The organism is Enterovibrio norvegicus, from assembly GCF_002876705.1.
In the GTDB taxonomy this organism is placed as follows: domain Bacteria; phylum Pseudomonadota; class Gammaproteobacteria; order Enterobacterales; family Vibrionaceae; genus Enterovibrio; species Enterovibrio norvegicus_B.
Genome location: NZ_MDAG01000022.1, coordinates 57,672 through 115,342 on the forward strand (window position 1 = coordinate 57,672; position 57,671 = coordinate 115,342).

Here is a 57,671-nt window from a genome sequence, read left to right on the forward strand (position 1 = left end):
AACAAGTCGCAACTGCCGTAAGACAGCGCAATACTTCGGGCATCGTAACCGGGGTGCGCATTGTCTGGAATGGCAGCTTCTACCACCGCCACGGACAAACCAGCTTGCGTGTGGTGTTCAATGGCAAGTGCAAGTGTTGCCCCTGCCATTGCGCCACCCACAATCACAACATCATACGTCGATGCTTTACTGGATGTATCTTTTGACGCAGATGTTGACGGCGTACTGGCATCCATTCCTAGGTGTTCTCCATCCTAAATAACATGAAATCAATGAAGTGTTGGTTTGCTGTCTTCGTCGTTACTTGGCTTAAGACCCAATTCTGCATGTAACGTCATGGCACATACGCGAACGTGTTCGATCACTTGTTCGAACAGCAGCGCTTGCTCTTCCATGTCACCGTCCTCATCGATGCCGAGTTGGGCGATTTCTGCTAAATCTGCCAGCACTTCTTTGCCATCTTCAGACAAAGCGCCAGATGTTACGCCAACCACACCGATACCTGCGATAAACGCACTGACCCATTCCGTTAGGGCGTCACCGCGGTCAAGCAAGTTTTGGCTGTCCGCAGGAAGCAACAATTCAAAATCCAAGTCTTCGCCGGTCAATTGCTCAGACGCTTGTTGCACACAAGTTGCCGCCAAGCCTTTTGATTGAATTGGCCAACCTTGACCGTCATTGGTGTAGTCGTACAGCATGGGTGCCCAATTACCGAGCGCAGGATCTAAGCCACCACACAGCATGCCGGATAGAAGGCCATGCATTTCTGCGGGGGTTACCGCTAAGCTGTCTGATGACAGCGTTGCTGTGATAGTGCTGTATTCGGGTAAAGTTACTTGGGTCACGTTGGGTCACCTTGAATGCCATTAATTCTCTGTTGTATGCTACCACTTCCCCGAATGTCGAAGAACATCTCGTAATAAAAAGTCGCTCACATGCTGAGTTATTTATAATACAGGGGTTGGAATTGCTCTGATTTTCATCACATTGATGACTTTTCGACTGTTCAGTGCGTCGAGTGGCAATCAACAATAGGATAGACTTGAAGTTTAACCTGCCATTTCCTATAGTTTGTGCCCGTTACGTCAGGGTGCGACATCGCGCTTTGAAGGGAGCTCAAAAAAGATTATGACTACGCAGGCTGTTGAAATTCAAATTCTTGGAAAAACCACGCGGGTGAATTGCCCAGCAGGTCAGGAGCAGTCTCTTACTGAGGCGGCAAATGACTTTGATCAGCGGTTGCATGAATTGTCTGAGCGCACTAAAGTAACGAATACAGAGCAACTGCTCACCATCGCTGCTTTGAACCTTTGCTATGAACTTCGTGAAGAACGAAAGCAAAGCGTTAGCGATACTAGCGAAATGGAACAGCGCATCATGCTGTTACAACAAACGATTGAAGAGGCGTTGTTAAAACACAGCGCGTCGAAAGCCTAAGGGCTGCACCCGTTTGACCCTGGAGTGTACGTCAGTGGATCTATGTCCCTGAGCCGATAAGCAAATTTAAGGATGTGTCGTTATTGGGCTATTGAGCAAGCTCGGCTCGTACCGAGAAGCCTACGGTCTGTTCTTCATATCCGCCTTGAACCGCAGGGTTCAAGGGCTGACGATCCCCAACGGCACTCCGGGGCCATCCCTTTCTACATCATCTCGCTTTACGGCAAGGACAGCCGATGCAAGAGACATCCCCCTCGATGATTCAACGCGCCGCGTTGAGAAAATCTACCCGCGCTAAGCGACAAGCATTATCGCAAGACCAACAACACCAGGCTGCTGCCGATCTTCTCGCGCACTTCCAATCTGTCGATGAAGTCCAGCGCGCGCGCAAGATTTCGCTCTATTTGTCTGTTGATGGTGAATTGGATACGACGCCACTGATCGAACATTGCTGGTCTTTGAACAAAGACGTGTATTTGCCTGTGATTCACCCGTTCAGCAAAGGCAACCTCCTGTTTCTTCATTACCACCCTAAGACAGAGCTTGTGCCTAATCGCTTTGGTATTTTAGAACCTAAGTTAGACGTGCGAGATGTGCTGCCTGCGCATCGGCTTGATGTGATTTGCACTCCGCTCGTGGCGTTCGATAGAACGGGGCAGCGCTTGGGCATGGGGGGCGGTTACTATGACAGAACATTAGCACCTTGGTTTAATGCACAGCAGGGCGCTAAACCCATTGGCCTCGCTCATGATTGCCAGCAAGTTGACGCCTTACCCGTTGAAGCATGGGATGTCCCGCTACCGAAAATAATGACGCCATCTCGCGTGTGGGAGTGGTAGTTTTTTCGCGCCTTTTTCTTCGCCTAAAACCCTGTCAGAAAGTGATCTTCGTCTTGAAAAAGCTGCGCGTGGCGCGTGGCTATCTGTATAATCACGAGCATATTTCCCCTACGAATCCAAATTAGCAGGAGACTCTCATGACTCAGGATGAAATGAAAAAAGCGGCTGGCTGGGCTGCATTAGAATATGTTGAGAAAGACAGCATTGTGGGTGTCGGTACTGGCTCAACAGTGAATCATTTCATTGATGCTCTAGAGACAATGAAAGATCAAATCAAAGGCGCGGTATCTAGTTCTGTCGCTTCTACTGAGCGTCTTGAGAAGATTGGTATCCCTGTGTTTGATGCGAACGAAGTCGCGTACTTGGATATTTATGTTGATGGTGCGGATGAGATCAATCCAACCAACGATATGATCAAAGGCGGCGGTGCAGCACTGACGCGTGAAAAGATTGTCGCGGCCATTTCTAAGAAATTTATTTGCATCATTGATGACACCAAGAAAGTGGATGTCATGGGAAGTTTCCCGCTTCCTGTTGAAGTGATCCCGATGGCCCGTTCATATGTGGGTCGTGAGCTTGTTAAATTGGGTGGTGATCCTTGCTACCGCGAAGGTTGCATCACAGATAACGGCAATGTCATCCTTGATGTACACAATCTTGAAATCACGGATGCCAAGGCGCTAGAAGACAAGATCAATGCTATTGCAGGTGTTGTTACTGTGGGTCTTTTTGCAAACCGTGGTGCAGATGTTGTTCTCGAAGGCACGCCAAACGGTGTTGTAAAAAGCTAAAAAATCTTTAGCTTGCAAGCCTTTAGCTTTCCACTTTTTTTGATGGTCTAGCCAAACGTTTGCGTCTAAGTAACTCAATAAGTTAGCGGTGCTATTTTGGCACCGTTTTTTTTCGCCTATATGACGTAATATTCTTACCCTTTCTGAACACTTTTTGTTACCTTAGTCACTAATTGATGCCATCTGGATGGCGAAAACCGATTTTCTAGTTCTGGTTTTGTTTTTAAGGATGAGATTTCCCATGGCTAAAGTGTCACTTGAAAAAGACAAAATAAAAATCCTTCTTCTTGAAGGTGTTCACCCATCTGCTCTAGAAGTGCTTCAAAGCGCTGGTTACAGCAACATTGAATATCACAAAGGTTCATTAGCGGGCGAAGAGCTCGAGAAAGCCATTGAAGATGCTCATTTTGTTGGTATTCGCTCCCGTACTCAGCTCACTGAAGACGTTTTCCAAAAAGCGAAGAAGCTTATTGCTGTTGGTTGCTTCTGTATTGGTACCAACCAAGTTGATCTTACTGCTGCAGCGAAGCGTGGTATTCCTGTTTTTAACGCCCCATTCTCCAATACACGTAGCGTTGCTGAATTAGTATTGGGTGAAATTCTTTTGCTGCTTCGTGGCATTCCTGCCAAAAACGCAGCAGCACACCGCGGCGACTGGATCAAATCAGCAGACCGTTCATTCGAAGCGCGTGGTAAAAACCTTGGTATCATCGGTTACGGTCACATTGGTACGCAATTGGGTATCTTGGCTGAAAACCTTGGTATGCGCGTTTACTTTTATGACATTGAAAACAAGCTGTCTTTGGGTAACGCAACCCAGGTGGCGTCGATGTCAGAACTGCTGAACAAGAGTGATGTGATCACTTTGCACGTGCCTGAAACGGATTCAACGCAAGACATGATGGGCAGCGAAGAGTTTGCTCGCATGAAACCTGGCGCGATTTTCATTAACGCAGCGCGTGGCACTGTGGTTGATATCGATGCACTGTGTGGTGCGCTTGAAAGCGGTCACATTGGTGGTGCGGCAGTGGATGTATTCCCAACCGAACCAAAAACCAACAGCGACCCTTTTGAATCTCCGCTACAAGCGTATGACAACGTGATCCTTACGCCACACATCGGTGGTTCTACGCATGAAGCGCAGGAAAACATCGGTATTGAAGTGATCGGCAAGATGGTGAAGTACTCAGACAATGGTTCAACCCTGTCTTCTGTTAACTTCCCTGAAGTGTCACTCCCAGAGCATTCTGGTACATCGCGTTTGCTTCATATTCACGAAAACAGACCTGGCATCCTGACAAAGATCAACACCATCTTTGCCGAGGAAGGTATCAACATCGCAGGTCAGTACCTGCAAACCAATGCTGAATACGGTTATGTTGTGATTGACGTCGAAACTGAGCATTCAGAGAAGGCGCTTAAGAAGCTAAAAGCGATCGAAGGGACACTTCGTTCACGTATTCTTCACTGATTCACTTGTTTGTTCCCCCAACAAACAGCCCAAAGGCCGCGAAAGCGGCCTTTTTATGCGTTGAGTTTTTTACTGCCCGTTGAACGCGTTACTTACCGAGAGCAAACACCACTTCAACGCGATCACGAACAGTGATTTCTGCATCCATGTACGACGCATTGTCGTTTTTTGCTTGTGCCATGCGCATGGCGACAGGACGAGTCGGGCTCTGATCCATGTAACGTATCTCCCAAACACCGTTTAGGGTTTCGCCGAAACCTGATGCGAGTGATTCAGCCTTGGCTTTCGCATCCTGAATGGCTGCCATGCGGGCTTTTTCTTTCAGTTCTGCTTCTTTACTTGATGAGAACGAAATGCCATTCACACGGTTAACACCGTCGCTCAGTGCGCCATCAAGAATACTGTTCAACGTCGTCAGCTCTGAAATCGTGATTGACACGTTGCGGCTTGCACGGTAGCCCGTTAGCTTCGGTTCAGCATTTTTTGGGTAGCTGTATTGAGGCTGCAAAGACAAGTTAGCGCTTTCAACATCTTTCTTATCGACCCCCATTTTGTCGAGGCGGTTGAGCAATGCAGTGATGGCATCGTCAGAGGCTTTCTTCGCCGCTTTTGCAGACGTGCGCGTGAGCGTAACAGCAACCTGAATGTTTGCAGTATCTGGTGTTACGACAACTTCGCCAATCCCGACTGTTTCTAAATGCGGAAACTCAGGTGATGCTGCAGAAGCGACAGGAGAAGAAAGCGCGACAGTCGCGCCAATCAGTGTAGCAATCAGATGCTTTTTCATTGAAATGCTTCCATTAAGTGATGAGTCAGCGGTATGACCACGTTTCTCGGTAAAATATCCCGATGATGATAAAAGATGTTGGCGGTTGCACATTATGCCAACACGTTGCGCGCATACCGTAGGCATGCTTCCGTCATGTCTGCCAGCACGCCACCTTCGGTACTAAAGTGATGCCAATAGAGTTGGCGAGTGACGCCATCTCCCGGACACAGATCGACAAGTTCCCCCGTGCTTAACTCTTGCTCAATTTGAAGGCGTGGAATCAAGCAGTAGGCGACGCCCAATTTCGCCATTTTCACAAACGCTTCAGATGAGCGAACCATATGACTACGCCAGCCTACGGTAGGAAGATTGAAACGCTCAGAAACGAACAGAGTGTGCATATCATCTAGGCGATCGAATACCACTGCTGGGGCTTTGCTCACGGTTTCTGCATTCATGCCATTTGGGAAAAAGCGCGCTTTGAACTCTGGTGTAGATACACACAAGTATTCCATTTTCCCGAGGTACTGCGCTGAACATCCATGCAGAGGGTTAGGTTCGGTGCTGATGGCAACGACCGCTTCCCCTGACCGGATCCGATTCAGGCTTCGCACCTCATCACCCACAATCAAGCTAAGTTCCAGCGCTTGTGCTTTCATGAGCGGCGTTAATGCAGGTAAAAGCCACGTGGCGAGGCTGTCGGCATTCGTTGAAATGGGCACGGTAACAGCACTGGATTGGCCTTCAGGCATTAATTCTGGGATCAACTCTTGCTCTAAAAGCTGAACGCGTTGGTGAAGACCAAGTAACTTTCTTCCAATGGCGGTAGGTTGTGGCGGGTTTTCTCTGATCAAAACCGGCTGTGCAACCAGCTTTTCAAGTTGTTTGATGCGCTGAGACACCGCCGACTGGGTGATAAAAAGTGTATCTGCAGCTTTTTCAAAACTGCCATTGGCGATAACTGCATCCAGCGCGGCAACCCAGCGGTAATCGAGTCCTTTCATTTTAGCGTCCTTGGAATATGTCAGCCATGCGGGTTAGCGATCTTATAGAAGCATGGCGGTATGTTTATCTTTATTAGCCACTCTAATGTAGCATTAAATTTATTAGTTTTACTTACATCAGCATCACTCTTATCGTGTGGCTTCAGTCAATGCCGAAGTCAGAAGGATGACGATTCATGAGCAGTACAATTATTCTCCAAGGGTTCGGCTTAGGGCTGAGTATGATCATTCCGATTGGTGCACAAAATGCCTATGTGCTTAACCAAGGAATACGTCGGCATCACCATGTCGTGACGGCGACGATTTGTTTTCTTTGCGATGCCATTTTGATTTCGTTAGGGATCTTTGGTGGCGGTGCCATGCTGGCAAGCAACGAGTTGCTGCTGAATGTTGTCACAATTGGCGGGGTGGCTTTTCTCGTGACGTACGCTCTACAATCACTGTATCGCGCTTGGAAAGGTGAGAAAGACGATATGCCAGAAGGAGATCATGTTAGTCGAAGAAGTATGATCGCTGTTGTGCTCGGTGCACTTGCAGTTACTGTTCTCAATCCTCATGTGTATCTTGATACCGTGGTGGTTTTAGGGTCGATTGGCGGTCAGTTTGAGCCTTCTCAGCGTATCGCGTTTGCAATAGGCACGGTGCTCGCGTCTTTTGTGTGGTTTTATGGTATTTCTTTAGGCGCGGCGAAAATGTCGCCTGTACTGTCACGCCCACGTGTTCGTCAAGCGATTGATATGTTGGTGGCAGCGATGATGCTCTACGTCGCGTTCTTATTGATGCAAAAATGGTTAGCGGGGTGACAAGGAATGAACCAAGAAACGCTCAAGGACATTTTCCAGCGTAACGTATCGCTCATGAAAGCGTGTGGCGTAACGTACGAGCAGTGGCAGCATGAGCCTATCTTAGATTTTGACACTGATCTAAGGGTCGGGGAGCGTTTAGGCTGGACGGCAATGCCCACCAAGAGTTTGTTTCTTCGTTTTAAGTCCGGCGATTTTGCACTGCTTCTTACGCACAAAAACGCACGTTTAGACGCTAAACGTGTGAAGGCACTGATGGGGCAACGTCCTTCCATTGCGTCTGATGATGAAATGATGGCGGCCATTGGTTGTGTGCCGGGGGCTGTGTGTCCGTTTGGCTTGCCAGAAAGTATCCATGTTATTTTGGATGAAAGTCTGCTGACCTTTGAGTCACTGATGTACACACCGGGATTGCCTGAGTTCACTTTTGCGTTTCCTGCCGCCAATTTAATGGCTTTACTCGATGCACTCCCTAACCGTATTTTGCGTTTACCTGTAGTGGAAAGTCACTAACCCTCAATGGGTTATGCTTTCGTCACGATAGGAGCCTCTAATAACGTATGCATTACACGCGACACGGCTATCGATTTCTTCCTCTCCTCCTTTATCCCGCAAAGAATGCCTGACCTCAGCGTGAGCCAGAGTGTCCAATTTGTTGATATCTGCATGATTGTCTTTGCCATTGCTGGTGTGAAAGAGGCGAATGTGGGATTATTACTGACTACTATTGAAGAATATTTCTGTATTAGCGCATCATTCGATAAACCATGTGCAGGTGACGTAGGGAGGTCAATCCAGTGCGAATGTTAACACTCAGCTTATTCGTGTTATTTGGTTGGCTTCAGTATCACTTGTGGTGGGGCAAGAACGGCATGACGGATTACCTCGAAGTGAGCGCTGTGTCTGAATTGGCCATTCAAGCGAATGACAAACTCCACCAACGCAATCAACAGATGTATGCAGAAATCGCCGATCTCAAACGCGGGCAAGAAGCGATTGAAGAGCGAGCTCGCAATGAGCTGGGAATGATCAAACCGGGAGAAACCTTCTTCCGTATCGTCAACGATTAACCCTCGCCCGCCTTTACACAAAAACGAAGAGAATCATGAATACCCCGGCCAGTGATGAAAAAGCGCGTGCGTCACACACTCCCGTATCTGACGTGGTAGCGATTGTGCCTGCCGCAGGGGTAGGAAAGCGCATGCGTGCCGCTTGCCCGAAACAATACCTCACTATCAATGACAAAACCCTGCTTGAGCATACGGTGCACTATTTGTTGGCGCACCCATCTATCTCTCAAGTGGTTGTTGCTATTGGTGCGGAAGACGAATATTTCCAAGACACGTCATTAGTGAATGATGAACGTGTGATTGTGACAACGGGCGGTAGAGAACGCGCGGATTCTGTACTTGCAGGCCTGAAAGTGACGAATGCAACATGGGTGATGGTGCATGATGCAGCCAGGCCTTGTGTTCGTCACGAGGATATTGATGCGCTCATCTTGGCAGCAACAGAACATGAAGACGGCGCGCTATTAGCCAGTCCGGTGCGTGACACTATGAAACGTGGTAATCGCGAAAACGGTGTTGATAGCACTGTGTGCCGTGAACAACTTTGGCATGCCTTGACGCCGCAGATGTTTAAGCGTGAGTCCCTGTTTACAGCGTTGGAATCTGCGCTTGCACGTTCTCTCGCGGTAACCGATGAAGCGTCCGCCATTGAGTTTGCGGGTGGCTCACCGAAATTAGTGGTGGGGCATGCAGATAACATTAAAGTCACTCAACCTGAAGATTTGGCATTAGCCGCGTTTTTCCTAACACAACGTGCTGCACAGGGTTGAGATAGAGAGGACAAATTATGATGCGTATTGGACACGGTTTTGACGTTCACAAGTTTGGTGGTGAAGGCCCGGTCATTATTGGCGGTGTCGCAGTGCCTTATGAGCAAGGTTTGATTGCGCATTCTGACGGTGATGTTGCACTACACGCAGTGTGTGATGCATTGCTAGGTGCCATTGCTGCAGGCGATATAGGTCGCCATTTCCCTGATACAGACGCGGAGTGGAAAGGGGCCGATAGCCGTTTTCTACTTCGTGACGTTTACGCAAAAGTGAAAGCGAAAGGATACATTCTCGGTAACCTTGACGTGACCATCATGGCGCAAGCGCCAAAAATGGCACCGCACATTGATGCAATGTGTGCGGCTATCGCGCAAGACCTCGAAACGGACATCAGCAATATTAATGTGAAAGCGACTACCACGGAGCGCCTTGGCTTTACTGGCCGAAAAGAGGGCATTGCTTGTGAAGCGGTAGTCATTATCCGCAAGGAATCCTATGACTGATGTAATGCACTCGCTGGCTTACCAACATGGTAAACCCACAGCGACAGGTCGTTTAAAAGCCCAACCTGAACACTTTTTTGTCAGTGAAACTCTTGATTTTACCCCTGCCGGTCACGGTGAGCATTTTCTTGTTCGCATTCGTAAAATTGGTGAAAACACCAAGTACGTTGCCAATGAACTGGCAAAAGCGTGTGGGGTGAAATCTCGTGATGTGAGCTGGGCGGGTCTCAAAGATCGCCACGCTGTTACCGAACAATGGTTTAGCGTTCACTTACCAGGGCAAGACGATCCAGATCTAACGGAATTTGTTGATACCCATGAAGGTGTCGATGCGATTTTAGAAACGACGCGTCACGACAAAAAATTGCGCCCTGGTGATTTGATCGGTAACCGCTTCTCGTTAGTGATCACAGATTTTACTGGCGATGCAACGATAGACGCGCGTCTAAGCAACATTCGCGACAAAGGTGTACCAAACTATTTTGGCAGCCAGCGATTTGGCCGCAATGGTAACAACGTCGTTTCTGCCCGCGAATGGGGACAAGATAAATTCCGTGTCCGTGACAAAAGCAAGCGCAGCTTCTATTTGTCTGCTGCACGCTCATATATGTTCAACCAAGTGTTGTCAGCTCGTATTGAGCAAGGCATGACGCACACGCCGATGCGTGGCGATATGCTGATTGATGATACTGAACACCTTAAGTTGGTGTTAGACACTGACAAAGCGACCGAGCTGCTTGAGAAAGGCCATTGGCTAATTTCAGGCCCAATGACCGGTGACAACGCGTTACCGACAGAAGCCGATGCGCGAAAATTTGAGCAAAACATCATTGATCAGGAACCTGATTTGCTGGCGGTTATTCGCAGCAACCGCATGCGCCACGACCGCCGTGCACTGATGTTGTTTCCGCAAGAAATGGAATGGATGTGTGAAAAAGACACGTTAACAGTCTCATTCTCATTGCCTGCAGGTAGCTTTGCGACAGCAGTCATGCGAGAAGTGATTGAGGAATCAATGGATGAAGAATTCGATGCACATTCTGATCAGTAATGATGATGGCGTGTTTGCCGAAGGGATTAATGTTCTGGCAGATGCTCTGTCAGAGATCGCAATGGTGACAGTGGTTGCGCCAGATCGTAACCGTTCGGGTGCGTCCAACTCATTAACGCTTGAATACCCGCTTCGCATGCGCCAGGTGGGAGAGCGTCGCTACGCTGTGCAAGGCACGCCGACAGACAGCGTGCACATTGCGCTTAACGAGTTGGTTAAAGAAGACGTCGACTTCGTGATTGCGGGCATTAACCATGGCGCGAACCTCGGTGATGACGTGCTCTATTCAGGCACTGTAGCCGCGGCGACAGAAGGCTTCTTTCTTGGCGCACCCGCGATTGCTGTTTCACTGTGTGGGTCTACACACTTTGCGACGGCGGCTGAAGTGGTTAAGAAAGTGGTGCTAGGTGATAAAACGCAGCCCTTGCCACGTAACCGAATTTTGAACATTAACGTGCCTGACTGCACGTGGGATGAACTTCAAGGCTGGCAAGTGACTCGTCTGGGTGCTAGGCACCGTGCTGAAGGTATGATCCGAGAGAAAGACCCTAGAGGTCAGGATATCTTATGGATTGGCCCACCAGGTGCAACGCAAGATGCAGGCCCCGGCACTGATTTCTATGCCATTGAAAATAAATGTGTCTCTTTAACACCCCTACAAGTCGATTTAACAGCGCATGATACCTTGGATGCGTTGTCGCAATGGGTTAGCGTTACGACGAATAACTAAGGATATTATTAGTGAATTATTCGCATTCACTTATTCAACTATTGCAACAACAAGGGATCACTGACGCAAACGTGCTCGATGCTATCAGCCGTCTACCTCGTCATGTGTTTGTCTCTGAAGCGATGGCGCATCAAGCCTACGACAACAATGCCTTACCCATTGGTTTTGGACAGACTATCTCTCAGCCCTACATTGTGGCAAAGATGACAGAGTTGTTAAATCTGACACATAGCAGTCGTGTACTCGAAGTAGGAACAGGATCGGGCTTTCAGACATGTGTGCTAGCGCAACTGGTTGAGCATGTTTATTCTGTGGAGCGAATTAAGCAGCTACAAATGGTTGCTAAGCGCCGTTTTAAACAATTTGAGCTTTACAATATTTCTACCAAGCACGGTGATGGCTGGCAGGGATGGGCAAGCAAAGGTCCTTTTGATGCAATCATTGTGACAGCGGCTGCAGCAAGCATGCCTAAAGCGCTGTGTGAGCAACTCGCCGACGGTGGGACATTGATCGTACCTGTTGGTGAAACAGAACAAGTTTTGTACAAAGTAATGCGTAATGGCGATGAGTTTGAAACAACAGCAATTGAAGCTGTGCGTTTCGTCCCACTTGTCGCTGGTGATTTGGCTTAGGTATCGTCAAGTGGTTGGGGTTTCAATTCAGTTGAAAGTTCTAGTTTTTCTTTCATTGTTAGCATTTCTCACCGCTTGTACAGTTTCAAGTCCGGCACCTGTTTCGAGTGTCGGACCTGACTATGGTGAAATTGAACGCGGAAGCTTTAGAGGCAGCTATTATGAGGTCCAGAAAGGCGACACCCTGTACTATATTGCATACGTCACGGCCAGAGATGTAAAAGAAATTATTAGTGCAAACAACCTCAAACAACCGTACACCATCTTCCCCGGCCAAAAGCTAAACTTATGGAAGCAAAAGTACGTCCCGCCTACGTATGGCAAGAAGTCTCAGGTACCCGTAGTACCCATTGTACCGGCTGCACCGCCACCAATACCCGTAACAGCATCATCGTCTAAGTCAGCAGAAAAGAATCAAAAAAACGCTCCGCAAATTAAGTCTGGAACCAGTTCTCAGAACAAGAAATCGGTTGAACAGCAAAAAGCGAAGGAGTACAGTCAACCTGTAACAAAAAATAAACCATCTGTTGAAAAAGCTGCTAACAAGCCTGAAACGCAACAAGCGATTTCTTGGCAATGGCCTGCTCGCGGACGCGTCATCTCTGGTTTCTCTAGTTCTGAATTAGGGAATAAAGGTATCGATATCGCCGGCAAGCGAGGACAAAGCATCCATGCATCAGGTGGTGGAAAGGTTGTTTATGCGGGCAACGCGTTACGTGGATATGGCAATTTAATTATCATTAAACATAACGATGATTATCTAAGCGCCTATGCACACAACGACCGCATTTTTGTTTCGGAACGACAGAGCGTCAAGAAGGGGCAAAAAATAGCTTCGATGGGTAGCTCTGGTACGAACAGTGTCCGGTTGCACTTTGAGATACGTTATAAGGGAAAATCGGTTAATCCGTTGAGGTACTTGCCCAAACGGTAAACCGTGACAGTTTTGCTGTACTGTCTTGCTTGCTACGCCAAATTGGGAGGCGCTATGAGTCAGAATAATACTGCAAAGAAAGTCGAGGACTTGGTAGTCGACGAAGCTGAAATGGAACAAATTGAAACTGACGCTGAGGTTGAAACAACCGAAGAAGCTGAAGAATCCGTATCCTTCGCGGCATCATCCAAAGCTTTGGATGCAACGCAACTCTACCTTAGCGAAATTGGTTATTCTCCTCTGCTTACGGCGGAAGAAGAAGTCCTATATGCACGACGCGCATTGCGTGGTGATGAAGCTGCTCGCAAACGCATGATCGAAAGTAACTTGCGTTTAGTGGTTAAGATCTCTCGCCGTTATTCAAACCGTGGTCTCGCTCTGCTTGATCTGGTTGAAGAAGGTAATCTTGGTCTTATCCGCGCAGTTGAAAAGTTTGACCCAGAACGTGGGTTCCGTTTTTCAACGTATGCGACATGGTGGATCCGCCAGACAATCGAACGTGCAATCATGAATCAGACGCGTACCATTCGTCTGCCTATTCATGTTGTGAAAGAGCTGAATGTTTACCTGCGTACTGCACGTGAACTTGCACAGAAGCTCGATCACGAACCAACTGCAGAAGACATCGCATTTCAACTGGATAAGCCAGTCGAAGATGTGAACCGTATGCTTCGTCTTAACGAACGTATTAGTTCGGTCGATAACCCTATCGGCGGTGACTCTGAAAAAGCACTTCTTGATATCATCCCTGATGAGAAAGAAGGTGGCCCAGAGAGCACAACACAAGACGATGACATGAAGAAGTCTATCGTGCATTGGTTACAAGAACTAAACCCGAAACAACGTGAAGTACTAGCGCGTCGCTTTGGCCTATTGGGCCATGAAGCGTCAACGTTAGAAGACGTAGGTCGTGAGATTGGTTTGACACGTGAACGCGTTCGTCAAATTCAGGTTGAGGGTCTCAGGCGTCTTCGTGACATGCTTACGCACCAAGGTTTGAACATCGAATCGTTGTTCAATACTGAGCACTAAGCAGTCCGAACTTTATGTTAGAGAGGTTGCGAACACTGCGCCAAAACATTGTTTAAGCACATTTATGTGTTCGCAAAAAAGCCCCTTTATTTGGGGCTTTTTTTTGCCTGCGATTTGGTGTCTTTATCCGCTAATGGCTTTTAGCATGTAAAGCGCATCGAGTGCCTGACGAGGTGTTAGGTTGTCTGGGTCAATGTCAGCAAACGCTTTTTCCATCTCGCTCAATTCTGGCAGCAATGAAAGTTGCGTTGCAGGTACATGGCTTTGCTCACCGGTTACGACTTCATGCCCGCTTGCTTCAAGCTGACGAAGTTTGTTCTTCGCACGCTGAATGACGGTTTTCGGTACACCGGCTAAACTTGCCACTGCAAGACCATATGATTTGCTTGCTGCACCTTCTTGAACGGCATGCATGAAAGCAATCTCATCGCCGTGCTCAACGGCATCTAAGTGGACGTTGACTAGGCCATCAACCTGACCCGATAACTCTGTGAGTTCAAAGTAGTGAGTGGCGAATAACGTCATGGCTTTGAGTCTTTCAGCCAACCATTCTGCACTTGCCCATGCTAACGAAAGACCATCATAAGTACTGGTACCCCGACCAATTTCATCCATCAATACCAAACTGTTTTCTGTGGCGTTGTGAAGGATGCTTGCTGTCTCGGTCATTTCAACCATAAAGGTCGAGCGACCAGAAGCGAGATCGTCTGATGCGCCAATACGTGTGAAGATGCGATCAACGGGCCCCATGGTGACGGATTCCGCTGGTACATAAGAACCAATATGCGCCAATAGGGTAATCAGCGCCGTTTGACGCATATATGTCGATTTACCCCCCATGTTAGGGCCTGTAATGATCAACATACGGCGACGTGGATGCAGCACCGTTGGGTTGGCAATGAAAGGTGCATCGAGCACTTGTTCAACAACAGGGTGACGACCGCCAGCAATGTCGATTCCACGCGTGTCTGTCAGTGTTGGACGGCAGTAGTTCAACGTCTCAGCACGTTCAGCAAGGTTAGCAAGCACATCCATTGACGAAAGAGCATCAGCAGCACGTTGCAACGTTTCTAAATGCGGAAGTAATTGGTCGAACAGCTCTTCCCACAGCTTTTTCTCGAGTGCGAGGGCTTTTGACTTGGAATTGAGGACTTTGTCTTCATGCTCTTTCAATTCAGGGATGATGTAGCGTTCCGCATTTTTCAGTGTCTGACGACGAACATAATATGGCGGTACAAGGTGACTTTGTCCGCGACTGACTTGAATAAAGAAGCCATGAACCTGATTGAAGCCGACCTTTAAGGTGTCGATGTCATGACGCTCTCGCTCACGCTTTTCAAGCTCATCAAGGTAACGGGTTGCACCATCCGCAAGTTCACGCCATTCATCCAGCTCTGCGTTATACCCTGGGGCGATAACGCCTCCGTCTCTGATTACAACGGGTGGTGCTTCAACCACGGCACGCTCAAGCAACGCCGTCAGTTCTGGCATGGGCGTGGCGGCTTGTTTTAGCGGGATGATCGCATTATCTGTCAGTTCATCGAGCAGTGTTTCTATGTCTGGCAACTGTTGCAAGGCACCACGTAATCTTGCCATGTCGCGAGGGCGTGCAGAGCGAAGCGCCAAACGCGCCAAAATACGCTCCATGTCACCCACTGGGCGAAGAGTGGCGGCAAGTTCAACATAGAGGCCCGAATCTTTCAGCGCTGTAATCGCATCGAGTCGGTCATTCACCATCTCGATGTTTCTGATGGGTTGATGCAACCAGCGTTTAAGCAGGCGGCTGCCCATGGCGGTGGTGGTTTTATCGAGGACGGATGCCAAGGTGTTCTCTAAACCGCCAGAAAGGTTTTGAGTCAGTTCGAGGTTGCGTCGCGTCGCGGCATCTAAGATCACCGATTGATCTTTGTTTTCTTTTACCAAAGAACGAATGTGTGGCAGGGCAGTGCGCTGGGTGTCTTTGATGTATTGCATCAAGCAACCCGCAGCAGCTAAACCTAAACTACAATCTTCAACACCAAAACCCACTAAGTCTCGCGTGCCAAACTGTTGATTAAGTTGCTGCTTTGCGGTGTCGAGGTCGAATTCCCAAATGGGACGACGACGACTCCCTTTGCTCATCTCTGTCAGTGTATGGTGCGTGAAATCTTCTGGATAAAGTAACTCGGCAGGGCGAGTACGTTGCAGTTCCGCGGCCATTTCTTCTTCGGTTGAAGGTTCACTCAATAGAAAACGACCAGAGGTGATATCTAGCGTGGCGTAACCAAAACGATCACCGCGAGAGAAAACTGCAGCCAGCAAGTTATCGACGCGTTCATTCAATAACGCTTCATCAGAGACCGTGCCCGGCGTGATAATACGGACAACCTGACGCTCAACTGGGCCTTTGCTGGTGGCAGGATCGCCAATTTGTTCACAAATCGCGGCGGATTCTCCAAGCTGAACCAGACGTGCGAGGTACCCTTCGACAGAATGGTAGGGTACGCCAGCCATCGGAATAGGCTCACCTGCAGACGCGCCGCGTTTCGTGAGTGAGATATCGAGTAATTGCGATGCGCGTTTTGCGTCGTCATAGAAAAGCTCGTAGAAATCACCCATCCGATAGAAGAGAAGCTCTTCTGGATGTTGCGCTTTTAGTTTGTGATATTGCTGCATCATCGGAGTGTGATTTGCTGTTGCTTGTTCTGTCACGGTTTGGCCTGCAAAATTACAAAGGATAGAGATTAGGTAATAAGGATACGTGAATCGCTGCGAAGCGGTAAAGTATACTTATTGCGATGGCGAGCAAATGAGGCCAATAGAGGGAACGATGGAGCAATTAATTAAACTGGCGACGCAGGTTGGTGAGCGACTGAAAGCTTCCGGCGAGACGGTGACCACGGCGGAATCTTGCACGGGTGGCGGTATCTCATATTTTTTGACAGAAGTGGCGGGAAGCTCCGCATGGTTCGAGCGCGCATTTGTTACCTACAGCAATGATGCCAAACATGAACTGGTCGGCGTAAAGCAAGAAACGTTAGCGGCACACGGTGCGGTGAGTGAAGAGGTTGTCGCTGAAATGGCGGCAGGTGCATTGAAAGCGGCAAACGCAGATTATGCCTTGGCCGTGAGTGGTATTGCTGGCCCTACCGGTGGAAGTGACGATAAGCCCGTTGGCTTAGTCTGCTTTGGTTGGGCGACAAAATTAGGGGTTGTGACTGAAACCTGTTTGTTTGACGGAGACAGGCATGTCATTCGTTTCAATACTATCGCCCATAGCTTATGTCGTTTGCAGTCTTATTTAGAAAGCCAAAAATAAGAGCGGTGACACGAAAGGAAAGAAAAAGTTTGCACAGGGCTAGACACTGTATAAATGGACAGTATACTTAGCAGCAATTGATGAACAGTTATCTGAACGAATATTGCTTCCGTTGGAGAATCAAATGGACGACAACAAACAGAAGGCGCTTGCCGCGGCCCTAGGCCAAATTGAAAAACAATTCGGTAAAGGATCGATCATGCGTCTAGGCGATGATCGCACCATGGACATTGAAACAGTATCAACTGGCTCTTTGTCACTGGATATCGCGTTGGGAGCGGGTGGCTTGCCATTCGGTCGTATTGTTGAAATCTATGGCCCTGAGTCTTCAGGTAAAACAACCCTGACACTTCAAGTGGTCGCGGAAGCACAAAAAGCAGGTAAAACCTGTGCGTTTATCGATGCGGAGCACGCACTAGACCCTGTTTATGCGCGTAAGCTAGGCGTTGATATCGATAACCTTCTTGTTTCTCAGCCTGACACCGGTGAGCAAGCGCTTGAAATCGCAGATGCACTGACACGTTCAGGTGCAGTTGACGTTATCATCATTGACTCCGTCGCGGCTTTGACGCCAAAAGCGGAAATCGAAGGTGAGATGGGCGACTCTCACATGGGTCTGCAAGCACGTATGCTTTCTCAAGCAATGCGTAAGCTGACTGCGAATATCAAAAACAGCAACACACTAATGATCTTCATTAACCAAATCCGTATGAAGATTGGTGTGATGTTCGGTAACCCTGAAACCACCACAGGTGGTAACGCGCTGAAATTCTACGCGTCAGTTCGTCTTGATATTCGCCGTATCGGTTCTATCAAAGAAGGCGACGAGATAGTAGGTAACGACACGCGTGTTAAAGTGGTGAAGAACAAGATTGCTGCACCGTTTAAACAAGCAGAATTCCAAATCATGTACGGTGAAGGTATCAACCTTTATGGTGAACTGATTGACTTGGGCGTTAAGCACAAGTTAGTTGAGAAAGCCGGTGCATGGTATAGCTACAACGGCGACAAGATTGGCCAAGGTAAAGCGAACTCTTGTAAGTTCCTGAAAGAAAACCAGCACCTAGCCAAAGAGCTTGATAAGACACTGCGCGACATGTTGCTACAAAGCGCAACGTTGAGCGAAGAAGACGCGAAAAATAAAGAAGAGCAGCCAGAAGGCGAAGCGTTCTGAGTTTAACTGCACGAGAAAAAGCGGTGGGCCTGTTGGCCCGCCGTGACCATTCAGAACTGGAGCTACGTCAGAAATTGGCGCAGAAACAGTACCCGCCTGAAGACATTGATACCGCCATAGAGCACTGCTTTTATCATGGTTGGATCGATGACAAACGTTTCGCAGAGAGTATGCTTCGGCAAGGTGTTCTAAAAGGACATGGCTGGCAGCGCATTTGCTTTGATGCAAAACGAAAAGGCATTTCAACGCCGCTATTAGAAACCGCACAAGAAAATCAACAACACGATTGGTACGCGCTTGCGAAAGAGTTGGCGGTGCGTCGGTTTGGTGATTATGACGGTGTCTTACCGGAAGCAGACTTCAAACAACGTTCAAAGTGGATGCGTTACTTACAAAGTCGCGGATTTAACTTCGACCAAATTAACTACGCGTTATCCTCTTCTGACTGACTTCTCTATCAATAAACGCAAAAAACTACCCTGACAGCGCCTTACACGACGCGCAAACTTCTCTCCGCCTCTTTTCGCAACTGGTCAGGTTGTTTACAATGGCTCTCAACTGACTCTAGTCAATCGCACCGAAAGCGATTTAGTTGCTACTACAACCCCAATTTCAGGATTAGCCAATGTACATGAGCACCGACGAGATCCGCACAGCGTATCTTGAATTCTTTGAAAGCAAAGGGCACCAGATCGTGCCTAGCTCATCGCTTGTACCTGCAAACGACCCGACGCTGTTGTTTACAAACGCAGGTATGAACCAGTTTAAAGATTGCTTCCTTGGTGCTGAAAAACGCGCCTATACGCGTGCAACTTCAGCACAACGCTGTGTACGTGCCGGTGGTAAGCATAACGACCTGGAAAACGTGGGCTTCACTGCCCGTCACCACACTTTCTTTGAAATGCTGGGTAACTTCAGCTTCGGTGACTACTTCAAAGAAGATGCTATCAACTACGCTTGGGAATTTCTGACTGACGTTTTGAAACTACCAAAAGAAAAACTGATGGTAACGGTTTACGAAACGGATGATGAAGCCTTCGCGCTTTGGAATGAAAAAATTGGCATTCCAGCAGACCGTATTGTGCGCATTGGCGATAAAGAAGGTGGTAAACCTTTTGAGTCAGATAACTTCTGGCAAATGGGTGACACGGGTCCATGTGGTCCATGTACTGAAATCTTCTATGATCACGGCGATCACATCTGGGGTGGTCCTCCAGGCTCACCAGAAGAAGATGGCGATCGTTACATCGAGATCTGGAACAACGTATTCATGCAGTTCAACCGTCAAGCCGATGGCACGATGGAACCACTGCCAAAGCCGTCCGTTGATACCGGTATGGGTATTGAACGTATTGCTGCAATCATGCAGGGCGTTCACTCAAACTACGAAATCGACATCTTCCAAACGTTGATTAAATCAGCGGCGGACGTGATTGGCTATGATGATTTGTCTAACCAATCCCTGCGCGTTGTTGCTGACCACATTCGCTCTTGTGCGTTCTTAATTGTTGATGGTGTGATGCCGTCAAATGAAGGCCGTGGCTATGTACTGCGTCGTATCATTCGTCGTGCAGTTCGTCACGGAAACAAGCTTGGCGCGAAAGGTTCTTACTTCTACAAGCTTGTTGGTCCATTGGCAGAGATCATGGGTACCGCTGGCGAAGAGTTGAAGAAACAGCAAGCATTGGTTGAGAAAGTGATAAAGATTGAAGAAGAGAACTTCGGTCGTACACTTGAGCGCGGCATGGCCATGCTTAATGAAGCACTTGAAAACTTGGAAGGCGATGTGCTTGATGGCGAAACCGTCTTTAAGCTTTACGATACATACGGCTTCCCAGCGGATCTGACCAACGACGTTGCTCGTGAGCGCAATTTGTCGATTGATGAAGAAGGCTTTGAAGTTGCGATGGAAGCACAGCGTCAGCGTGCGCGCGAAGCTGGCCAATTTGGTACTGACTACAACGCGGTTATCAAAGTAGACAACAGTTCTGCGTTTACCGGTTACGGCGAAACGCAAGGTAACGGCCTTATTACCGATATCTTTGTTGACGGCATGTCGACCGAAGCGCTTGCGACGTCTGACGAAGCGGTCATCATTCTTGACCAAACACCATTCTATGCAGAATCAGGTGGTCAGTGTGGTGATGCCGGTTTCCTAATGACGGAAGCGGGTAAGTTCGAGGTTGTCGACACGCAAAAGTACGGATCAGCGATCGGCCACCGCGGTAAGTTGGTAGACGGTACCTTGTCTGTTGGCGATAACGTTGACGCGAAAGTGAATGCTGAGCGTCGCCAAGCGATTGCGCTGAACCACTCAGCAACGCACTTGTTGCATGAAGCACTGCGCATTATTCTCGGTGACCACGTTCAACAGAAAGGATCTTTGGTGCGTGCTGAAGGTCTACGCTTTGACTTCTCTCACCTTGAAGCAGTGAAAGCTGAAGAGCTACGTGCCGTTGAGAAAATGGTGAACGAGCAAATTCGTCTTAACCATGATGTGTCGACTGAGCTGATGGGCATTGACGCTGCGAAAGCAAAAGGCGCAATGGCACTGTTTGGTGAGAAATATGACGATGAAGTTCGCGTATTGACCATGGGCGATTTCTCTATTGAACTTTGTGGTGGTACTCACGCAAACCGCACTGGCGATATTGGTATGTTGAAACTGACGTCTGAAGGCGGTATCGCAGCGGGTGTACGTCGTATCGAAGCGGTTACTGGCCAAGGCGCAGAAGAAGCGTTCTACCGTCAGCAGCGAGAGTTCTCACAAAAGGTAAGCGAATCTCAAACCCGTGCGAAAGCACTGGAGAAAGAAATTCAGCAGCTGAAAGAGAAACTCGCAGCACAAGAGAGCGCAAGCCTCATCAATAACGTGACTGAAATCAATGGCGTTAAAGTGCTTATCAGCAAGCTTGATGGCGCTGATAGCAAAGCACTTCGCACCATGGTTGATGACCTGAAAAACCAAATGGGTAGCGGTGTTGTTTTCCTTGGTAACGTTGCAGATGACAAAGTGGCGTTAATTGCGGGTGTGACTAAAGACCTGATTGGCAAGGTGAAAGCCGGCGAATTGGTGAACATGGTTGCTCAGCAAGTGGGTGGTAAGGGCGGTGGTCGTCCTGATATGGCACAAGCAGGCGGCAGTGATGCAGCGGCATTGCCAAACGCACTTGAATCTGTGACGCCTTGGCTGGCGGAGCGCTTGTAAGCGCAAACGACTGCCTAAGGCAGCTGTAAACGATGTCATTAAGGGCCTCCATTGGAGGCCCTTTTTTGTGATGCGTTTATTATTTGCACTTTGTTTCATTATCTGTATAGTGCATCGCCTTGACGTTTATAAGGTTTTAATTGAAACCTTATTCACCCGTTTTTAGCTCTATTGGATAACATTTCCTTACCATTTGATGTGTGACACCGTGATCTTCTGGGCACAAGGGTCACATTGTCTGGATTGATTGTGCGAATTCTCATTGGCAAACTGGAGTTGGCCAAAGAAATAAGCCATATTGAGAATCCAGACAGGCGTTGATTGTATTGGCGTAGCGCCTGTTAAAGGATGCTCGCAAGGAAGGAAAGTAGTTGTTAGTCCATCTCGGAGCTTGAGCTGCCGTATGAGTTTACTTCGTGCAGTAAGAAGACCAAACAGACTCAACTAGAAGAAAGTTGTAATTACTCAAGGAGTAGAAGAATGCTGATTTTGACTCGTCGCGTAGGTGAAACGCTGATGATTGGTGATGAAGTCACCGTGACTGTACTGGGCGTGAAGGGCAACCAAGTTCGCATCGGTGTAAACGCGCCGAAAGAGGTGTCTGTGCACCGTGAAGAGATCTACATGCGTATCCAAGCTGAAAAAGGTAACCCTGCACCAACAACAGGTAACTTTTAAGCGACACGCAAATGAAATTCCCTGAAGGCCGATCATTTTAATCGGCCTTTTTGTTATCTTTAGATTGTTCATTTAAAAAGCAATTGAGGGAATTTCTAACCGATATCACTCAAGGTCGGTTGAGAAGTGTGCAAACACATCGTGAGTGCAGGTTTTTATAGATAAAGTGTTTGACATATTTCTGGCTCAAAGTAATATGTGCCTCCGCAAGACGGTGAGGTGGCCGAGAGGCTGAAGGCGCTCCCCTGCTAAGGGAGTATACGGTTTATCCCGTATCGAGGGTTCGAATCCCTCCTTCACCGCCATTATTTTGTTGGTGGTTAGTGATAACAATCAACACGTTTTCTCTAGTAAAGAAAACACTGCGCGTGTAGCTCAGCTGGATAGAGTACCTGGCTACGAACCAGGCGGTCGGAGGTTCGAATCCTCCCACGCGCACCATTTTAAAAAGTAATGAGTTGTTTGACTTATTATTGCACCAGATTTGTGCGGTGAGGTGGCCGAGAGGCTGAAGGCGCTCCCCTGCTAAGGGAGTATACGGTTTATCCCGTATCGAGGGTTCGAATCCCTCCTTCACCGCCATTCATTGCCACCACTGAATTTACCTGTAAGGTAATGTTCATTGGTGGCACTGTTCCTTTTATAGCTGAAGGAACGCTTTATGAAAGAAGAAAGCACTGTGCGCGTGTAGCTCAGCTGGATAGAGTACCTGGCTACGAACCAGGCGGTCGGAGGTTCGAATCCTCCCACGCGCACCACTATTTAAACGATAAGCTCCAAGCTTGTTGTGTAACACTGAAAATGCGCGTGTAGCTCAGCTGGATAGAGTACCTGGCTACGAACCAGGCGGTCGGAGGTTCGAATCCTCCCACGCGCACCATGCTTTAAACAATAAGCTCCAAGCTTGTTGTGTAACACCGAAAATGCGCGTGTAGCTCAGCTGGATAGAGTACCTGGCTACGAACCAGGCGGTCGGAGGTTCGAATCCTCCCACGCGCACCATTCTTTAAACGATAAGCGTCAAGCTTGTTGTGTAACACCGAAAATGCGCGTGTAGCTCAGCTGGATAGAGTACCTGGCTACGAACCAGGCGGTCGGAGGTTCGAATCCTCCCACGCGCACCATTCTTTAAACAATAAGTGTCAGTTTATTGCATAACACCGAAAATGCGCGTGTAGCTCAGCTGGATAGAGTACCTGGCTACGAACCAGGCGGTCGGAGGTTCGAATCCTCCCACGCGCACCATTTCCTTTCTGCATGAAAATTCATTTAAGTTGCTTATTTGCGTGTTATCTCAAAAAGCGAACTTTCTGCATCTAATACACTGTTCCTCGTCTTTTGAAGACTTCCTTATTCTTGCCCGATTTATACCTCAAAAAAACGACTTAATACCCTGACATACCGTTACTTTATCTGTTGATTATTTCTTAACAGAACAAGGTTGGTTTACTGCTTTTTGTGTTAACAAAATGATAACATTTGCACGTGTTTATTGCGTCTGAGGCCGAAAATGGCAGAAATGATCAGTATTACAGGATTGTCATTATTGTAGATTGTTAGTATTTTGACCGCATACTTAACTGAATAAGTAAATTCTCAACAAAATGTAAAACACATTTTGTGAGCATTGATGTGCTGTGCAAACACTGCAGGTTTGCCAGTTTAGAAGCAAAGGAAGCTCGTATATGGATCTGGGAAGTACACTCCAGCAAGCTGCTACGCTCATGTTTACTGGCATGGCGGTAGTCTTCGTTTTTCTCACCATTTTGATCGTCTTGGTCAAATTGATGTCCCGCATTGTTCCTGAAGAATTGCCCCCACAAATCGCGTCTACCTCGACGCCTACTCAAAATAACGGGCAAATCCCTGGGGAAACCATTGCCGCCATTTCAGCAGCAGTGAATAAATATCGTAGTCGCCAGCGCTAGCTGATGCGAAACATACAATTACAAGGAGTTATGTAGTATGTCTAAGCCACTCGCTATAACAGATGTTGTCTTGCGCGATGCGCATCAGTCGTTGTTTGCGACACGTATGCGTCTTGATGATATGTTGCCCATCGCGGCAGCGTTGGATGATGTAGGTTACTGGTCTTTAGAAACGTGGGGTGGGGCGACATTCGATTCTTGCATCCGTTTCCTTGGTGAAGATCCTTGGGTTCGTTTGCGCGAGCTGAAAAAAGCCATGCCTAAAACCCCGATGCAAATGCTGCTTCGCGGTCAAAATCTTTTAGGGTACCGCCATTACGCGGATGACGTTGTCGAGAAGTTCGTTGAGCGTGCACACGCAAACGGTATGGATGTATTCCGTATCTTTGATGCGATGAACGATGTGCGCAACTTTGAAAAAGCGGTAAAAACCGCCGTGTCTGTCGGTGCGCATGCGCAAGGCACTCTTTCCTACACCACCAGCCCATTCCACACGATTGATACATGGACAGACTTGGCAAAGCGCCTTGAGGATCTTGGTTGTCATTCTCTGTGTATTAAAGACATGTCTGGTCTACTTCGCCCTTACGAAGCGGAAGAGTTGATTACGCGCATTAAAGCCTCTTGTGACATTCCTCTTGCGCTTCACTGTCATGCAACGACAGGCCTTTCAACGGCAACGGCTGTTAAAGCTGTCGAGGCGGGCTTGGACATTCTCGACACCGCAATTTCATCGATGAGTATGACTTACGGTCATACACCCACTGAAACTGTCGTCGCCATGCTACAAGACACGCCATTTGATACAGGACTTCAACTCGAGAAAATTGAACCTATTGCGGCGTATTTCCGCGAGGTGCGCAAGAAGTACGCTAAGTTCGAAGGCCAGCTCAAAGGTGTTGATTCTCGCATTCTGATTGCTCAAGTGCCTGGTGGTATGTTGACGAACATGGAAGGTCAACTGAAAGAGCAAGGCGCTCAAGATCGTTTAGATGAAGTTCTTCTAGAAATTCCTCGTGTACGTGAAGACCTTGGTTACATTCCTTTGGTCACGCCAACGTCTCAAATCGTTGGTACTCAGGCCGTGATTAACGTGCTCACGGGTGAGCGTTATAAGAGCATCACCAAAGAAACAGCAGGCGTTTTGAAAGGTGAATACGGTAAAGCACCAACCGAGGTAAACGCAGAGTTACAAGCCCGCGTTCTGGATGGTAAAGAGCCTATCACTTGCCGTCCTGCTGATTTGCTTGAAGCTGAACTGCATACGCTGACCGATGAATTGATTGCGAAATCAAAAGAAGACGGCATTTTGCTTGCAGAAGCGCAAGTTGATGACGTACTGACCTACGCCTTGTTCCCACAAGTTGGTTTGAAGTTCCTGAAAAACCGTGGCAACCCAGACGCGTTTGAACCTGCGCCAGGCCTTGAGCCTGCAGCGGCACCAAGTGCACCCGCACCTGCTGCATCTGCTGGCGGTACTGAAGCGTATAGCGTGAAAGTGAACGGTCAGGTTTACGATGTAGAAGTTGGCCCTCAAGGTGAATTGACGTCTGTGGCACCGAGTGCTGCACAAGCTGCACCTGCGCCATCTGCTGCACCGTCTGCGGGCGCATCTGAAGCTGTTGCTGCACCACTTGCGGGTAATATCTTCAAAGTGGTTGCCAAGACCGGTAACCAAGTTCAGGAAGGCGATGTATTGCTGATTCTTGAAGCGATGAAGATGGAAACTGAAGTACGTGCTGCACGTGCTGGTGTGATTCAAGATGTCATGGTGAAAGAGGGCGATTCAGTGACTGTCGGCTCACCATTGATGAATCTGGCGTAAGAGGGCGACATGGAAGGTTTGTTGATCCTCTGGCAAGGCACTGGTCTTGCCAATTTCCAGATTGGCCAATTGGTCATGATCTTTGTCGGGTGCGTGCTGTTGTACTTGGCGATCCGCAAAGGGTTTGAACCGCTCTTGCTATTACCAATAGGTTTCGGTGCCATTCTTGCCAATATTCCTGAAGTTGGTTTGGCAAACAATGCGATTCAAAATGCGTTGTACGCCGCGAGTCCAGATGTGATGGGCGAATTTGCCCGCATCCTTGGTCTCGGCAGTACGAATCCAGAAGCGATTAAAGTGGCGATGGACGGTGCAAACCTTCATCAACTGAAAGAGCTAGATGAAGCGGCTCATGCTGCCAAGTTTGCTGACGGTACACTGTATTCTTTCTACAACGTGGCGATTGCGTCGGGTATTGCACCGCTCCTCATCTTTATGGGTGTAGGGGCAATGACAGACTTTGGTGCGCTTATCGCTAACCCTCGTACCTTGTGGTTAGGTGCTGCGGCGCAGTTTGGTATTTTCGCGACCTTGTTTGGTGCGATTCTACTGAACCTGATCCCCGGCATGGAGTTCTCTCTCGCGGATGCGGCATCGATTGCAATCATTGGTGGTGCAGATGGCCCTACGGCTATTTTCCTTGCGAGTAAGCTATCTCCTGATTTGCTGGGTGCGATTGCGGTAGCAGCATACAGTTACATGGCATTGGTGCCGATCATTCAGCCACCAATCATGAAGCTGTTTACCTCAGAAGAAGAACGTAAGATCGAGATGAAGCAACTACGCCACGTCTCGAAAACCGAAAAGATCATCTTCCCACTGGCCGTACTGGTCATGGCGATTATTTTCTTACCGTCGGCAACGCCGTTGGTCGGTATGTTCTGTTTGGGCAACCTAATGCGTGAAAGTGGCGTGGTCGACCGTTTGTCGAATACGGCGCAGAACGAACTGATCAACATTGTGACCATTTTCTTGGGTCTGTCTGTCGGCTCTAAACTTCAAGCTGAACAGTTCTTGCATCTTGAAACCTTGGGTATTTTGGTGCTTGGCGCGGTTGCGTTCAGTATTGGTACGGCGGCGGGCGTATTAATGGCGAAACTGTTGAACAAATACAGCAAAGACAACATTAACCCATTGATTGGTGCGGCGGGTGTCTCTGCTGTACCTATGGCGGCACGTGTAGTGAACAAAGTGGGCTTAGACTCTAACCCTCAAAACTTCCTACTCATGCATGCGATGGGACCAAACGTTGCCGGTGTATTGGGTTCAGCGGTTGCTGCGGGTGTGCTATTGGCCCTCGTCGGGTAAAGCGCGTTTAGCACAGGGGTAACCCTCTCAACCAAGCAATACGACAAACTGATGAAATAAAGGCGGAAGGCATTGTGTCTTCCGCCTTTTTTATTGAAACTGAGCAAAGGACATCACACGCATTAAGGACAACATATGCCTCAGAATCTCCAACTCGCCATCACCGCGTTCGGCGAACCTGAAACGTTGAAACTCCAACAGACTGCAATGCCTGAGCCTCAAGAGGGGCAAGTGCTCATCAAAGTGGCGTTCGCTGGCGTAAACCCTGTGGATGCAAAAACACGCGCAGGCCTAGGCTGGGGTGCGGAGAAAATAAAGGATATGTTGCCTTGGGTGCCAGGTTTTGATGCTGCGGGTGTTGTCGTTCAAGACACAGGCGCATTTAAAGCGGGCGATCGTGTTGCGGGAAGAATTGTGGAAGGTGGTGGCTACGGTCAGTATTTGTGTGCGAGTGCTGATGCGTTGTCGCGCATTCCTAATAGTGTGTCGTTTGAAGCAGCAGCTTCGCTTCCCGTTGCGGGATTGACGGCGTGGCAGGCATTGGAACTTGCAGGGCTTAACGCTGGCGAAAATGTGCTGATATTGGCAGGTGCTGGCGGTGTTGGGCATCTCGCTATTCAGCTTGCGAAAGCAAAAGGTGCAAACGTATATGCAAGCGCTTCTGCAGCCAATCTTGCCTTTGTGAGTGGCTTGGGGGCGACGGCCTTAGATTACGCGGCCTCTTCGCTTGAAACGCAAATCAGTGACGTTGACGTGTTGATTGACCTCGTCGGTGGCGATGTCGGTGAAGCGGCGCTGGCATGTGTTGCGAAAAATGGCCGAGTCGTCACTGTGCCTACCATCACCGCAGATCGTATTATTGCGGCAGCACAACCACTGGGTATTGATGCAAAAGGCATGTTGGTCGTGCCGAACCCCGAACAAATGGGGGAATTGCTGACCTTGGTTCAAGAAGGGAAAGTGCGCGTCGAAATTGCAAAAACCTACCCGCTTGAGGACGGTGTACAGGCCCATGTCGATATTCAAACTGGCCGCACGCGCGGTAAATTACTATTGGAGATGCCTGAATGAGTCGGTATGACGACTATGACGGATTGATTTTTGACCTGGATGGCACTTTGCTGGATTCCATGCCGGGTCACTATGCTGCTTGGCAACAAACGGCGGCTGATTTTGGTTTTACGGTATCAGAGGACTGGTATCACACCCGCGGTGGTAGCCCAACGATTCTGACGGCGCGTTCTTTGATTGAGCAGCTTAGCCTCGACATTGATGCGCAGGTATTGGCTGATCACAAGACACAGTGTTTTTCTTCTCTGCTAGAGAATCACCTGACGATTTTGCCTTTTACAGAGGTTGCTCGTCACTTTGCAGGAAAGAAGCCCATGGCGGTGGGAACGGGTACACTGACAGAGCTGGCCTCTCGCATGATGGAAAAGGCCGGCATACTCGATTTGTTCGATCACGTTGTGGGTGCTGATCAAGTTGGGTCACACAAGCCTGCTCCTGATACCTTTCTCCGCTGTGCAGAGCTATTGGGTGTTGAGCCAAAAAAATGTTTAGTGTTTGAAGATGCGGTATTTGGATTCGATGCCGCAAAAGCCGCCGGCATGGATGTCATTGATGTTCGGGTGACAGATGTTGGATTGGCTTAGCGGTGACTCGGCGCTATGGGTGTTGTTTTCTACTGGTTTCCTTAGCGCCACCTTACTTCCCGGAGGATCAGAGGCGAATCTGATCCTTCTGCTCAAAGAAAGCAGTTATAGCATTGCCGTGCTCGTTTTGGTCGCCACGCTTGGCAATACGCTTGGCGGCATGACCAACTATTGGATTGGTCGTTTTCTTCCTGCGCGAACCCAAGAGCAAAAACACGGTCAAAGAGCCATTAGCTGGCTTCAGCGTTACGGGTATTGGACCTTATTGCTGAGCTGGTTGCCTGTTATCGGTGATCCTCTGTGTTTGGCTGCTGGATGGCTGAGGTTAAAGCAACGCTGGTGCTGGATTTTGATCGCACTTGGCAAAGCCCTCAGGTATGTCGTACTTGCCCTCGTGACCCGCGGTTTACTGTTTCTCTGAATGATATGTTGAAAGGATAGTGTGTGCGTTATTTTATCCTGACGGCAGCCCTATTGGGGTTGTCTGGGTGTGGCTTGAACCAAGCCGTACCGAATGCTTCTTTGCCGGAAGGCGTTACCTTCATCGAACAAAAGAATGCGCAAAATGATGCGCCTTCTATTCCTTACCTGAAATACCAACTACAAAACGGGTTAACCGTTGTTTTGCACCCGGATGCCTCCGATCCTTTGGTGCATGTTGATGTGACCTATCACGTCGGTTCGGCACGAGAAATGCCGGGCAAATCAGGCTTTGCGCATTTCTTTGAACACATGATGTTTCAAGGGTCGAAGCATGTGGGTGACCAACAGCACTTCAAATATGTGACGGAATCGGGCGGTAGCGTCAATGGCACCACCAACCGTGATAGAACCAATTACTACGAAACCGTGCCAGCCAATGAGCTGGAAAAAATGCTGTGGCTCGAATCTGATCGCATGGGCTTTTTGCTTGAAGCTGTCTCACAACGTAAGTTCGAAATTCAGCGTGATACCGTGAAGAATGAACGCGCGCAAAACGTCGATAACCGCCCTTATGGTCGCGTGCAAGAAACGCTAGCGGCGGCGCTGTATCCACCGGAACATCCCTACAGTTGGCCAACCATTGGTTATATCGAAGACCTTAACCGTGTCGATGTGAATGACCTAAAAGCCTTCTTTCTGCGATGGTATGGACCAAATAACGCCACCTTGACGATTGGCGGCGATATCGACGCTAAACAAACCCTTGAATGGGTTGAAAAGTACTTCGGTGATATTCCTCGTGGGCCGGACGTGGCGAAGGCTGACAAATGGCCAGTGACGATCGACAGCGATCGTTTTGTGACGCTGGAAGATCGCATTCAGCAACCCATGTTGTTGATGAGTTGGCCAACCTTGGATCCAACGGCTGAATCTCGACAAGCACTCGATATGCTAGCTTCTGTATTAGGGCAGGGGAGAAACAGCCTGCTTTATCAAGATCTTGTGAAATCAGGTAAAGTTCTGAGCGCCAGTGCTTATCAAGATTGCGCGGAGCTTTCATGTAACTTCCAGCTTTATGTACTGGCGAACCGAGGGCAAGACCTCACTCAAGTCCGTAAAGATGTACTCAAGGTGCTGGATGCATTCAAAGTGCGAGGCATCAAAGAAGATGATTTAGACCAAGTGAAAGGCAGCGCTGAAGCCGGTGCGGTGTTTGGTTTGCAAAGTGTGCACGGCAAAGTGGCACAGCTGGCGTCCAATGAAACCTTCTATGGTGAGCCAGACCGTTTGGCCTCTTGGCTTGAGTCATTGGATGCGGTGACAACCAAAGATGTCGAAAATGTTTTCGATACCTTTGTATGGAAAAAGCCATCGGTGAATGTGTCAGTGGTCCTTGATGGACAAGTTGCGTTAGAAGCTGAACCACAAAATTTCACTGCTAAACGTGCGATGTCCCCAAGAGAGGATAGCAAAGAGCGTGCTGACGACAAAGGGCTGGTTGAAACAGCTCAACGACAAACCCCAGAAACCTTTGATCGCAGTGTCGCGCCTTCACCAAACGGTGCCGTTAGCGTGAATGTACCAACGCTTTATCACAGTAAATTAGGCAATGGCATTGAAGTCAGTGGCGCAGAATCGACAGAAACACCGACGGTCGCACTGCACCTTATTCTGCCTGCTGGTAGTTTGATGGCGCCAGAAGGTAAGAACGGTCTGGCGTCGCTCACCGCGGATCTGATCGCTGAAGGCAGTAAAACACAAACCAGTGAAGAAATTGCCGCCAAACTTGACCGGTTGGGCTCAAGCATCAGTATCGATGCATCACTGAATGGCACCACAGTGAGCGTGTCATCACTGACGAAGCACCTTCGCGAAACCTTGCTGATAGCCGGTGATGTTCTTTTCAATCCTGCGCTCAATCAAGACGATTTCGACCGCTTGAAAAAACAAACCTTGGAAGGCATTCGATTCAGTCATCAAACACCGCAATGGCAAGCGGGTCAGGCAAGGCGTGAAGTCTTATTTAAAGACGAATGGCATGCACTTCCATCAGAAGGCACATTTGAGACCCTAAACAGCTTGACGCTGGAAGACGTAAAGGCGTTTTACGCTGAAAACTACACCCCCAATAAAGCGCGTTTAATTGCGGTGGGTGATATCGACAAAGCTGGTCTGTTATCCGCAACCCAAGGGTTGAATCGCTGGCAGGGCGCTGAAGCAAAAGCACCGGCGAAAGCGGAGCTAAATACTTACGACCAATCGCAAATTTGGCTGGTGGACAAGCCGGGTGCACCGCAAAGTGTTGTGCAGATGGTGCGTCATGCCATGCCCTTTGATGCGACGGGTGACATGTTCCGAACACAACTCGCGAACTTCAATTTGGCTGGGAATTTTAACTCTCGCTTAAACCTCAACCTTCGTGAAGACAAAGGCTACACTTACGGGGCCAGCGGCTATGTGGTCGGTGGGAAAGACGGTGGTCGCATTGTCTATCAAGCCCAAGTACGGGCGAACAGCACGCTTGATACGGTCAAAGAAATGCAACAAGAGTTAAGCCAAATGGCGGAAAACGGTATCACGGATGATGAGTTGGCTTTTCTGCGTTTGGCGGTGGGTCAAAAAGATGCACTGAGTTATGAAACACCAAGGGATAAGGCCGGTCTTATTGCTACGATCATGCGCCATGATCTGCCGTCTGACTACAAAGCGCAGCAAAAAGCGATTATTGGCTCTGTCTCTAAAAAGCAATTGAACACCTTAGCGAATACGTGGTTTCAGCCTGAGGATTATCAGATCATTATCGTGGGCGATGCGGACGCGTTGACACCAAGCTTATCGACATTGGGATTACCGATAAAACGTTTAGTGATTGAGAATTGAGCGACTTTTATCGTTAGTTAAGCAAACCCTAAAAACAGTGAGATGGCTTTTGCGTTTCAGAGTGATTATGCTTAGCCATCTTAACAGTTTACTAATATAAATGAGTACAGCCTTGACTAGTTTTTCACAACGGTTGGCGGCGCTGGCTGAACATCCAGAAGCGCTAAAAGGAATTGGCCGCGGTGTAGAGCGCGAAGCTTTGCGTATTACATCGGAAGGCACGCTTTCTTCTGAGGCCCATCCAAAGGCGCTTGGCTCTGCGCTAACCCATAAATGGATCACGACGGACTTTGCAGAATCTCTGCTGGAGTTCATCACGCCTGTGAGTTATTCCGTCTCTGAAACGTTGATGCAATTAGACGATATTCATCGTTTTACCTACCGTGAGCTAGAGGGGGAGTCGCTGTGGCCTCTCTCCATGCCATGTTATGTTGCCAAAGAAGATGACATCACGTTGGCGCAATATGGTTCGTCAAATGTGGGTCGCATGAAAACCCTTTATCGCCAAGGCTTGAAGCACCGCTACGGCAGTGTGATGCAGGTGATTTCCGGTGTGCATTTCAATTTTTCATTTCCGCAGAGCTTTTGGCAGCAGTTGTTTGGCGATCAAACACCGTATGCACGACAAGAGTCCGTGTCTGACGCCTACTTCGGTGTGATCCGAAATTACTACCGCTTCGGTTGGATGATCCCTTATCTGTTTGGTGCATCACCTGCATTATGTGGTTCATTCATTAAAAACACCGACACGGCGTTGGATTTCAAGACGGTGGGTGAAGGAACCTATTATTTGCCCTACGCAACTTCATTGCGTTTGAGCGACTTGGGATACACCAACAGTGCCCAAAGTGTGCTGAAAATTGGCTTTGATGGCTTAGAAAAGTACCTTGAAGGTGTTCGTGACGCTATTCGTACACCGTCGGCTGAGTTTGCAAAAATCGGTGTGAAAGATGCATCTGGCTACCGTCAATTGAATGCAAATGTGCTTCAGATTGAAAACGAACTTTATGCACCTATTCGCCCTAAACGCGTTGCGAAAAGTGGCGAGAAACCGTCTGATGCGCTGGAGCGTGGCGGCGTGGAATACATTGAGGTTCGCTCGTTAGACGTAAACCCATTTAGCCCCACCGGGATTGATGAAACCCAAGTGTATTTCCTTGATCTGTTCGTCACATGGTGTGCGTTGTCTGATTCCTCTTTGATGACAGATTGCGAGCTTGAGTGCTGGCATGACAATTGGAACAAAGTGGTGATGGAAGGGCGTAAGCCGGGCCTCACCCTTCAGATTGGTTGTGACGGTGAACAGCTCACACAAGCAGAGTGGGGACGTCGCGTCTTTGACGATCTTGCGAAGCTTGCGGTTGTGATGGATCAAGCCAATGGTGGTAACAAGTATCAAGCAGTGTGCAAAGAGTTAGTGACATGGTTTGATCAGCCAGAGAAAACACTCTCGGCGCGTTTGCTCAACGATATTCTCGCTCAAGAAAGCATTGGTAAAGTAGGCCTTGCGATAGCTGCTGAAAATGCTGAGCGCTTTGCGGGTGGCGACTACACTGAATTTTCTGACGCGCAATTTCGCGAAGAAGCCATTGCCAGCTTAAAGCGTCAACAAGAGGTTGAGCAGGGCGACAGTGTCAGTCTTGATCAGTATCTGGCTGAGTACTTTGGTGATAGTGTATCTATTTAGTGAGATACACGTTTTACGCCTTGTTGTAGCGCCTGCCGTCGATGAGTACGGCTGAGGTAAACGAACGAGGAAGAGAAACAGGCAGGTCTCACCCTGCCTGTTTTTTTATGTGCATTTTTCCGCAATGAGCAAAAGAGTGGAGATAAGGACACCCATGCAATTTTCATCACACTGTTTTTCATCGCAGCGCCTTTCATCTTGCCGTTTTTCCCTGCGCTGGCTTGCGTTAATTGGTGCGTTGTTACTGACGGGGTGTGCGACGCCACCACCGAAGAACCCAGATAACATTTGCAGTATTTTCCGTGAATACGATGGCTGGTATGAAGATGCCGTCGACATGCAAGATGAGTGGGGAACGCCTATTCATGTAGCGATGGCCTTCGTCAAACAAGAAAGCTCTTACGTGCATGATGCTGTTCCACCCCGTGACTATGTCCTTTGGGTGATCCCATGGGGAAGAATCAGTAGTGCCTATGGCTATGCACAAGCGCAAGATCCAGCATGGTCGGATTATCAAAAAGCGACCCGTAATGGGGGTTCACGCACTGATTTCGGTGATGCGATGCAATTCATTGGCTGGTACACCACGGAAACACAGCGTCAGTTGGGCATTTCTAAGTGGGATCCCTACAACCAATACTTGGCATACCATGAAGGTCGAGGCGGGTATAAGCGCGGTTCCTACAAAGCTAAGCCGAAAGTGATGCAGGTTGCGCGCAAAGTTGAACGTCAGGCAAAGAAATACGGTGGGCAACTCAGCAGTTGCCGCGAAGCGTTAGAAAGCAACCGCAGCTGGTGGTCGTTCTAAGGCTTTCTGCCAACAACAAGAAAAGCGCCAAACGGCGCTTTTCCTCCCGCCATCGCACACTTTCTCGCGTCTTATTCAAACCCCATTTGTCGACGTCCCAGTGGCGACAAGTCCGCTTCGGTTGCGCGTCCTTCATAATTGCGCTCATGGTTTTCTGCGGCGAAATCAGGGCAACTGTCGCCGTTTAAAAAAGCGGGGCGTTGCTTGGCGAGAAACGCTCGATTCTTCTCACAATCGGGTGCCGCGCCGATAAACAACACATTGCTGTAGCCGTCACCGTTATGCTTGTCTTCCACTGCATGAATCGTATCGGGATGCCACCACACGGTGTCGCCTGGCTGCATTTTTGGAATGGATACTAACCCTTCGAGCAGCAATGGATGCCATTCTTTGTAAACAGTCAATGCTCGTCCTGGTGCTGCACCGCATAAATCCCCATCTTCAACATCATCTTGTATGGCACGAAGCAGCATAAAAGGCATGGCTAAGGTGGAAGGAACGGTTTGTAATGTGCCGTCGCCTTTTCCTTGTTGTGTGAGTGCGACCCAACCTTGAAACGTACGGAAGACACTGCACACGGCAGGAGAGGGGAATTCTTCCACATCCACACGGCTTAACCCATCAAACGCTCGGTATTTTCCCCAATCGCCATGGAACACTTCATGGTAGACCTCGCGGTAGTGGGGCTCAATCCAGCGCTCAACGGAGCCAGAATCGACATGCGGTGACAGGCCCAATGTGGCATCGCCCGGTTCACGACGGCGTACGCGATCCGCGTAACTCGATTCAAGGTCGGGGTTGAAATAGGCTTTGCCGCTGCGGGGATCTTGCCACTGCCAAAGGTGATTCAGATGACGGCGCAGTGTCGCCATATTCTGATGCTGCCTTGCCCATACCTGTGCTTGAGACCAATAGATCCCAAAGATCTGGGGCTTGTCCGATTTAAGCTGACTGAAGTAGTTATCTTCTACTGTGGATTTATGGTCGTAATAGCCATTATCAATGATGTATTTAGACAGATTTTCATTGTGAGCGGATACCTCATCGCGCGGTAACGCATTACGTACAATGCAGCACCCAGCGCGATGAACACGTGCTCTTTGTTCGTCAGTAAACCCCGATGCTGCAATGTCCGAATACTCAAATTGAGGAATGGCAGAGCCTTCAGATTCTTCCTGTTTGATGCGCGCAATTTCGGCTTTCATCGCGTCGGTTACGGATTCAAATCTTGCTTTGTAGTCGGGGCTTTGTTGCTTAAGGGCAGCTTTGAATTCGCGGATCTGTTGAGACAAATTTTCTGTAGAGAGTGCCATCGTTCCTTCCTTTCTCGTGCTTTCCATCCGTAACAACGCGGTGCAAAACAGTATGTTCTGTTCCAGAACATCGACAGTCATGCATATGCCATCGAACTTGCCGTGATCTAGCGCTTGTTTCTCTATTGATAATTAACTTAATTGCAACCTTATTTACACAAATATACTACCTTTATTGGAACGTTCCAGTTTATTTTTTGAACAGCAACTGTCTTTGCTCGCAGATGACTGTAATGCATCAATAACTTTTTATTCAGCTGGTGGGATGGACGCATGAATGGTTTTTGTCATGGCTGATCGTAAATCAGCAAGCTATGTGGCCAGTAAAAAAGCAACGGTGATTGATGTTGCGAGAACGGCGGGTGTGTCCAAATCTACGGTCTCTTTGGTGCTGCGTGGTGGTGTGGGTGTGAAAGCGCGAACCATCGAGAAAGTGAACGCGGCGATTGATGCATTGGGTTATGTCTATAACCGCGAGGCCGCTGGGCTTAGAAACCGTGAATCAAACATGCTGGCAATCGTCGCTAATGATCTCGCTAACCCTTATTTGGCGCAGGTCATCATTGCACTTGAGACGGCGTTGACAGACCAAGGGCTTGTGCCTGTTGTGGTCAACATTAATGAGAGTGAGGCGCGTCAGAGAGCACTGGTGGCATCGCTGAAAGAGCACAATGTAGCTGGTTTTTTTATCACGCCAGCACCGGAAACATCGGCGGATTGGCTGCAAGGCTTAGCCTGTGCTGGGTATCCCGTCGTGTGCTTGATGCGAGAAATCGTCGGCGCGAATGTGCCGGTTGTTGTGCCAGATAACCGTCGAGGCATGTATTTATCGACCAAGTATCTGATTGATCTCGGGCATACGCGAATCGCATTTGTTGGCGGCGTAGAAAGTATTTCAGATTATCAGGAACGAAAAGAGGGTTTTCTCTGCGCCATGAAAGAGGCCGATTTAGCCGTGAAAGACAGTGATATTGAGCCGAGTTCGACCAAGCGAGAGGGTGGGCAGTTAGCGGTAACGCGCGTGCTTGACCGTGACCCAAGCATTTCGGCAATGGTGTGTTTTACCGATGTGGTGGCGTATGGCGCTTACACCGCATTGCGCGATCGGGGGTTGGTGCCTGGAAAGGATATCTCCGTGGTGGGGTTTGATGATTTAGAGGACAGTCGATTGATGTCTCCAGCGTTAACAACAATACGTGTGAATGCGGAAGACATTGGTCGAGTGGCAAGTGAACGCATGCAGCAATGCAGGGAACATTCTCTTTCCTCTGACAACGATGTTGTTGGTGTGGAATTGGTGGTTCGCTCATCGTGCTGTGCGATCGGGGATAAGGTTGCTCACTCAACCTCGGTTCCCAAAGGCTAAAAGGAACACTGCAGTCATTGCAGGTCAACGATAAACGGGACGACATATCATGAAAAAGAACACCATGATCCAAACCTTGCCCCTCGCGGGTGCTTTGCTGCTCTCAACGGCAGCGGTACAGGCAGAAGATGTAGAAGTCTTGCACTGGTGGACATCGGGCGGTGAAGCAGCGGCTCTGAATGTGTTGAAAGACGATCTGGGTACCAAAGGTGTCGGCTGGCAAGACATGCCAGTGGCGGGCGGTGGTGGCGGGAATGCTATGACTGTGCTCCGTGCGCGTGTGACCTCAGGCAATCCGCCTACCGCAGTTCAAATGCTCGGTTTTGATATTCAAGACTGGGCGGCGGAAGACGTGGTAGCAAACCTGAACAGTGTCGCAGAAGCCGAAGGTTGGAACGAGGTTGTACCAACAGCACTTCAACGCTTCGCTAAATACGACGACAAATGGGTGTCTGCGCCTGTTAATGTGCATTCCACCAACTGGATTTGGGCGAACAAAAAACTCCTTGATGAGGTGGGTGCGAAGCAACCTGAAAACTGGGATGAGCTGATCTCTGCCCTCGATAAGCTCAAAGCCGCGGGCTATATCCCGTTGGCTCACGGCGGTCAGGCATGGCAAGACGCGACCATTTTTGATGGCGTTGTGCTCACGACGGGGGGGATCGATTTCTACCGCAAAGCCATGGTCGATCTGGATCCAGAAGCGCTGAGCTCAGACACCATGCTGAAAATCTTTGACCGTATGACGCAGCTTCGCGGCTATGTGGACAAAAACTTCCCGGGCCGTGATTGGAACTTGGCATCGGCGATGGTGATTGAAAATAAAGCCGGCATGCAAATCATGGGTGACTGGGCGAAAGGCGAATTCCTCAAAGCTGGCCTGAAACCGAATGAAGATTTCTTGTGCTTCCGTATGCCGGGCACACAAGGCATGGTGACCTTTAACTCGGATCAGTTCGTGATGTTCGATGTGGGCGAGTCGAAAGCGCAGGACGAAATGGCGAGAGCCATCATGGCACCTACGTTCCAATCCGCGTTTAACGTGGTGAAAGGCTCTGTACCTGCACGTACCGATGTGTCAAATGCAGACTTTGATGCGTGTGGTAAAAAAGGCATGGCTGATCTTGCGGAAGCAAACAAAAACGACACCTTGGTGGGCAGTATGGCACATGGTCATGCTGCGCCAGCTGCGGTGAAAAATGCGGTTTATGATGTGGTGACCAATCACTTCAACGGCGGCATGGACTCACAGCAAGCAACGAAAGCACTGGTCTCTGCGGTTCAAGACGCAATTTAGGGATAGTGAGAGTGGCACTGGCGGAAGGCGGTTTTAGATCCTAGAGCCGCGCTTTTCATGCCAGTGTCGCTTTACCTCAAGGATCGATTTATGTCTTCACAAGGAAAATACAGTTCGCGCCATTTTTGGCAGCAACTGTTACCCAAAATCGTTATTGCGCCTTCTTTTGCGCTCATCCTATTTTTTGTTTATGGCTTTATTGCATGGACAACGTACATCTCGTTCAGCCGTTCTCGTATGCTGCCGAACTACAATCTTGATGGCGTACGTCCTTACGAAAAATTGTGGAACAGTCTGAATTGGCAAGTGGCGCTCGAAAATCTCGCTATCTTCGGCATTCTTTATATCGTCATATGTTGTGCCCTTGGTTTGCTTCTGGCGATATTGCTCGATCAAAAGATTCGCATTGAAGGTGGCTTACGTCCTATCTTCCTGTATCCGATGGCATTGAGTTTCATCGTGACGGGGACGGCATGGAAGTGGTTTTTGAACCCTGGCTTAGGGCTTGAGAAAACCATGCATGAAATGGGGTGGGAGAGTTTCAGCTTTGATTGGTTGATAAACCCCGACATGGCGATTTATACCATTGTGATTGCGGGTGTCTGGCAAACGTCTGGGTTCGTCATGGCGATGTTCCTTGCGGGTTTACGTGGCATCGACAGTGAAATGTTAAAAGCGGCCCAGCTTGATGGCGCGTCATCGTTTCAAATGTATCGCCGCATCATTATTCCGCAGCTTCGTCCCGTTTTCCTCAGTGCTTTTATCGTGCTCGCGCACATGGCCATCAAAAGTTATGACTTGGTCATTGCCTTAACGGGTGGTGGTCCAGGGAACGCGACGGCAATGCCCGCGACCTTTATGTATTCGTACACTTTCTCACGTAACCAAATGGCGGTGGGCTCTGCCAGTGCAATCATCATGTTGATGACCATTGCGGCCATCATCATTCCTTATCTGTACAGCGAGTTGAAGGAGAAGAAGCATGAGTAGCAGTGAAACCTCTTCTCCTTTTCAAGGAACCCGCTTTTGGCGGATATTGATTTACACCACGTTAATCGTGTTTGCCTGCATGTACTTACTGCCTTTGTTCGTCATGTTGGTGACGTCATTTAAAGAGTTAGATGAGATTCGCCAAGGGAACATGCTGGCGTTACCTCAAGTGTGGACCGTCGAACCTTGGGTTTCTGCGTGGGGAACGGCGTGTATTGGTCTGACATGTGAAGGTATCAGCGGGTATTTTACTAACTCCATCATGATCACTGTGCCGGGCGTGTTGTTATCAACCACCCTTGGTGCGCTAAATGGTTATGTGCTGACGAAATGGCGTTTTCGAGGACACCGTTGGGTGTTTGGCTTGATGCTGTTTGGCTGTTTCATTCCGTTCCAAGTGGTATTGGTGCCAATGAGTCAGGTACTCGGTACGCTGGGATTAGCAAATACCACGGCAGGTTTGGTGTTAGTGCATGCGATTTATGGATTAGGGTTTACCACCTTGTTCTTCCGCAATTACTACGAAGCCTTCCCGAGTGAATTGATCCGTGCTGCCATGATTGATGGTGCAGGTTTTTTCCGCATGTTTTTCCGCATTTTATTGCCAAGTTCGGGGCCGATTATTGTGGTTACCATCATTTGGCAGTTCACCAATATTTGGAATGATTTCTTGTTCGGTGCGTCGTTTGCGTCGGGGGATACCGCGCCAATCACAGTAGCACTGAATAATTTGGTGAACTCTTCTACCGGTGTAAAGGAATACAACGTGCACATGGCTGGCGCCATGATTGCCGCACTCCCCACCTTGTTGGTGTACATCTTAGCGGGACGTTATTTCGTTCGTGGCCTGATGGCGGGATCAGTAAAAGGATAAGGTAATGGCATCTCTAACGCTCAATAACGTAAAAAAACGCTTCGGCCACGTTGAGGTATTAAAAGGCATCAATATCGGCATTGATGATGGTGATTTTCTGGTGCTGGTGGGCCCATCGGGCTGTGGTAAATCAACCTTGCTGAATATGATTGCAGGGCTGGATAGCATCAGTGACGGTGAGGTAAGTATTGGTGACATGGTGATTAATGAACTGCACCCAGCAGAACGTGATATCGCGATGGTGTTCCAGTCTTATGCGCTCTACCCAAACATGACGGTGGGGCAGAACATCTCGTTTGGCCTTGAAATGCGCCATGTACCTAAACCGGAAAGGGAAAAGAAAATCGGTGAGGTGTCAGCGATGCTTCAAATCGAGCATTTGCTAAAGCGTAAACCTGGTCAACTTTCTGGCGGTCAACGTCAGCGGGTGGCTATGGGACGCGCACTTGTACGCGATCCAAAAATATTCTTGTTTGATGAACCGTTGTCGAACTTGGATGCAAAGCTCCGTGTTGATATGCGCACGGAAATTAAACGCCTACATCAGCGTTTAAATGCAACCATCGTGTATGTCACCCATGACCAAATTGAAGCCATGACACTGGCGACAAAAATAGCGGTGATGAAAGACGGTGAACTGCAACAACTCGGCTCTCCTGCCGAGGTGTATGACGATCCGGCCAATACCTTTGTCGCGACGTTTATGGGAAGCCCATCCATGAACTTGGTGGATGCGCTGGTGGAACGTGCCGATGCATCGGAAACACAACTGCAATTGACGGGGTTTGATGGAGAGCCACAATCCGTGACTGTAAATTGTGGCTTTGACGCTCTGAGCAACTACGTGGGTAAAACCGTGCAAATGGGGGTTCGGCCAGAAGACATTACCGAAAGCGAGGGCAGCACGTCCTCAACCTTGCATTGCAAAGTGGATGTTACAGAGCCTACAGGGGCTGATACTTACGTCATTACATCATTGGGCGGGAAGGAAGTGGTTGCGCGGATGCCAGCAAACATCAGTTTGAAGGCGGGCGACATGGCGCACTTTCGTTTTAATCCTGAAAAGTTGGTGTTGTTTGATAGTGGTTCGGGTACCCGAATTCGTTAACAAAAAAGCGCTCCCTAAGGAGCGCTTTTTGATTCTTGGGTTTGTTCGAAGAGAAGACGATTAACCCACGTTCAGTCCTGAAACTGTTTGAGCAACCGTCTGTGCGCTGCTCTTTATTTCTTCCATCACGCCTGACGCTTCGGATATTTGAGACTGACCTTTCTGGGCGGACTCTGAAACGCTCGACATCTTGCCAGTCGCTTCTGATGTCAATTCGCGATTCTTTTTCACTACGTCTGCTATTTCTGCCGTGGATTGACTAGTACGAGCCGCAAGTTGTCTGACTTCATCTGCTACCACTGCGAACCCTCGCCCTTGATCGCCAGCTCGAGCAGCTTCTATCGCCGCATTCAGTGCCAGTAAGTTAGTTTGGTCGGCGATATCACTGATTGTTGAGACAATCGCTTCGATGCTTTTTGATTGCTCATTCAATTGCGATATAGATGAGGCTGTTTCTATGACCTGTTCGGAGATAGAGCGAGATGTCGACACTGTTGATGCAAGCACATCAGAACCTTGCTGTGCGACTTCCGCGGTTTTGACGGAGTTTGTGTACGCCACTTCTGCTGCAGAACGTATTGCCTGTTCTTGTTCGACTTTCTCGGTAATGTTAGAGGCAAACTTCACAACGCTGACAACCTTTCCTTTGCTATCAAATATAGGGTTGTAGGTGGCACGCAGCCAAAGTACACGGCCAGCACTGTCTTTGCGTTCAAACTGACCCGCTTTAAAATCTCCTGACGCGAGTTCAGCCCAAAAGTTAGGTTGGGCTTCGTAAAACGAATCTGGGCAGAACATGCGGTGATGCTTGCCTTGTATTTGCTCTAACGAGTAACCAACAGCACCAAGGAAGTTTGCGTTGGCGCTGATGATGGTGCCATCAGGTTGAAATTCAATTGTTGCCATAGATTTATCTAAGGCTTCTGATACAGCACTTTGTTGGTCTAGACGGATTTTCTCTTTGGTGATGTCTGAAGCGATCTTCATTACACCCGTCACTGCACCATCAGTTTTTATCGGGAAGTAAGAGGCTTCTAACCAAATACGGTGGCCTTTACTGTTTAAGCGTGGAAAGGTGCCGTTTATCACTTCGCCTGAACGCAATCGCTCCCAAAATCGTTGGTACTCTGCACTGTTTGCAAGTTCTGGGTCACAAAGTTCTCTGTGATGTTTCCCCGTGACTTCCTCAAGAGAAAAACCAACTACTCCAAGGAAAATGGCATTGGCATGTTTCACGATGCCTTCGGGGGTGAAATAAATGGTCGCGATGCTGTTATTTATCGCATCTAAAATTGCTTGTTTTTCAGCGGCGCTTTCGCGGCTTGCTTGTAATTCTTTTTTTAATTTACCGTTGAACATAATGACACCCTGTCGCGTTAAACGGCGGTACGCCGCAGAATTTTACGGGAAGTGAAACGCGCTGTTTAACCCATCATGGTTTACAGCTGTTCTATAAAATTAGCTGAAAAACAGTCGGAGTGTCTTTATTGTGAGTTGCAATGTGTAAAATTTAATGACAGGTTTGCGAGAGAGGAAGTGCTATGCGGCTGTTGTATGAAATATGCATCAACCCAAATAGCACCTATTCGGGTTGATGCACACGGTTAGCTTTGGGGCGTTTTAGGGACGGGAAGTATTTTTACCTGCTTAATCATGTTTTCAGCCACATCGATGATCTCCATTTGGTGGCCTTCCACTTCAATGCTCACTTGGCAATCAGGAATGTCTTCGAGGTGTTCCAAGATCAGGCCATTCAATGTGCGCGGTCCATCCGTCGGTAACGCCCAGTTTAAACTCTTGTTCAAATCACGGATGTTCGCACTGCCTTCGATCATGTAACTGCCATCAGGCAATGCTGTGATTTCTTCCGCAAGGCTTGGCGAAAGCGACGTCGTGAATTCACCGACAATTTCTTCCAAGATATCTTCTAACGTGACCAAACCAATGATGTCGCCATACTCATCGACAATCAGACCGATACGTTCTTTATTGCGTTGGAATTTGAGCATTTGGACATTGAGCGGTGTTCCTTCGGGGATGTAGTACACCTCGTCAGCAGCACGTAGCAAGTTCTCTTTGTTGAACTCATTTTCCACCATCATTCGGTAGGCTTCACGGACACGCAGCATGCCGACGACTTCGTCAATGTTGTCGCGGTAGAGCACCATTCTTCCATGAGGGGCATGGGTAAGTTGGCGCATGATGGCTTTCCAATCATCGTTGACATTGATGCCCGTGATTTCATTGCGCGGCACCATGATGTCATTAACAGCGATTTCTTCGAGCTCAAGGATGGAAATCAACATGTCTTGGTGACGGCGAGGGATAAGCCCACCCGCTTCATTGACCACGGTTCTTAATTCTTCCGAGCTTAAATGGTCTTTACCGTCATGGCTGGTGGTGAGCCCAAGCAAACGAAGGAAGCCATTCGTTATGCCATTGATCAACCAAACCAGCGGGTACATCACCTTCATCAGTATGTTAAGCAATATGCTGCTGGTGTAGGAAACGCGCTCAGGGTAAATAGCGGCCAAGGTTTTAGGCGTGACTTCTGCAAAGACAAGAACAACGAGGGTGAGGCCACCTGTGGCGATCGCAACACCAGCATCGCCGTAGAGGCGCATGCCTAAAATGGTGGCAATGGCAGAGGCCAGAATATTGACGAGGTTGTTGCCGATCAATATAAGACCGATCAACCTATCTGGACGATCTAGCAGCTTTTCTACACGTTTAGCGCCTTTATGCCCTTGATTAGCAAGGTGCCTAAGCCGGTAACGGTTTAGCGCCATCATACCGGTTTCTGAACCGGAAAAATAAGCGGATATGAAGATGAGCAATACCAAAAGGGACGCGAGTGTTCCCGTCGATATGTCGTCCAAACTGTAAATTCCTTTTTATTGTGTTCAACCCTAATTAAGGGCAAAGATCGCACTCGCTGTCAAACTCAATGGTGATAATTCTACCGGTTACACTCAATATGCGTTTTGACAGCGAATGAAGGTGTGGTGTCTAGGCGATAATGACTTCACGAACAAAGCGACTGCCAAAGTAGGCCAGGGTCAGTAAAAATGCGCCCACGATACTGATCCAGATGACGCGGCGACCACGCCATCCTGAGCGATAATGCCCCCACAGCAAGACGCCATATACAACCCATGCCATTGCGGAAAGCACCGCTTTATGCGCTTTACCTTGCGCAATCATGTCTTGCACGAACACAGCACCCGTTACCAGTGTGAGGGTGAGCAGCACTTCACCAATCAAAATGATGTTGAAGAGTTGGCGTTCAACTGCCATCAATGGTGGGAGGTTTGGGTTCATTACCAGCTTTTTCTTATTCTTTAATTGGTGATCGAGCCAGGCCAATTGAATGGCGTATAAGGTGGCGATCATCAAGGTGGAATAAGAGAACAAGGCCAACGAAATATGAATCAATACCTGGGGGTTGGCTTCTAAGTGCGTGATAAAAGCGCCAGGCAATAAGGTGGCTGCGGCGAGGTTAATCGCAGAGAAGCTATAGACAACGGGGAGCAATACCCACACCCGCATTCTGAACATTAAGCCTGTTGTCATTGCGGCAATGATAAAGCTAATCAGTGATGCCACATTGAGAATGCTGAGGTTTTGCCCACTAGATGCATCAATAAGGTCGAAAAGAAGGTAGGCATGAAGGGCTAACGCGCCGCTTGCGCTAAGAAACACTGAGCGTGCTGGGATCTGGCTAGGGCCAGACAAGCCGGGAATGATCTGTATGAGCGCTGCAAAGTAAAGCAGTGCGGCAGTAATGGCGATTAAGATATCCATGTATTTTTCAGCATCGTCGCATGAAAATGAAAACATCGAGTATACCTTGCTCAACCCTTCGTCGCTATTCAAGGGCATGGATCTTTAGGGGTTATCGCTGCGTAACGCGCTACAGCGCACTGCTTTTGCGTGCTGCAGACATTATTACATTTCCCTATTTATGTACTTTGCCGGCCAATTTCGCCCCTATATTTAACCGAGACCAATAAAGAAAGTGATATAGGCACTTTAAAACTATCGTTGAAGGCATCATGTTAGCGAGAAGGATAATGCGTTATAATCGCGGCAATTTTGTGTTTATCGCCACTTAAGCCTCATTAATTGAAGTCGTGGCACCGCCGCGTAGAGAGCGAGTAGGACATGTTTGAAAACTTAACAGATCGTCTATCCCGAACGCTGAAGAACATCAGCGGTCGTGGCCGTCTTACTGAAGACAATATTAAAGACACCTTGCGCGAAGTGCGCATGGCGTTGCTGGAAGCGGATGTTGCCCTTCCTGTTGTGCGTGAATTCGTCAAACGCGTAAAAGAAGCCGCGGTTGGTCTTGAAGTATCAAAGAGTCTGACGCCAGGTCAGGAATTCATCAAGATTGTTCAATCTGAACTTGAAGCGGTGATGGGTGAATCTAACGCAGAGTTAGATCTTGCTTCGCAGCCGCCTGCAGTTGTCTTGATGGCCGGTCTACAAGGTGCGGGTAAAACAACCAGCGTCGGTAAACTGGGTAAGATGCTTAAAGAGCGTCATAAGAAAAAGGTACTGGTTGTGTCTGCCGACGTTTATCGCCCTGCGGCGATCAAACAGTTGGAAACCTTGGCAACCGATGTGGGTATCGACTTCTTCCCCTCTTCAACTGATCAAAGCCCAGTCGACATTGCCAAAGCAGCATTGGCACACGGCAAACTAAAATTCTATGACGTTGTCATCGTCGATACCGCAGGTCGCCTGCACGTCGACGAAGAAATGATGGACGAAATTAAAGACGTCCACGCTGCCATTAACCCAATTGAAACGCTGTTCGTGGTTGACGCCATGATCGGTCAAGATGCGGCGACCACGGCGAAAGCCTTCAACGATGCATTACCACTTACGGGTGTGATCCTGACGAAAGTCGATGGTGATGCACGTGGTGGTGCGGCATTGTCTGTTCGTCATATCACGGGTAAACCGATTAAGTTCTTGGGTGTGGGTGAAAAAACCGACGCACTTGAACCGTTCCACCCTGATCGTGTTGCAAGCCGTATTCTAGGCATGGGTGACGTATTGTCACTGATTGAAGACCTAGAGCGCAATGTCGACAAAGACAAAGCGGAACAACTTGCGAAGAAGTTTAAAGAGAAGAAAGGCTTCGATTTACAAGATTTTCGCGATCAGCTGCAGCAGATGAAAAACATGGGCGGCATGATGGGAATGATGGATAAGCTTCCGGGCATGTCTAACCTTCCTGATGATGTGAAGAACCAAGTGGACGACAAAATGTTTGTTCAAATGGAAGCCATCATTAATTCCATGACAGCGAAAGAACGCGCTCGCCCAGACTTGATTAAAGGTTCACGCAAGAAACGTATTGCTGCGGGTTCTGGTACTCAGGTTCAAGACGTTAACCGCTTGCTTAAACAATTTACCCAGATGCAGAAGATGATGAAAAAAATGCAGAAGGGTGGAATGAAGAACATGATGCGCAATATGAAAGGCATGATGGGTGGTATGGGCGGCGGTGGCGGCATGTTCCCACGCTAAATACTTTCTTCCTTCCTTATATAACGAAGACTTAAAGCGGCGGAGTTTCGCTAAGTGATTGAATGCTTCTTACAGCTGGTGCTTTTTTAGCTAAAGCAGTTGCATTCGATCACAGAAAGCGTAAAATTCCGAGGCTTTATTTTGGCACGAGGCCCCGTACTACTACGGGGCCAATTTAATTCAGTAATGCAAAGAGGACGATATGGTAACCATTCGTTTGGCACGTCACGGCGCTAAAAAGCGTCCATTCTATCAAATCGTTGTTGCCGACAGCCGCCAAGCGCGCGACGGTCGTTTCATCGAGAAAGTAGGTTTCTTCAACCCTATCGCACAGGGTCAAGAAGAGAAGCTGCGTCTAGACCTGGATCGCGTTAACCATTGGGTTGGCGAAGGTGCAGCTGTTTCTGACCGCGTAGCACGACTGATCAAAGACGCAGCGAAAGCGGCGTAATTAATCAGTGTCAGGGTTGAAAGAAAAGATGAGTGAGCAAGAAAAGGTTGTAGTAGGCAAGCTAGGTTCTTCTTATGGCATCCGTGGCTGGCTCAAAGTTTTTTCTTACACTGAAAATGCTGAAAGTATTTTTGACTACAAACCTTGGTTCATCAAGGTGCGTGGCGAGTGGCAAGAGTTTCAAGTCGAAGACTGGAAACGCCACGGTCAAGGGTGGGTTGGCAAATTGAATGGTCTGGATCTGCGTGAAGACGCTCAGGCTATGACAAATGCTGAAATCGCTATTAATGCAGACGCTTTACCTGCGCTGTCAGATGAAGAATTCTACTGGCGCGAATTGTTCGGAATGGACGTGTTCACGACCCAAGGTTACAACCTTGGTAAAGTCACTGACATTTTGGAAACAGGTTCTAACGATGTATTGGTAGTGGCTGCCAATGTGAAAGATGCTTTTGGTAAGAAGGAACGACTAGTACCGTTCCTCGATGGGCAAGTCATCAAGCTGATTGATCGCTCTGCTCAACGGATCGAAGTTGACTGGGATCCTGGATTTTAAATCCCCCGGTAACGTTTAAAGTCATGGGAGAGGAAATATGTGGGTTGGTGTTATCAGCCTTTTTCCTGAGATGTTCCGTGCTGTTACCGAATTTGGGGTAACTGGCCAGGCGGTAAAAAAAGGCCTGCTCAAGGTAGAAACGTGGAATCCCCGCGATTTTACCCATGACAAACACCGGACTGTCGATGACCGTCCATATGGTGGAGGCCCGGGCATGTTGATGATGGTACAGCCTTTGCGCGATGCCATTGAAGCTGCCAAAAATACCGCCGGAGGCAAGGCGAAAGTGGTTTACCTATCACCTCAAGGCCGTAAGCTTGATCAAGCTGGTGTTGAGGAGCTGGCGCAGAACGAGAAGTTGATTCTTATCTGTGGACGCTATGAAGGAGTAGACGAGCGCATTATACAAACCGAAGTCGATGAAGAATGGTCTATCGGTGATTTTGTGCTCAGTGGAGGCGAACTGCCTGCCATGACGTTAGTGGATGCAGTGGCTCGGTTTGTTCCGGGTGTACTGGGAGACTTTGCGTCAGCAGAAGAAGATTCTTTTGCAAATGGCTTGCTAGATTGCCCGCACTACACGCGACCTGAAGTATTAGACGGATTAGAAGTACCTGCGGTACTGAAGTCTGGCAATCATCAGGACATTCGCCGTTGGCGACTACAACAGTCGCTAGGCCGAACCTGGCTCAGAAGACCAGAGCTCCTGGAAAACCTAGCTCTGACTGACGAACAGGAATTACTGCTTGCAGCGTTCATTAGTGAACACAATGCAAGTACCTAAACATACTTAGTATCAGTTTATTCTAGGGTATAGAAAATGAGTAACATCATCAAAGCGCTCGAAGAAGAGCAACTTAAGCAAGACCTTCCTGAAATCAAAGTGGGTGACACTGTTGTTATTCAGGTTAAAGTTAAAGAAGGTAACCGTGAGCGTCTACAGGCCTATGAAGGTGTTGTAATCGCGAAGCGTAACCGTGGTCTACACTCTGCAATCACCGTTCGTAAGATCTCTAACGGCGAAGGCGTTGAGCGTGTATTCCAAATCCACTCGCCAGTGGTTGACAGCATTACTGTTAAGCGCCGCGGTGCAGTACGTCGTGCCAAACTGTACTACCTGCGTGAGCGTTCTGGTAAGGCAGCTCGTATCAAAGAGCGTCTGGCTAAGAAATAATCGCTCCGGCGTTTATGATCCCTTCAAAGGGATAGCGAAAAGCCCGCCATTTGGCGGGCTTTTCTTTTTTGTACATTTACGTTCATGGTGTGCTTGTCGATACTTCCCTATAATGCGTTTTCGCATAAGGAGAAATACGCGTGCAGTACGATTGGATTTTGTTTGATGCCGATGAAACCCTGTTTTCATTCGATGCATATTTAGGTTTGCAAACCCTGTTTTCTCGATTGGGTGTCGAATTCACACGCACTGATTTCGATGAGTACCAAAAAGTAAATAAGCCGCTGTGGGTGAAGTACCAAGACGGTGAAATTAATGCAAAACAGCTTCAAGAAGACCGTTTTATCATTTGGTCTGATCGCCTCAATATTCCTCCCTTTGAACTCAATCGCCTTTTCCTCGAAGCCATGGCTGATATCTGTAAGCCGCTCGAGTTTGTCAGCGATATCGTTCCTCTGCTTTCTCAACAAGCAAAGCTTGGCATTATCACCAATGGCTTCACACAGCTTCAGCAAGTCAGATTAGAAAAAACAGGACTCAGTGCCTTTTTTGATCTTGTGGTGATATCGGAAGAAGTGGGCGTGGCTAAACCCGATCCTGCTATTTTTCATTTGGCCTTTGAGCAAATGGGTCAGCCCGCGCTTTCTCGTGTACTGATGGTTGGGGACAATCCTGACTCTGATATTTTGGGTGGCATGAATGCCGGCATTGATACGTGTTGGCTGAATGTTGATAGCAAACCTGTACCAGAAGGCATTGCGCCTACCTATGTTGTTTCCTCTTGGAAAGCGCTGGGCGCTGCGTTGTTATAACCGCTGACGATGATTTGGTCATGAAGACGGAACGTTTAGCGTTTCGTCTTTTTTTTGGCTAGTGCATTTCTCTGTCGTGAATTCTCTCGAGCAAGTATGACCCTGATTCCATAAATTTAGGGATTCGCAGGAGGTGTCAAAGATAGAACATCGCTTGAGATACAAACACGCTTCACTGTCTAAAACGTCAGCGATTGATCGGCATATGGCGGGGTTTCTTTCCTCGCCCAATATGACGGCTCAAGCCAGTTCACTGCGCGTTTTTCTGGCAATCATGCCATTAAAATCAGAGGAGAGCGGCAATGGAATCGGTTGAAAAGCAATTGGTTGGTGCATTGGCAAGAAATTGGTGGGTGCTGTTACTCAGAGGCATCGCGGCGGTGGTGTTTGGCGTGATGGCGTGGACGATGCCACCCAGCCAATCGATTGAAACTCTCGTCTTGGTTTTCGGCGCGTACGCTTTCGTTGATGGATCTTTGCAAGTGTGGACCGCACTTGTTGAGCGAAGAGAACGAGATAATTGGATGCTACTGATGCTTTGGGGGGTAATTGGTATTGGTGCGGGTGTGATGACGTTTTCCGTCCCTGAACTCACGGCGGTAGCACTGTTGTTTTACATTGCCGTTTGGGCGATTGCCAAAGGGGTATTGGAAATCATTGCCGCGATCAGGTTGCGAAAAGAAATCACTGGGGAATGGCTACTTATTCTTGGCGGTATTATTTCTATTTTGTTTGGTGGTTTCCTAATGGCGAATCCCGCAGAAGGGGCGATAGCGCTGCTTTGGATCATCGCCCTGTATGCATTTGTATTCGGCCTGCTGTTTATCGTACTTGCGTTCAAGTTGAAGAAAGTCGGGGCATCTGCTTGATGACTTTTCGGCAGCCAAGCGTATTGGAATCGTCTATAGTACGTTTCTGTTTTTTGTCGCTTTATAGGATTTGAGGGCGCTATGGTTAAGAGTATTGCACTGTCGTTGTTAGTGATGACAATGGTGGGTTGCGTGAGCATTGATAGCGCGGAATCACTCGCCGCGGAAGGCAAGTGGCAAGCCATTGGAGAAAGTGATGGCGTTCGTGGTTTACCATCTCGCTCTTTGAGTGACTTGGCCGAGTTGGCACAAAAGGCCGGGGTGGCAAGTGCCAATGTGGGTAACTACGAATCGGGCTATATGTCAGGCGTTGATAAGTATTGCGACGTGAACAATGCCTATGATATTGGTCTTTCTGGTTTTCGATATTTAGGTGTGTGCGCAAATGCACCTGACGGCTTGCGTTTCCAAATGGAATACCAACGTGGTTTTGAAGACTTTCAGTCTGCCGACCAAACTTTCTAACTGTTCAGATTGAATTGAACGCTTTTTCTATACCCAAGCAATTTGAAGGTGCTTAACGAATGTTGCATCGCTAGGTTGTTTGGGTATCGAGAATAACCTTATCGGCGTTCCCTCTCTGTATACAAATCCTTCCATTTTTCTTTTTCGTACTCTGCTCTTTCTTACGCCTTTAAATCTCGTATTTTTTGATGTTATTGTATCAATTGTAAATTTAAGTTTACGTTGTTTGTTTTTCTTTACGAAAGGGTTGCATTCATGGGTGGGCTTGTTAAGGTGTGTCTCAATGCGTTAAAACGCAAAGCGAATATTACGCGACTAAAAAATCAAACGACACGCGAAAGGAAGTTTTTCATGGAAAGAGATCTACTGACGAATGTACATATTCAAGATGAAACAGTACTGATTACACCAGAACAATTGCGCCAAAAGCTACCAGTGAAAAACGAAACGCTAGCCTCTATTTCTGCTGCTCGCCAAGACATCGCCAATATCATCCATAAGAAAGATCACCGCCTGTTGGTGGTGTGTGGGCCATGTTCTATTCACGATACTGATGCGGCGATCGAATACGCTAAGCAATTAAAAGCGTTGTCTGAAGAGTTAAAGGATCAGCTCTACATTGTGATGCGTGTTTACTTTGAAAAGCCAAGAACCACCGTTGGCTGGAAGGGGCTGATCAATGACCCACATCTGGATGGCTCATTTGAAGTAGAAGCGGGGTTACACAAAGCGCGTGAATTGTTGATCACATTGGCCGACATGGGGATTCCTCTGGCAACAGAAGCGCTGGATCCGATTAGCCCTCAATACATTGGTGATCTGTTTAGCTGGGCGGCGATTGGTGCGCGTACCACTGAATCACAAACCCACCGTGAAATGGCAAGTGGCCTATCTATGCCGATTGGCTTTAAAAATGGCACGGATGGCAGCTTGGCCACCGCCATTAATGCGATGAAAGCCGCGGCGTCGGGTCACCGTTTCATGGGTATCAATAAAGAAGGGCAAGTTGCACTGCTAACAACCGGCGGTAACCCAGATGGTCATGTCATTCTTCGTGGTGGTAAACAAACTAACTACGATTCTGTCTCTGTGACGGAATGCGAAAATGAGATGAAGGAAGCAGGGCTTGAAGCGTCACTAATGGTAGACTGCAGCCACGCGAATTCACGTAAAGACTACCGTCGTCAGCCTTTGGTGGCAGAAGATGTGTTCCATCAAATTCGTGAAGGTAACAAATCTATCATTGGTCTGATGATAGAAAGTAATATCAACGAAGGAAATCAATCGGCTGATTTGCCTCGTGAAGAAATGGCATACGGTGTATCTATTACAGATGCATGCATCAATTGGCAGGAGACGGAAAAGCTGCTGCGCCATGCTCATGATGAATTGATTCCCTTCTTGGAACAGCGTTTATAAAGGATATAAAGCCCCATGGTTGCAGAGTTGTCCCGCTTGCGGGATCAGATTGACGAAGTAGATAAACAAATGGTGGAGTTGCTTGCTCGACGCCTTTCACTGGTTGCTGAAGTGGGTGAAGTAAAGAGTAAGCATGGATTGCCTATTTATGCCCCTGATCGAGAAGCTGCGATGCTTGCATCTCGGCGTGAAGAGGCATCGTCTAAAGGCATTCCCCCTGATCTGATTGAAGATATTCTGCGCCGTACGATGCGTGAATCCTACGCCAGCGAAAATGATTCTGGGTTTAAATGCTTGAACCCAGAACTGCGTTCTATCGTGGTGGTGGGCGGCAACGGTCAACTAGGCTCGCTGTTCTGCAAACTGTTCAAACTGTCGGGTTATGATGTGAAAATCTTGGGTAGCCAAGACTGGGATCGTGCCGATGAGATATTGGCCGATGCGGGAATGGTGGTAGTGACGGTGCCCATTAATCGTACCGATAGCATTATTCGCCAACTAAGCAATTTGCCCGATGATTGTATTCTTGCTGACTTAACGTCGATTAAAAGTGAGCCGCTACAGGCTATGCTGGAATCGCATGCTGGTCCAGTTGTTGGTCTTCATCCTATGTTTGGTCCAGACATTGCCAGTCTTGCCAAACAGGTGATTGTGTACTGTGATGGGCGAAACCCAGAAACGTACCAATGGCTACTTGAGCAGTTCCGTATTTGGGGCGCGAGCTTACATCGCATCAGTGCGATTGAACATGATCAAGGAATGACGTTGATTCAGGCCCTTCGCCACTTTACGTCCTTTGTTTACGGTCTGCATCTTGCTGAAGAAAATCCAAACTTGTCGCAATTGACGGCGCTAAGTTCACCGATTTATCGCTTGGAACTTGCGATGGTTGGTCGCTTGTTTGCTCAGGATGCGCAGCTATATGCGGATATCATCATGTCTTCTTCCCAGAATATTGACATGATCAAGCGCTTCCACGCGCGCTTCGGTGATGCAATTGCGTTGCTAGATAGCCAAGATAAAGAAGGCTTTATTTCGACCTTTGGGCAAGTTGAAAGTTGGTTTGGTGAGTTTGCACCGCGCTTTTTGAAAGAAAGCCAAACGCTCTTACGACAAGCGAACGACACCGCACACCGTTAAGTGTGGTTTGAACGATAAAAAGGAGCCTTTAGGCTCCTTTTTTGATCGTACCGGATTTGTATTTAGCCGTTATCGAAAGGTGTGTTACACGTCGATTTCGCAAGGCGCGACATTTTCGATAGGGTAGGTGCCAAGCACTTTGATATATCGTGTCAGGCGCGTGAGTTCTTCGAGGGCATCTTTCATTACATCGGTACGTAAGTTGCCTTCCACATCCACATAGAACATTTCTTCCCATGGATTACCAAGCACGGGGCGCGACTCGAGTTTGGTCATGTTGATGCCGTGATTTCTCAAAACCAACAAGCTTTCAACCAATGACCCCGCGGTTTGTCCTGTCGACATAATGAACGTGGTTTTCGCTGGAATGAGTGCGGTTACTTCAATGGGTTTCCGTGCAACCACAATAAAACGGGTATGGTTTTCTTGCTGATTGGCGATGCCTGATTTTAGCGGCGTTAAACCATAAAGTTCACCACTGCTTGCATTTCCAATCGCGGCCACTTTCGGGTCTTTTAGCTTGGCCACTTCTTTCATCGCTTCGGCAGTGCTTTGGCAATACTCTTGTTTCACATTACCCAATGAACGGAGAAACTCGCTGCATTGTTGGTGTGGTTGGGGGTGAGAGTAAAGCACTTCGATGACATCGACATCAGTATCCACTGCAGTCAGTAGGCAATGCTCAATAGGTTGCGTTATTTCACCAACGATAGAAAGGCGCGTGTGTTGGAGTTGGTCGTACACATCGTTGATAGAGCCAGAACTGGTGTTTTCAATGGGAAGTACACCGTAGTCAGCATTGCCGTTCTCAACCACTTCAATCACTTCTTTGAAGCTTTGACATTGGATTTCGGCAAGCTTCGTGTTTTTCCGTGCAAAGAAATTGCGTGCAGCAAGGTTGGAATAAGAGCCTTTTCCACCAAGGAAAGAGACCCGAGCCAGTGGCTGCTCGTTATCTGGATTGGTCAGTCGTTGTAAAAATGCTTGTTGGTAAAGCACCGAATCTTCAATGATGGAATGGAAGATCTTTGTGACGTACTGAGGGTCAAGCTCATGGGTTTTACCGTCAGCAACCAATTTTTCCAATAACACTTGTTCACGCTCGATATCGCGAACGGGTTTTTGCGTTTGGATTTTACTTTTTGCGACTTCTAAGCTGAGTTTTCTGCGATCAGCAAGCAATGAGAGTAATTCCTGATCGATACGACTCACATTGATGCGGATATCATCAAGCGACAGTGTTGGTTTGCTCATTCCCTTATCCTGTTTTAATGCTGACCCTAATAAAAAGCCTCCCTGATGAGAGGGAGGCTTTGGGATTTCTTTGCTATCGATGCTCGCCCTTAGCCCCGCCTAATTAAATGCGGAAAAAGAAACGAAAGAAAAATGGAGAGGTCGGTTTCATCGATAGTGCTTTGTTTGGTGTAATATTGCTCAACCTTATTGGGCTGGCTCTTTTATGTCAAGACGAATCAGCCCCGCATGTGCGGGGCTGATTGTTAGTGTATGTAGAGACTTAGACAGCTTCTTCTTCATCAGCAGGCAATTCGATATGGCTCGCGCGTCGCGCTTCTCCTTTGTGTGCTTGCTTGTTGAGTTGTTTTTCTAGTTTCTGGCCTGCTTCGTTAATCGCGGCATACATGTCTTCATGTTCCGCCGAAGCAATCAGAGTAGTGCCTGGTACAGATACCCCTGCTTCAATTTTAAATTTCTTGTTGGGCTCTTCACTGATAACGGCATGAGGGTTAATGAGAGCGACTTGCCACTTCTCCAGCTTTTCAAAGCGGGCAGTAATGCGTTCACGAATAGCAGCAGTGATGTCGATGTTTTTACCAGTAATTTCTACTCTCATAGGTCTTTCCTCTTTTGCTTGCCCTTTGCTGGGCTCACTTTCAGATTACGTTTCTGTAGAAGAAATAATGTGATTCAAATCACCATTTTGTCTGCGGGTCGGCGTTGTCGAGCCATGTTGTGATCCTGTCAGAATCTCTTAATGAAATGCACCAGAAAGTGCTTGAAAGCAGCAAGATAACTAAGGCAGTATGGAAAGATAAGGTCGCTAACGAACACTGAACGTTAGGGACATCGTTCGTGCTAAAGAACATCGTGGTGTGATTTTAACCACACGCAATTTAACTTAGCGCATTCGACCGAATATAAAAAAAGCAGCCATTGGCTGCTTTTTTTCGTTTTGTTCGGTGTGATTAGCTTTCGTTGAGTTGAATCAACTCGCGTGTACGTTTTGCGGGAACATCGAGTTTTAGCTCTTCGTAGGCTTTCAACATCAACGGCAGTGATTTTTTCGCAGCCAAGGTGTCAGGAAAATCACGTTGCAGTTCTTGGCAACGGTTGATGACGGCAATCCATGCTTCACGGCGAACATAGAAATCCGCGGTCGCGAGTTCATAGTCAGCCAGACGATTCTTTAGTGCCACCATGCGTTTTTGAGCATCAGCTGCATATTCACTGTTTGGGTAACGATCAAGCAGACGTCTGAAGTCGACAAATGCGCGACGAGACGGTTCTGGATCGCGATCGCTGCGATCAACATTTAACAGGTCATGCAGAAAACTTCTGTCTTGCGCCATGTTGGTTAAGCCACGCATGTATAACACCCAGTCCATTTCAGGGTGACCTGGGTTCATACGCATAAAGCGGTCAATGGTCGCTTCACCCAACGCCAAATCGTCATTTTTGTAATACACATAAATGAGATCTAACTGAACTTGTTCAGAGTAAGCACCGAATGGATAACGAGAATCTAGCGCTTCCAATCTTTCGATGGCGGTATTCCAGCTTCCCTCATTCAATGAAACTTGGGCTTCTTGATAAAGCTCTGACGGCGGAATGTCAGGCACAATCTCGTCCGTGCTAGAACATCCTGCCAGCAGAGAAAGGGCGAGTAGAGAAGAAAGAGTCAGGCGTTTCATTACTACGGTTGCTTCCTTGAAAGAATATTTTTCAGCCTTTGCCCATTACGGAGTCAGCCGCAAAAAGATACAATGGCGCGATAGGGGTTATTCTACCCATCGACCCGATATAATACCAACTAGTAAACGTGACCATGCCCGAGGGGTAAAAAGCCACGTTGTAGGGTATTAGTCTCATTGAGAATCAAAAAGTTCGTTATGGCACAGTATTTAGAGTTAAGCAGTACAGTTAGTGACAGCCAACTAGGACAGCGTCTGGATCAGGCGTTGGCAGAGTTGTTCCCTGATTATTCCCGTTCTCGGATCAAAGAATGGATTCTGGCCGATAAAGTAAGCGTCGATGGAGCGATCGTCAACAAGCCACGTGTGAAAATGATGGGTGGCGAAGCCATTGTCGTTGAAGCGGAAATCGAAGACGAACAACGTTGGGCAGCCCAAGACATCCCATTGGATATCGTTTATGAAGACGACGACATCTTGGTGATTAACAAACCACGTGGTTTGGTTGTGCACCCAGGTGCTGGTTGTCCTGATGGTACGATCTTGAATGGTTTGTTGTTCCGCTACCCAGATATTGCGGAAGTACCTCGTGCGGGTATCGTTCACCGTCTGGATAAAGACACAACGGGTTTGATGGTGGTCGCGAAGACCATTCCTG

56 protein-coding genes, 8 tRNA genes and 1 other RNA gene (2 of these 65 cut by a window edge) are annotated in these 57,671 nt (G+C 48.3%); 53 read left to right on the plus strand and 12 right to left on the minus strand.

The window, feature by feature from the left end:
- Together ubiH and BCT27_RS13490 are read right to left on the minus strand one after the other, a co-directional pair.
- Positions 1-236, minus strand: the 5' end (the start) of a protein-coding gene (ubiH, locus tag BCT27_RS13485) for a 2-octaprenyl-6-methoxyphenyl hydroxylase (RefSeq protein WP_102396019.1). It extends 1,000 nt beyond the left edge of the window; only the first 236 of its 1,236 coding nucleotides appear in the window; its start codon is at positions 234-236; its stop codon lies off the left edge, out of view.
- A 33-nt stretch (positions 237-269) separates the two neighbouring features.
- Positions 270-845 (minus strand): YecA/YgfB family protein, encoded by a 576-nt coding sequence (locus tag BCT27_RS13490; protein ID WP_017011836.1) that lies wholly within the window; start codon positions 843-845, stop codon positions 270-272.
- Positions 846-1,128: 283 nt separating this feature from the next.
- Between BCT27_RS13490 and zapA the strand changes: the two genes are divergently transcribed.
- The 5 genes from zapA (at position 1,129) to serA (ending at position 4,538) form a co-directional block, all read left to right on the plus strand.
- Positions 1,129-1,437, plus strand: a complete 309-nt coding sequence (gene zapA / locus BCT27_RS13495; protein WP_017011837.1) for a cell division protein ZapA — start codon at positions 1,129-1,131, stop codon at positions 1,435-1,437.
- Between the two features lie 13 nt (positions 1,438-1,450).
- Positions 1,451-1,635, plus strand: a non-coding RNA gene (ssrS, locus tag BCT27_RS13500) — 6S RNA.
- Between the two features lie 38 nt (positions 1,636-1,673).
- Positions 1,674-2,276 carry a 5-formyltetrahydrofolate cyclo-ligase gene (locus BCT27_RS13505; RefSeq protein ID WP_102318154.1) on the plus strand — a complete coding sequence of 201 codons (603 nt, stop codon included), beginning with the start codon at positions 1,674-1,676 and terminating at the stop codon, positions 2,274-2,276.
- A 137-nt stretch (positions 2,277-2,413) separates the two neighbouring features.
- Positions 2,414-3,067, plus strand: a complete 654-nt coding sequence (gene rpiA / locus BCT27_RS13510) for a ribose-5-phosphate isomerase RpiA (RefSeq protein WP_017011839.1) — start codon at positions 2,414-2,416, stop codon at positions 3,065-3,067.
- A gap of 241 nt (positions 3,068-3,308) precedes the next feature.
- On the plus strand, positions 3,309-4,538 hold the full coding sequence (gene serA / locus BCT27_RS13515) for a phosphoglycerate dehydrogenase (RefSeq protein WP_017011840.1): 1,230 nt from the start codon (positions 3,309-3,311) through the stop codon (positions 4,536-4,538).
- 88 nt (positions 4,539-4,626) lie between these two features.
- On the opposite strand, the gene BCT27_RS13520 is transcribed toward serA, so the two are convergent.
- A complete protein-coding gene (locus BCT27_RS13520; RefSeq protein ID WP_102396020.1) occupies positions 4,627-5,325 on the minus strand; it encodes an oxidative stress defense protein in 699 nt (232 codons plus the stop codon).
- Positions 5,326-5,417: 92 nt separating this feature from the next.
- The gene (locus BCT27_RS13525; RefSeq protein WP_102318152.1) at positions 5,418-6,311 is read right to left on the minus strand and encodes a LysR family transcriptional regulator ArgP; all 894 of its coding nucleotides are present in this window, start codon (positions 6,309-6,311) and stop codon (positions 5,418-5,420) included.
- A 176-nt stretch (positions 6,312-6,487) separates the two neighbouring features.
- On the opposite strand from BCT27_RS13525, the gene BCT27_RS13530 reads away from it, so the two are divergent.
- The 10 genes from BCT27_RS13530 (at position 6,488) to rpoS (ending at position 13,836) form a co-directional block, all read left to right on the plus strand.
- Entirely contained in the window at positions 6,488-7,114 is a 627-nt protein-coding gene (locus tag BCT27_RS13530) for a LysE/ArgO family amino acid transporter (protein WP_102396021.1), read from the plus strand.
- A 6-nt stretch (positions 7,115-7,120) separates the two neighbouring features.
- A complete protein-coding gene (locus tag BCT27_RS13535) occupies positions 7,121-7,627 on the plus strand; it encodes a YbaK/EbsC family protein (protein ID WP_074927951.1) in 507 nt (168 codons plus the stop codon).
- A gap of 284 nt (positions 7,628-7,911) precedes the next feature.
- Positions 7,912-8,184 (plus strand): cell division protein FtsB, encoded by a 273-nt coding sequence (ftsB, locus tag BCT27_RS13545; protein WP_026024720.1) that lies wholly within the window; start codon positions 7,912-7,914, stop codon positions 8,182-8,184.
- 35 nt (positions 8,185-8,219) lie between these two features.
- Positions 8,220-8,954 carry a 2-C-methyl-D-erythritol 4-phosphate cytidylyltransferase gene (gene ispD / locus BCT27_RS13550; protein ID WP_102390587.1) on the plus strand — a complete coding sequence of 245 codons (735 nt, stop codon included), beginning with the start codon at positions 8,220-8,222 and terminating at the stop codon, positions 8,952-8,954.
- Positions 8,955-8,974: 20 nt separating this feature from the next.
- Positions 8,975-9,457, plus strand: a complete 483-nt coding sequence (gene ispF / locus BCT27_RS13555; RefSeq protein ID WP_026024721.1) for a 2-C-methyl-D-erythritol 2,4-cyclodiphosphate synthase — start codon at positions 8,975-8,977, stop codon at positions 9,455-9,457.
- Positions 9,450-10,508, plus strand: coding sequence for a tRNA pseudouridine(13) synthase TruD (gene truD, locus BCT27_RS13560; RefSeq protein WP_102396023.1), 1,059 nt, complete (start codon positions 9,450-9,452; stop codon positions 10,506-10,508). Before ispF ends, truD begins: the two co-directional genes overlap by 8 nt.
- Entirely contained in the window at positions 10,489-11,238 is a 750-nt protein-coding gene (gene surE, locus BCT27_RS13565; RefSeq protein ID WP_102396024.1) for a 5'/3'-nucleotidase SurE, read from the plus strand. Before truD ends, surE begins: the two co-directional genes overlap by 20 nt.
- Positions 11,239-11,249: 11 nt before the next feature.
- Positions 11,250-11,870 carry a protein-L-isoaspartate(D-aspartate) O-methyltransferase gene (locus tag BCT27_RS13570; protein WP_017011851.1) on the plus strand — a complete coding sequence of 207 codons (621 nt, stop codon included), beginning with the start codon at positions 11,250-11,252 and terminating at the stop codon, positions 11,868-11,870.
- 31 nt (positions 11,871-11,901) lie between these two features.
- Entirely contained in the window at positions 11,902-12,804 is a 903-nt protein-coding gene (locus BCT27_RS13575) for a peptidoglycan DD-metalloendopeptidase family protein (protein ID WP_102318215.1), read from the plus strand.
- A 54-nt stretch (positions 12,805-12,858) separates the two neighbouring features.
- Positions 12,859-13,836, plus strand: coding sequence for an RNA polymerase sigma factor RpoS (gene rpoS / locus BCT27_RS13580; RefSeq protein WP_102318146.1), 978 nt, complete (start codon positions 12,859-12,861; stop codon positions 13,834-13,836).
- Positions 13,837-13,959: 123 nt separating this feature from the next.
- On the opposite strand, the gene mutS is transcribed toward rpoS, so the two are convergent.
- Positions 13,960-16,494 (minus strand): DNA mismatch repair protein MutS, encoded by a 2,535-nt coding sequence (gene mutS / locus BCT27_RS13585; RefSeq protein ID WP_198597565.1) that lies wholly within the window; start codon positions 16,492-16,494, stop codon positions 13,960-13,962.
- A gap of 151 nt (positions 16,495-16,645) precedes the next feature.
- Between mutS and pncC the strand changes: the two genes are divergently transcribed.
- From pncC to BCT27_RS13695, 22 genes are all read left to right on the plus strand, one after another.
- Entirely contained in the window at positions 16,646-17,134 is a 489-nt protein-coding gene (gene pncC, locus BCT27_RS13590; protein WP_017017967.1) for a nicotinamide-nucleotide amidase, read from the plus strand.
- 124 nt (positions 17,135-17,258) lie between these two features.
- Complete coding sequence (recA, locus tag BCT27_RS13595) at positions 17,259-18,308, plus strand: recombinase RecA (protein ID WP_017011856.1); 1,050 nt, start codon at positions 17,259-17,261, stop codon at positions 18,306-18,308.
- Positions 18,305-18,757 carry a regulatory protein RecX gene (locus tag BCT27_RS13600; protein WP_026024722.1) on the plus strand — a complete coding sequence of 151 codons (453 nt, stop codon included), beginning with the start codon at positions 18,305-18,307 and terminating at the stop codon, positions 18,755-18,757. Before recA ends, BCT27_RS13600 begins: the two co-directional genes overlap by 4 nt.
- A gap of 176 nt (positions 18,758-18,933) precedes the next feature.
- Positions 18,934-21,516 carry an alanine--tRNA ligase gene (gene alaS, locus BCT27_RS13605; RefSeq protein WP_102396026.1) on the plus strand — a complete coding sequence of 861 codons (2,583 nt, stop codon included), beginning with the start codon at positions 18,934-18,936 and terminating at the stop codon, positions 21,514-21,516.
- A gap of 480 nt (positions 21,517-21,996) precedes the next feature.
- Positions 21,997-22,194 carry a carbon storage regulator CsrA gene (csrA, locus tag BCT27_RS13610; protein ID WP_017011859.1) on the plus strand — a complete coding sequence of 66 codons (198 nt, stop codon included), beginning with the start codon at positions 21,997-21,999 and terminating at the stop codon, positions 22,192-22,194.
- A 213-nt stretch (positions 22,195-22,407) separates the two neighbouring features.
- A tRNA-Ser gene (locus tag BCT27_RS13615) sits at positions 22,408-22,499 on the plus strand.
- 59 nt (positions 22,500-22,558) lie between these two features.
- Positions 22,559-22,635 (plus strand) — tRNA-Arg (locus tag BCT27_RS13620).
- A 49-nt stretch (positions 22,636-22,684) separates the two neighbouring features.
- A tRNA-Ser gene (locus BCT27_RS13625) sits at positions 22,685-22,776 on the plus strand.
- Between the two features lie 99 nt (positions 22,777-22,875).
- Positions 22,876-22,952 (plus strand) — tRNA-Arg (locus BCT27_RS13630).
- 45 nt (positions 22,953-22,997) lie between these two features.
- A tRNA-Arg gene (locus BCT27_RS13635) sits at positions 22,998-23,074 on the plus strand.
- Between the two features lie 45 nt (positions 23,075-23,119).
- Positions 23,120-23,196 (plus strand) — tRNA-Arg (locus BCT27_RS13640).
- Between the two features lie 45 nt (positions 23,197-23,241).
- Positions 23,242-23,318: transfer RNA gene (locus BCT27_RS13645), tRNA-Arg, on the plus strand.
- 44 nt (positions 23,319-23,362) lie between these two features.
- Positions 23,363-23,439, plus strand: a tRNA-Arg gene (locus BCT27_RS13650).
- Positions 23,440-23,879: 440 nt separating this feature from the next.
- Positions 23,880-24,122, plus strand: coding sequence for an oxaloacetate decarboxylase subunit gamma (locus BCT27_RS13655; protein ID WP_017011860.1), 243 nt, complete (start codon positions 23,880-23,882; stop codon positions 24,120-24,122).
- A gap of 37 nt (positions 24,123-24,159) precedes the next feature.
- Entirely contained in the window at positions 24,160-25,947 is a 1,788-nt protein-coding gene (oadA, locus tag BCT27_RS13660) for a sodium-extruding oxaloacetate decarboxylase subunit alpha (protein WP_102315810.1), read from the plus strand.
- A 9-nt stretch (positions 25,948-25,956) separates the two neighbouring features.
- A complete protein-coding gene (locus BCT27_RS13665) occupies positions 25,957-27,255 on the plus strand; it encodes a sodium ion-translocating decarboxylase subunit beta (protein ID WP_102315811.1) in 1,299 nt (432 codons plus the stop codon).
- A 135-nt stretch (positions 27,256-27,390) separates the two neighbouring features.
- Positions 27,391-28,326, plus strand: coding sequence for an NADP-dependent oxidoreductase (locus tag BCT27_RS13670; RefSeq protein WP_102396027.1), 936 nt, complete (start codon positions 27,391-27,393; stop codon positions 28,324-28,326).
- The gene (locus tag BCT27_RS13675) at positions 28,323-28,910 is read left to right on the plus strand and encodes a beta-phosphoglucomutase family hydrolase (protein WP_102315813.1); all 588 of its coding nucleotides are present in this window, start codon (positions 28,323-28,325) and stop codon (positions 28,908-28,910) included. Before BCT27_RS13670 ends, BCT27_RS13675 begins: the two co-directional genes overlap by 4 nt.
- Positions 28,894-29,331 (plus strand): YqaA family protein, encoded by a 438-nt coding sequence (locus tag BCT27_RS13680; protein ID WP_074927934.1) that lies wholly within the window; start codon positions 28,894-28,896, stop codon positions 29,329-29,331. Before BCT27_RS13675 ends, BCT27_RS13680 begins: the two co-directional genes overlap by 17 nt.
- Positions 29,332-29,354: 23 nt before the next feature.
- Entirely contained in the window at positions 29,355-32,213 is a 2,859-nt protein-coding gene (locus BCT27_RS13685; RefSeq protein ID WP_102396028.1) for a M16 family metallopeptidase, read from the plus strand.
- A gap of 133 nt (positions 32,214-32,346) precedes the next feature.
- The gene (gene gshA, locus BCT27_RS13690) at positions 32,347-33,900 is read left to right on the plus strand and encodes a glutamate--cysteine ligase (protein ID WP_241908575.1); all 1,554 of its coding nucleotides are present in this window, start codon (positions 32,347-32,349) and stop codon (positions 33,898-33,900) included.
- Positions 33,901-34,054: 154 nt separating this feature from the next.
- Complete coding sequence (locus tag BCT27_RS13695) at positions 34,055-34,708, plus strand: transglycosylase SLT domain-containing protein (protein ID WP_102396030.1); 654 nt, start codon at positions 34,055-34,057, stop codon at positions 34,706-34,708.
- Between the two features lie 71 nt (positions 34,709-34,779).
- Here the strand turns inward: BCT27_RS13695 and BCT27_RS13700 are convergent, their stop codons facing one another.
- Entirely contained in the window at positions 34,780-36,021 is a 1,242-nt protein-coding gene (locus BCT27_RS13700; RefSeq protein ID WP_102396031.1) for a YbiU family protein, read from the minus strand.
- 277 nt (positions 36,022-36,298) lie between these two features.
- Between BCT27_RS13700 and BCT27_RS13705 the strand changes: the two genes are divergently transcribed.
- From BCT27_RS13705 to BCT27_RS13725, 5 genes are all read left to right on the plus strand, one after another.
- The gene (locus tag BCT27_RS13705) at positions 36,299-37,387 is read left to right on the plus strand and encodes a LacI family DNA-binding transcriptional regulator (protein ID WP_102396032.1); all 1,089 of its coding nucleotides are present in this window, start codon (positions 36,299-36,301) and stop codon (positions 37,385-37,387) included.
- 49 nt (positions 37,388-37,436) lie between these two features.
- A complete protein-coding gene (locus BCT27_RS13710; RefSeq protein WP_102396033.1) occupies positions 37,437-38,684 on the plus strand; it encodes an ABC transporter substrate-binding protein in 1,248 nt (415 codons plus the stop codon).
- 90 nt (positions 38,685-38,774) lie between these two features.
- Positions 38,775-39,674 carry a carbohydrate ABC transporter permease gene (locus BCT27_RS13715; RefSeq protein ID WP_102315820.1) on the plus strand — a complete coding sequence of 300 codons (900 nt, stop codon included), beginning with the start codon at positions 38,775-38,777 and terminating at the stop codon, positions 39,672-39,674.
- Positions 39,667-40,548, plus strand: a complete 882-nt coding sequence (locus BCT27_RS13720) for a carbohydrate ABC transporter permease (protein WP_102315821.1) — start codon at positions 39,667-39,669, stop codon at positions 40,546-40,548. The genes BCT27_RS13715 and BCT27_RS13720 overlap by 8 nt, the downstream gene beginning before the upstream one ends.
- A 4-nt stretch (positions 40,549-40,552) precedes the next feature.
- A complete protein-coding gene (locus BCT27_RS13725) occupies positions 40,553-41,656 on the plus strand; it encodes an ABC transporter ATP-binding protein (protein ID WP_102315822.1) in 1,104 nt (367 codons plus the stop codon).
- Between the two features lie 60 nt (positions 41,657-41,716).
- On the opposite strand, the gene BCT27_RS25970 is transcribed toward BCT27_RS13725, so the two are convergent.
- The 3 genes from BCT27_RS25970 to BCT27_RS13740 all read right to left on the minus strand — a co-directional run bounded on the left by BCT27_RS25970 (position 41,717) and on the right by BCT27_RS13740 (position 45,460).
- Positions 41,717-43,015 (minus strand): methyl-accepting chemotaxis protein, encoded by a 1,299-nt coding sequence (locus BCT27_RS25970; protein ID WP_102315823.1) that lies wholly within the window; start codon positions 43,013-43,015, stop codon positions 41,717-41,719.
- A 245-nt stretch (positions 43,016-43,260) separates the two neighbouring features.
- Positions 43,261-44,535: an HlyC/CorC family transporter gene (locus tag BCT27_RS13735; RefSeq protein WP_102396034.1), complete on the minus strand. Its 1,275-nt coding sequence runs from the start codon at positions 44,533-44,535 to the stop codon at positions 43,261-43,263.
- A 130-nt stretch (positions 44,536-44,665) separates the two neighbouring features.
- Positions 44,666-45,460, minus strand: a complete 795-nt coding sequence (locus tag BCT27_RS13740; protein ID WP_026024452.1) for a cytochrome C assembly family protein — start codon at positions 45,458-45,460, stop codon at positions 44,666-44,668.
- A 360-nt stretch (positions 45,461-45,820) separates the two neighbouring features.
- Here BCT27_RS13740 and ffh point away from each other — a divergent pair, with 360 nt between their 5' ends.
- The 10 genes from ffh (at position 45,821) to tyrA (ending at position 54,083) form a co-directional block, all read left to right on the plus strand.
- A complete protein-coding gene (gene ffh, locus BCT27_RS13745; protein WP_074927919.1) occupies positions 45,821-47,197 on the plus strand; it encodes a signal recognition particle protein in 1,377 nt (458 codons plus the stop codon).
- Positions 47,198-47,399: 202 nt separating this feature from the next.
- Entirely contained in the window at positions 47,400-47,648 is a 249-nt protein-coding gene (gene rpsP, locus BCT27_RS13750; protein ID WP_017008575.1) for a 30S ribosomal protein S16, read from the plus strand.
- A gap of 28 nt (positions 47,649-47,676) precedes the next feature.
- Entirely contained in the window at positions 47,677-48,204 is a 528-nt protein-coding gene (gene rimM, locus BCT27_RS13755; RefSeq protein WP_017008574.1) for a ribosome maturation factor RimM, read from the plus strand.
- 37 nt (positions 48,205-48,241) lie between these two features.
- Positions 48,242-48,988 (plus strand): tRNA (guanosine(37)-N1)-methyltransferase TrmD, encoded by a 747-nt coding sequence (gene trmD, locus BCT27_RS13760; protein WP_102315824.1) that lies wholly within the window; start codon positions 48,242-48,244, stop codon positions 48,986-48,988.
- Between the two features lie 36 nt (positions 48,989-49,024).
- Positions 49,025-49,378 carry a 50S ribosomal protein L19 gene (gene rplS / locus BCT27_RS13765; protein WP_017008572.1) on the plus strand — a complete coding sequence of 118 codons (354 nt, stop codon included), beginning with the start codon at positions 49,025-49,027 and terminating at the stop codon, positions 49,376-49,378.
- Between the two features lie 140 nt (positions 49,379-49,518).
- The gene (gene yjjG / locus BCT27_RS13770) at positions 49,519-50,190 is read left to right on the plus strand and encodes a pyrimidine 5'-nucleotidase (RefSeq protein ID WP_102315825.1); all 672 of its coding nucleotides are present in this window, start codon (positions 49,519-49,521) and stop codon (positions 50,188-50,190) included.
- 302 nt (positions 50,191-50,492) lie between these two features.
- On the plus strand, positions 50,493-51,059 hold the full coding sequence (locus tag BCT27_RS13775) for an HdeD family acid-resistance protein (RefSeq protein ID WP_102396035.1): 567 nt from the start codon (positions 50,493-50,495) through the stop codon (positions 51,057-51,059).
- A gap of 81 nt (positions 51,060-51,140) precedes the next feature.
- Positions 51,141-51,524 (plus strand): DUF2799 domain-containing protein, encoded by a 384-nt coding sequence (locus BCT27_RS13780; protein WP_017008569.1) that lies wholly within the window; start codon positions 51,141-51,143, stop codon positions 51,522-51,524.
- Positions 51,525-51,875: 351 nt separating this feature from the next.
- A complete protein-coding gene (locus tag BCT27_RS13785; protein WP_102315827.1) occupies positions 51,876-52,943 on the plus strand; it encodes a 3-deoxy-7-phosphoheptulonate synthase in 1,068 nt (355 codons plus the stop codon).
- A gap of 15 nt (positions 52,944-52,958) precedes the next feature.
- Positions 52,959-54,083, plus strand: coding sequence for a bifunctional chorismate mutase/prephenate dehydrogenase (tyrA, locus tag BCT27_RS13790; protein WP_102396036.1), 1,125 nt, complete (start codon positions 52,959-52,961; stop codon positions 54,081-54,083).
- Positions 54,084-54,167: 84 nt separating this feature from the next.
- Here the strand turns inward: tyrA and pheA are convergent, their stop codons facing one another.
- From pheA to bamD, 3 genes are all read right to left on the minus strand, one after another.
- On the minus strand, positions 54,168-55,337 hold the full coding sequence (pheA, locus tag BCT27_RS13795; RefSeq protein ID WP_102315829.1) for a prephenate dehydratase: 1,170 nt from the start codon (positions 55,335-55,337) through the stop codon (positions 54,168-54,170).
- Between the two features lie 262 nt (positions 55,338-55,599).
- Positions 55,600-55,935 carry a ribosome hibernation-promoting factor, HPF/YfiA family gene (gene hpf / locus BCT27_RS13800; RefSeq protein WP_017008565.1) on the minus strand — a complete coding sequence of 112 codons (336 nt, stop codon included), beginning with the start codon at positions 55,933-55,935 and terminating at the stop codon, positions 55,600-55,602.
- A gap of 352 nt (positions 55,936-56,287) precedes the next feature.
- Positions 56,288-57,013, minus strand: coding sequence for an outer membrane protein assembly factor BamD (gene bamD / locus BCT27_RS13805; protein ID WP_102315830.1), 726 nt, complete (start codon positions 57,011-57,013; stop codon positions 56,288-56,290).
- 198 nt (positions 57,014-57,211) lie between these two features.
- Here bamD and rluD point away from each other — a divergent pair, with 198 nt between their 5' ends.
- A protein-coding gene (rluD, locus tag BCT27_RS13810) for a 23S rRNA pseudouridine(1911/1915/1917) synthase RluD (RefSeq protein ID WP_017008562.1) crosses the window boundary here: on the plus strand, positions 57,212-57,671 show its start. 518 nt of this gene lie beyond the right edge of the window; 460 of the gene's 978 nt are visible here — the first part of the coding sequence; the start codon lies at positions 57,212-57,214; its stop codon lies off the right edge, out of view.

Coding starts and splice junctions, on each gene's coding strand:
- BCT27_RS13520 (WP_102396020.1), bottom strand. CDS start 5,325: ATGAAAAAGCATCTGATTGCTACACTGATTGGCGCGACTGTCGCGCTT.
- BCT27_RS13740 (WP_026024452.1), bottom strand. CDS start 45,460: ATGGATATCTTAATCGCCATTACTGCCGCACTGCTTTACTTTGCAGCG.
- BCT27_RS13675 (WP_102315813.1), top strand. CDS start 28,323: ATGAGTCGGTATGACGACTATGACGGATTGATTTTTGACCTGGATGGC.
- rpiA (WP_017011839.1), top strand. CDS start 2,414: ATGACTCAGGATGAAATGAAAAAAGCGGCTGGCTGGGCTGCATTAGAA.
- zapA (WP_017011837.1), top strand. CDS start 1,129: ATGACTACGCAGGCTGTTGAAATTCAAATTCTTGGAAAAACCACGCGG.
- ispD (WP_102390587.1), top strand. CDS start 8,220: ATGAATACCCCGGCCAGTGATGAAAAAGCGCGTGCGTCACACACTCCC.
- trmD (WP_102315824.1), top strand. CDS start 48,242: ATGTGGGTTGGTGTTATCAGCCTTTTTCCTGAGATGTTCCGTGCTGTT.
- BCT27_RS13505 (WP_102318154.1), top strand. CDS start 1,674: ATGCAAGAGACATCCCCCTCGATGATTCAACGCGCCGCGTTGAGAAAA.
- BCT27_RS13700 (WP_102396031.1), bottom strand. CDS start 36,021: ATGGCACTCTCTACAGAAAATTTGTCTCAACAGATCCGCGAATTCAAA.
- rpoS (WP_102318146.1), top strand. CDS start 12,859: ATGAGTCAGAATAATACTGCAAAGAAAGTCGAGGACTTGGTAGTCGAC.
- BCT27_RS25970 (WP_102315823.1), bottom strand. CDS start 43,015: ATGTTCAACGGTAAATTAAAAAAAGAATTACAAGCAAGCCGCGAAAGC.
- oadA (WP_102315810.1), top strand. CDS start 24,160: ATGTCTAAGCCACTCGCTATAACAGATGTTGTCTTGCGCGATGCGCAT.
- truD (WP_102396023.1), top strand. CDS start 9,450: ATGACTGATGTAATGCACTCGCTGGCTTACCAACATGGTAAACCCACA.
- BCT27_RS13695 (WP_102396030.1), top strand. CDS start 34,055: ATGCAATTTTCATCACACTGTTTTTCATCGCAGCGCCTTTCATCTTGC.
- tyrA (WP_102396036.1), top strand. CDS start 52,959: ATGGTTGCAGAGTTGTCCCGCTTGCGGGATCAGATTGACGAAGTAGAT.
- ffh (WP_074927919.1), top strand. CDS start 45,821: ATGTTTGAAAACTTAACAGATCGTCTATCCCGAACGCTGAAGAACATC.
- BCT27_RS13710 (WP_102396033.1), top strand. CDS start 37,437: ATGAAAAAGAACACCATGATCCAAACCTTGCCCCTCGCGGGTGCTTTG.
- rpsP (WP_017008575.1), top strand. CDS start 47,400: ATGGTAACCATTCGTTTGGCACGTCACGGCGCTAAAAAGCGTCCATTC.
- BCT27_RS13785 (WP_102315827.1), top strand. CDS start 51,876: ATGGAAAGAGATCTACTGACGAATGTACATATTCAAGATGAAACAGTA.
- BCT27_RS13680 (WP_074927934.1), top strand. CDS start 28,894: ATGTTGGATTGGCTTAGCGGTGACTCGGCGCTATGGGTGTTGTTTTCT.
- pheA (WP_102315829.1), bottom strand. CDS start 55,337: ATGAGCAAACCAACACTGTCGCTTGATGATATCCGCATCAATGTGAGT.
- BCT27_RS13670 (WP_102396027.1), top strand. CDS start 27,391: ATGCCTCAGAATCTCCAACTCGCCATCACCGCGTTCGGCGAACCTGAA.
- rplS (WP_017008572.1), top strand. CDS start 49,025: ATGAGTAACATCATCAAAGCGCTCGAAGAAGAGCAACTTAAGCAAGAC.
- BCT27_RS13655 (WP_017011860.1), top strand. CDS start 23,880: ATGGATCTGGGAAGTACACTCCAGCAAGCTGCTACGCTCATGTTTACT.
- rimM (WP_017008574.1), top strand. CDS start 47,677: ATGAGTGAGCAAGAAAAGGTTGTAGTAGGCAAGCTAGGTTCTTCTTAT.
- BCT27_RS13705 (WP_102396032.1), top strand. CDS start 36,299: ATGGTTTTTGTCATGGCTGATCGTAAATCAGCAAGCTATGTGGCCAGT.
- BCT27_RS13780 (WP_017008569.1), top strand. CDS start 51,141: ATGGTTAAGAGTATTGCACTGTCGTTGTTAGTGATGACAATGGTGGGT.
- BCT27_RS13725 (WP_102315822.1), top strand. CDS start 40,553: ATGGCATCTCTAACGCTCAATAACGTAAAAAAACGCTTCGGCCACGTT.
- BCT27_RS13720 (WP_102315821.1), top strand. CDS start 39,667: ATGAGTAGCAGTGAAACCTCTTCTCCTTTTCAAGGAACCCGCTTTTGG.
- alaS (WP_102396026.1), top strand. CDS start 18,934: ATGTACATGAGCACCGACGAGATCCGCACAGCGTATCTTGAATTCTTT.
- BCT27_RS13525 (WP_102318152.1), bottom strand. CDS start 6,311: ATGAAAGGACTCGATTACCGCTGGGTTGCCGCGCTGGATGCAGTTATC.
- hpf (WP_017008565.1), bottom strand. CDS start 55,935: ATGAGAGTAGAAATTACTGGTAAAAACATCGACATCACTGCTGCTATT.
- ispF (WP_026024721.1), top strand. CDS start 8,975: ATGCGTATTGGACACGGTTTTGACGTTCACAAGTTTGGTGGTGAAGGC.
- pncC (WP_017017967.1), top strand. CDS start 16,646: ATGGAGCAATTAATTAAACTGGCGACGCAGGTTGGTGAGCGACTGAAA.
- serA (WP_017011840.1), top strand. CDS start 3,309: ATGGCTAAAGTGTCACTTGAAAAAGACAAAATAAAAATCCTTCTTCTT.
- recA (WP_017011856.1), top strand. CDS start 17,259: ATGGACGACAACAAACAGAAGGCGCTTGCCGCGGCCCTAGGCCAAATT.
- surE (WP_102396024.1), top strand. CDS start 10,489: ATGCACATTCTGATCAGTAATGATGATGGCGTGTTTGCCGAAGGGATT.
- mutS (WP_198597565.1), bottom strand. CDS start 16,494: ATGATGCAGCAATATCACAAACTAAAAGCGCAACATCCAGAAGAGCTT.
- BCT27_RS13715 (WP_102315820.1), top strand. CDS start 38,775: ATGTCTTCACAAGGAAAATACAGTTCGCGCCATTTTTGGCAGCAACTG.
- bamD (WP_102315830.1), bottom strand. CDS start 57,013: ATGAAACGCCTGACTCTTTCTTCTCTACTCGCCCTTTCTCTGCTGGCA.
- BCT27_RS13535 (WP_074927951.1), top strand. CDS start 7,121: ATGAACCAAGAAACGCTCAAGGACATTTTCCAGCGTAACGTATCGCTC.
- BCT27_RS13665 (WP_102315811.1), top strand. CDS start 25,957: ATGGAAGGTTTGTTGATCCTCTGGCAAGGCACTGGTCTTGCCAATTTC.
- BCT27_RS13530 (WP_102396021.1), top strand. CDS start 6,488: ATGAGCAGTACAATTATTCTCCAAGGGTTCGGCTTAGGGCTGAGTATG.
- csrA (WP_017011859.1), top strand. CDS start 21,997: ATGCTGATTTTGACTCGTCGCGTAGGTGAAACGCTGATGATTGGTGAT.
- BCT27_RS13775 (WP_102396035.1), top strand. CDS start 50,493: ATGGAATCGGTTGAAAAGCAATTGGTTGGTGCATTGGCAAGAAATTGG.